General features: G+C 59.0%; 50 protein-coding genes and 2 tRNA genes. 48 read left to right on the top strand and 4 right to left on the bottom strand.

All coding sequences use genetic code 11. The features are described from left to right. Positions 1-65 precede the first annotated feature (65 nt). A tRNA-Val gene (locus VL197_01815) sits at positions 66-140 on the top strand. Between the two features lie 212 nt (positions 141-352). Here the strand turns inward: VL197_01815 and dksA are convergent. Further along, positions 353-715: an RNA polymerase-binding protein DksA gene (gene dksA / locus VL197_01810; GenBank protein HUJ16704.1), complete on the bottom strand. Its 363-nt coding sequence runs from the start codon at positions 713-715 to the stop codon at positions 353-355. A 202-nt stretch (positions 716-917) separates the two neighbouring features. On the opposite strand from dksA, the gene VL197_01805 reads away from it, so the two are divergent. The 19 genes from VL197_01805 (at position 918) to galT (ending at position 22897) form a co-directional block, all read left to right on the top strand. Then, positions 918-2150: an HD domain-containing phosphohydrolase gene (locus VL197_01805; GenBank protein ID HUJ16703.1), complete on the top strand. Its 1233-nt coding sequence runs from the start codon at positions 918-920 to the stop codon at positions 2148-2150. 64 nt (positions 2151-2214) lie between these two features. Further along, entirely contained in the window at positions 2215-2892 is a 678-nt protein-coding gene (locus tag VL197_01800; GenBank protein HUJ16702.1) for a Smr/MutS family protein, read from the top strand. A gap of 582 nt (positions 2893-3474) precedes the next feature. Beyond that, on the top strand, positions 3475-3918 hold the full coding sequence (locus VL197_01795) for a GNAT family N-acetyltransferase (protein ID HUJ16701.1): 444 nt from the start codon (positions 3475-3477) through the stop codon (positions 3916-3918). Between the two features lie 21 nt (positions 3919-3939). Further along, on the top strand, positions 3940-4842 hold the full coding sequence (locus VL197_01790) for an NAD(P)/FAD-dependent oxidoreductase (protein HUJ16700.1): 903 nt from the start codon (positions 3940-3942) through the stop codon (positions 4840-4842). A 222-nt stretch (positions 4843-5064) separates the two neighbouring features. Beyond that, positions 5065-6261 (top strand): NADP-dependent isocitrate dehydrogenase, encoded by a 1197-nt coding sequence (locus tag VL197_01785; GenBank protein HUJ16699.1) that lies wholly within the window; start codon positions 5065-5067, stop codon positions 6259-6261. Between the two features lie 320 nt (positions 6262-6581). Beyond that, positions 6582-7895 carry a DUF4388 domain-containing protein gene (locus VL197_01780; protein ID HUJ16698.1) on the top strand — a complete coding sequence of 438 codons (1314 nt, stop codon included), beginning with the start codon at positions 6582-6584 and terminating at the stop codon, positions 7893-7895. A gap of 105 nt (positions 7896-8000) precedes the next feature. Beyond that, a complete protein-coding gene (locus tag VL197_01775) occupies positions 8001-8360 on the top strand; it encodes a response regulator (protein ID HUJ16697.1) in 360 nt (119 codons plus the stop codon). A gap of 18 nt (positions 8361-8378) precedes the next feature. Continuing rightward, a complete protein-coding gene (locus VL197_01770; protein ID HUJ16696.1) occupies positions 8379-8870 on the top strand; it encodes a chemotaxis protein CheW in 492 nt (163 codons plus the stop codon). Positions 8871-8931: 61 nt separating this feature from the next. Then, the gene (locus tag VL197_01765; GenBank protein ID HUJ16695.1) at positions 8932-10797 is read left to right on the top strand and encodes a methyl-accepting chemotaxis protein; all 1866 of its coding nucleotides are present in this window, start codon (positions 8932-8934) and stop codon (positions 10795-10797) included. Positions 10798-10802: 5 nt separating this feature from the next. Then, positions 10803-13535: a hybrid sensor histidine kinase/response regulator gene (locus VL197_01760; protein ID HUJ16694.1), complete on the top strand. Its 2733-nt coding sequence runs from the start codon at positions 10803-10805 to the stop codon at positions 13533-13535. Positions 13536-13568: 33 nt separating this feature from the next. Beyond that, positions 13569-13958 carry a chemotaxis protein CheW gene (locus VL197_01755; GenBank protein HUJ16693.1) on the top strand — a complete coding sequence of 130 codons (390 nt, stop codon included), beginning with the start codon at positions 13569-13571 and terminating at the stop codon, positions 13956-13958. Further along, positions 13955-14407, top strand: coding sequence for a chemotaxis protein CheW (locus VL197_01750; GenBank protein HUJ16692.1), 453 nt, complete (start codon positions 13955-13957; stop codon positions 14405-14407). Before VL197_01755 ends, VL197_01750 begins: the two co-directional genes overlap by 4 nt. Then, positions 14397-15749 carry a response regulator gene (locus VL197_01745; GenBank protein ID HUJ16691.1) on the top strand — a complete coding sequence of 451 codons (1353 nt, stop codon included), beginning with the start codon at positions 14397-14399 and terminating at the stop codon, positions 15747-15749. The genes VL197_01750 and VL197_01745 overlap by 11 nt, the downstream gene beginning before the upstream one ends. Before the next feature lie 93 nt (positions 15750-15842). Beyond that, on the top strand, positions 15843-18554 hold the full coding sequence (locus VL197_01740; protein ID HUJ16690.1) for a valine--tRNA ligase: 2712 nt from the start codon (positions 15843-15845) through the stop codon (positions 18552-18554). A gap of 12 nt (positions 18555-18566) precedes the next feature. After that, on the top strand, positions 18567-19391 hold the full coding sequence (gene nadC, locus VL197_01735) for a carboxylating nicotinate-nucleotide diphosphorylase (protein ID HUJ16689.1): 825 nt from the start codon (positions 18567-18569) through the stop codon (positions 19389-19391). Positions 19392-19493: 102 nt separating this feature from the next. Then, positions 19494-20465: a biotin--[acetyl-CoA-carboxylase] ligase gene (locus VL197_01730; protein HUJ16688.1), complete on the top strand. Its 972-nt coding sequence runs from the start codon at positions 19494-19496 to the stop codon at positions 20463-20465. Between the two features lie 138 nt (positions 20466-20603). Beyond that, positions 20604-21368, top strand: coding sequence for a type III pantothenate kinase (locus VL197_01725; protein HUJ16687.1), 765 nt, complete (start codon positions 20604-20606; stop codon positions 21366-21368). Between the two features lie 126 nt (positions 21369-21494). After that, the gene (locus tag VL197_01720; protein HUJ16686.1) at positions 21495-21872 is read left to right on the top strand and encodes a response regulator; all 378 of its coding nucleotides are present in this window, start codon (positions 21495-21497) and stop codon (positions 21870-21872) included. After that, positions 21872-22897 carry a galactose-1-phosphate uridylyltransferase gene (galT, locus tag VL197_01715; protein HUJ16685.1) on the top strand — a complete coding sequence of 342 codons (1026 nt, stop codon included), beginning with the start codon at positions 21872-21874 and terminating at the stop codon, positions 22895-22897. Before VL197_01720 ends, galT begins: the two co-directional genes overlap by 1 nt. A 100-nt stretch (positions 22898-22997) precedes the next feature. On the opposite strand, the gene VL197_01710 is transcribed toward galT, so the two are convergent. After that, positions 22998-24938: an aconitate hydratase gene (locus VL197_01710; GenBank protein HUJ16684.1), complete on the bottom strand. Its 1941-nt coding sequence runs from the start codon at positions 24936-24938 to the stop codon at positions 22998-23000. 199 nt (positions 24939-25137) lie between these two features. Here VL197_01710 and VL197_01705 point away from each other — a divergent pair, with 199 nt between their 5' ends. Continuing rightward, the gene (locus VL197_01705) at positions 25138-25563 is read left to right on the top strand and encodes a ferritin-like domain-containing protein (protein HUJ16683.1); all 426 of its coding nucleotides are present in this window, start codon (positions 25138-25140) and stop codon (positions 25561-25563) included. Positions 25564-25667: 104 nt separating this feature from the next. On the opposite strand, the gene VL197_01700 is transcribed toward VL197_01705, so the two are convergent. Then, positions 25668-26129: a universal stress protein gene (locus VL197_01700; protein ID HUJ16682.1), complete on the bottom strand. Its 462-nt coding sequence runs from the start codon at positions 26127-26129 to the stop codon at positions 25668-25670. Positions 26130-26296: 167 nt separating this feature from the next. Between VL197_01700 and VL197_01695 the strand changes: the two genes are divergently transcribed. From VL197_01695 to VL197_01625, 15 genes are all read left to right on the top strand, one after another. Continuing rightward, positions 26297-26917: an ATP-binding protein gene (locus VL197_01695; GenBank protein ID HUJ16681.1), complete on the top strand. Its 621-nt coding sequence runs from the start codon at positions 26297-26299 to the stop codon at positions 26915-26917. Between the two features lie 21 nt (positions 26918-26938). After that, positions 26939-27562 carry a response regulator transcription factor gene (locus tag VL197_01690; protein HUJ16680.1) on the top strand — a complete coding sequence of 208 codons (624 nt, stop codon included), beginning with the start codon at positions 26939-26941 and terminating at the stop codon, positions 27560-27562. A 240-nt stretch (positions 27563-27802) separates the two neighbouring features. Beyond that, positions 27803-28006: a hypothetical protein gene (locus VL197_01685; GenBank protein ID HUJ16679.1), complete on the top strand. Its 204-nt coding sequence runs from the start codon at positions 27803-27805 to the stop codon at positions 28004-28006. A 224-nt stretch (positions 28007-28230) separates the two neighbouring features. Next, positions 28231-29172 (top strand): branched-chain amino acid transaminase, encoded by a 942-nt coding sequence (locus tag VL197_01680; protein HUJ16678.1) that lies wholly within the window; start codon positions 28231-28233, stop codon positions 29170-29172. A gap of 107 nt (positions 29173-29279) precedes the next feature. Further along, a tRNA-Leu gene (locus VL197_01675) sits at positions 29280-29364 on the top strand. Positions 29365-29432: 68 nt separating this feature from the next. After that, positions 29433-31043: an NlpC/P60 family protein gene (locus VL197_01670; protein HUJ16677.1), complete on the top strand. Its 1611-nt coding sequence runs from the start codon at positions 29433-29435 to the stop codon at positions 31041-31043. 195 nt (positions 31044-31238) lie between these two features. Continuing rightward, positions 31239-32771, top strand: a complete 1533-nt coding sequence (locus VL197_01665) for a YifB family Mg chelatase-like AAA ATPase (GenBank protein ID HUJ16676.1) — start codon at positions 31239-31241, stop codon at positions 32769-32771. A 174-nt stretch (positions 32772-32945) separates the two neighbouring features. Continuing rightward, entirely contained in the window at positions 32946-34409 is a 1464-nt protein-coding gene (locus VL197_01660) for an MBOAT family protein (protein ID HUJ16675.1), read from the top strand. A 2-nt stretch (positions 34410-34411) separates the two neighbouring features. Continuing rightward, positions 34412-35470, top strand: coding sequence for a hypothetical protein (locus tag VL197_01655; GenBank protein ID HUJ16674.1), 1059 nt, complete (start codon positions 34412-34414; stop codon positions 35468-35470). 4 nt (positions 35471-35474) lie between these two features. Further along, positions 35475-36617: a hypothetical protein gene (locus VL197_01650; protein HUJ16673.1), complete on the top strand. Its 1143-nt coding sequence runs from the start codon at positions 35475-35477 to the stop codon at positions 36615-36617. Then, positions 36614-37294 carry a hypothetical protein gene (locus VL197_01645; protein ID HUJ16672.1) on the top strand — a complete coding sequence of 227 codons (681 nt, stop codon included), beginning with the start codon at positions 36614-36616 and terminating at the stop codon, positions 37292-37294. Before VL197_01650 ends, VL197_01645 begins: the two co-directional genes overlap by 4 nt. Before the next feature lie 86 nt (positions 37295-37380). Next, positions 37381-40083, top strand: coding sequence for a PAS domain S-box protein (locus VL197_01640; GenBank protein ID HUJ16671.1), 2703 nt, complete (start codon positions 37381-37383; stop codon positions 40081-40083). A 146-nt stretch (positions 40084-40229) separates the two neighbouring features. Then, positions 40230-41948, top strand: coding sequence for a ribonuclease J (locus tag VL197_01635; GenBank protein ID HUJ16670.1), 1719 nt, complete (start codon positions 40230-40232; stop codon positions 41946-41948). Between the two features lie 144 nt (positions 41949-42092). After that, positions 42093-42470 (top strand): four helix bundle protein, encoded by a 378-nt coding sequence (locus tag VL197_01630; protein ID HUJ16669.1) that lies wholly within the window; start codon positions 42093-42095, stop codon positions 42468-42470. A 644-nt stretch (positions 42471-43114) separates the two neighbouring features. After that, complete coding sequence (locus tag VL197_01625; protein ID HUJ16668.1) at positions 43115-43885, top strand: autoinducer binding domain-containing protein; 771 nt, start codon at positions 43115-43117, stop codon at positions 43883-43885. Here the strand turns inward: VL197_01625 and VL197_01620 are convergent. Continuing rightward, complete coding sequence (locus tag VL197_01620; protein HUJ16667.1) at positions 43806-44567, bottom strand: acyl-homoserine-lactone synthase; 762 nt, start codon at positions 44565-44567, stop codon at positions 43806-43808. The genes VL197_01625 and VL197_01620 overlap by 80 nt on opposite strands. Positions 44568-44802: 235 nt before the next feature. Here VL197_01620 and VL197_01615 point away from each other — a divergent pair, with 235 nt between their 5' ends. From VL197_01615 to VL197_01560, 12 genes are all read left to right on the top strand, one after another. Next, a complete protein-coding gene (locus VL197_01615) occupies positions 44803-46137 on the top strand; it encodes an alpha-amylase domain-containing protein (protein ID HUJ16666.1) in 1335 nt (444 codons plus the stop codon). A gap of 42 nt (positions 46138-46179) precedes the next feature. Further along, positions 46180-46575, top strand: a complete 396-nt coding sequence (locus tag VL197_01610) for a hypothetical protein (protein HUJ16665.1) — start codon at positions 46180-46182, stop codon at positions 46573-46575. Positions 46576-46774: 199 nt separating this feature from the next. Beyond that, complete coding sequence (locus VL197_01605; protein ID HUJ16664.1) at positions 46775-47179, top strand: hypothetical protein; 405 nt, start codon at positions 46775-46777, stop codon at positions 47177-47179. Between the two features lie 328 nt (positions 47180-47507). Beyond that, positions 47508-47738, top strand: coding sequence for a hypothetical protein (locus VL197_01600; protein HUJ16663.1), 231 nt, complete (start codon positions 47508-47510; stop codon positions 47736-47738). A 371-nt stretch (positions 47739-48109) separates the two neighbouring features. After that, entirely contained in the window at positions 48110-49168 is a 1059-nt protein-coding gene (locus VL197_01595; GenBank protein HUJ16662.1) for an IPT/TIG domain-containing protein, read from the top strand. A 201-nt stretch (positions 49169-49369) separates the two neighbouring features. Continuing rightward, positions 49370-50050: a hypothetical protein gene (locus tag VL197_01590; protein HUJ16661.1), complete on the top strand. Its 681-nt coding sequence runs from the start codon at positions 49370-49372 to the stop codon at positions 50048-50050. 82 nt (positions 50051-50132) lie between these two features. Continuing rightward, the gene (locus tag VL197_01585; protein HUJ16660.1) at positions 50133-51101 is read left to right on the top strand and encodes a DUF6765 family protein; all 969 of its coding nucleotides are present in this window, start codon (positions 50133-50135) and stop codon (positions 51099-51101) included. Between the two features lie 200 nt (positions 51102-51301). Beyond that, on the top strand, positions 51302-52426 hold the full coding sequence (locus VL197_01580; GenBank protein HUJ16659.1) for a PLP-dependent aspartate aminotransferase family protein: 1125 nt from the start codon (positions 51302-51304) through the stop codon (positions 52424-52426). Between the two features lie 139 nt (positions 52427-52565). Next, positions 52566-54140: an FAD-binding oxidoreductase gene (locus tag VL197_01575; protein HUJ16658.1), complete on the top strand. Its 1575-nt coding sequence runs from the start codon at positions 52566-52568 to the stop codon at positions 54138-54140. After that, on the top strand, positions 54122-54685 hold the full coding sequence (locus VL197_01570) for an NAD(P)H-dependent oxidoreductase (protein HUJ16657.1): 564 nt from the start codon (positions 54122-54124) through the stop codon (positions 54683-54685). The genes VL197_01575 and VL197_01570 overlap by 19 nt, the downstream gene beginning before the upstream one ends. A gap of 492 nt (positions 54686-55177) precedes the next feature. Beyond that, positions 55178-55639, top strand: a complete 462-nt coding sequence (locus VL197_01565; GenBank protein ID HUJ16656.1) for a VOC family protein — start codon at positions 55178-55180, stop codon at positions 55637-55639. Between the two features lie 95 nt (positions 55640-55734). Continuing rightward, positions 55735-56931, top strand: a 1197-nt coding sequence (locus tag VL197_01560) for a LamG domain-containing protein (protein ID HUJ16655.1), incomplete at its 3' end; no start/stop codon positions are given.

Here is a 56931-nt window from a genome sequence, read left to right as displayed (position 1 = left end):
CCGGGCACAGTGTTTGAGATTTGTCTTGACGAACAAGCGTTTCCTGTGTTAAAAAGTATCCGTTCGGGCGCTTAGCTCAGCGGGAGAGCACTGCCTTCACACGGCAGGGGCCGCTGGTTCAATCCCAGCAGCGCCCACCATCAATTACAAGGAGTTAGCTGACCAAGGCTAACTCCTTTTCCGTTTTTGTGCTGTAACCGTGATCTTGGTGGCAGGTGTGCAGTTCGGGGACGCATTCAAGCAGCTGTCAAGCACGTTTACGGCCTTCTTTTTGTGTGCAGGGGTCAAGGAAAATAAAAAAAGCCGGCTTCGTGGGCCGGCCGATTTTCTTTATGGTCGCGCATGCGAGGGATCATCCCTCCTGCAGCTTCTCCTCTTCTTCCTGGCGGGTTTTGCATTCGATGCAGAGCGTGGTCACCGGCCGGGCCTCAAGGCGTTTCATGTTGATCTGTTCTCCGCAGGATTCGCACACGCCGTACGTGCCGCCTTCGATACGCGCGATTGCCTCATCGATTTTCTTGAGCAGCTTCTGCTCCCGTCCTCTGAGCCTCAGCATGAAGTTGCTGTCCAACTCGGCCACAGCCTGGTCTGTGGGGTCGGGAAAACTTTCCTTCTCGGTGGTGATCTTGCTGTTCAGCGTCTGCCCCGCCTCGTTCAGCAGTTCATTCCGCTGCTTGAGAAGCTTCTTTTTGATGGTCAAGAGTTTGCTGTCCATACTGAATCCCCGTAAAACAGACCGTGCGACCGGCGTTTTGCGCCACTACAACGACCGCCGGTTGAAATTGAATGCGGTACTATATCAAAAAAGGTCAAACGAGTCAATTGATAAATCCGCGAGGACAGCGGCGAGGAGACGCCTGCTTCGGTCGCCGGGTTTCGCCAATTGACAAAAAGGGGAAGAGCGGTTACTATTTGCCATGCTGAACGAAAAGCAGAAGCTGACCACGCTCATCAGGCTCGGCATCGAGCTGACCGGCGTGAAGGACATCGACGTCCTGCTCGAGAAGATCCTCAGGGAAGCGCGCACGCTGGTAAACGCCGATGCGGGATCGATCTACATAAGGGAAGACGATCAGCTGAAATTCAGCTATACGCAGAACGATACGCTCCAGAAACGATTGCCGCCGGGTAAGAAACTCATTTACTCCACATTCTCCATCCCGATCAACAGCAAGTCCCTCTCCGGCCATGTCGCCCATACCGGCGAAACCCTGAATCTCCCCGATGTATACGAGCTCGGGCCAGGGCTTCCCTACTCCTTTAACAAGCAGTATGATAATTTGTCCGGCTACCGGACCACTTCGGTGCTGACCTTTCCCCTAAAGACCAACCGTGGTGACGTCATCGGAGTCCTGCAGCTCATCAACGGGAAGGACGGGAGGGGCAAGGTCGTTGCCTTTAAAAAGAGCGACGAACCGCTCATCCTGAACTTTGCCAACACAGCGGCGGTGGCGATTGAACGGGCACAGATGACGCGCGCCATGATCCTGCGCATGATCAAGATGGCCGAACTGCGCGACCCGAAGGAGACGGGAGCCCATGTGAACCGGGTCGCGTCCTACGCGGTTACGATCTACGAGAACTGGGCGACGAGGCGGGGCATTGCCCAGGAGGAGATCGAAAAGAACCGAGACGTTCTGCGCATGGCAGCCATGCTGCACGACGTCGGCAAGGTTGCCATCTCGGACTCGATCCTGAAAAAGCCGGACCGGTTCACGCCGGAAGAATACGAGATCATGAAACGGCACACCTACCTCGGCGCACGACTGTTCTCGGAGCTGTACTCGGACTTCGACGATGCGGCCTCGGTTGTCGCCCTGAACCATCACGAATATTTCGACGGGGGCGGCTATCCCGGCTACATCAATGTGCTCGATGGAACGCCGCTACCCGGCCGGATGGACAACACCGGGATCGCCCGGGGAAAAAGGGGTGAGGAGATACCCGTATTCGGACGGGTCGTCGCCATTGCCGACGTCTATGATGCGCTCTCGTCGCGAAGGGTCTACAAGGAAGCGTGGGACGAGTCCCGGGTGCTCGAGACGATCAGGACAGTCGCCGGCAAGCAGTTCGATCCCGAAATGATCGATGCCTTTTTCTGCTGCCTTGACACGATTCATAGCATCACGGAACGGTACCCGGACCACTGAAGACGGGCTGTTTGCATTGCGGCGGGATGCGAATCCTGGACGGCGTGCTTGCCTGATCGATCGTATGAAAAAAAAGAACCCAACAGGCCCGTTGGCCTCGTTCAACAACAATCCCTTCAAGTCCCTCAAAAGCATCAAGCCCAAGCTCGAACCACCTGGACCTGGAAGGCCGTCCCCGGGACGAAGGGAAAAACAAGAAGAGGACGCCGCCGGTCTCTTCATGCGGGCAGTGTCCGGTGCGCGTGCGCTTCATGCCGACGAGCCCGGTGAGACGCCGGAGCTGAAAAAGAACAAGGCCCCTGATGGCGAGAGCGGTGACGAGCAGGAACAGCAGCTGTTTCTCCAGGCCATGCAAAAAATCGGCACGACCCTTAGCAAGCTGCAGTCGGAAAGTGAATCGGGAGAGGAGGCGAGACAGTCCGTTTCCAGCCGGCTGAAACAGCTCAGGCGCGGGACGATCCGTATCGGCGAGGAACTGGACCTCCACGGTCACCTGAGGAAAGAAGCGGTGCTAAAGCTGGAGCATTTCGTGAGCGCAGCATACCACCGGAGGCAGAAGGCCGTGCTTGTCATCACCGGCAAAGGGATCAACTCTCCCGAAGGGCCTGTCCTCCCGGGAGCGGTCGCGGACTGGCTGCGCGGGAAGGGGAAGGCGATGGTTGCGGAGTTTGCACCGGCTCCCCGGGACCGGGGCGGAAGCGGAGCCTTTGTGGTGTTTCTCAAGAATCCCCGACGCACCTGAGCGAATCGTTGCGGCTGCTCCCCGCGGACCCTCTTTCGATTACCCAGCTGCGCAGTGATACGCTTCGCAGAAGCGCACGGCCAGCGGCGGTCTGCGCGGCGACCCCCCTTCGGCGATGAGGCGACAAGGTGTGGCTCAGAGCACGAGAATATCGCTCGGGCCCCTCTGGATCAAGGCCAAGTATCCCCTCCCCTGCGAAGGATAGACTCCCGGACTGTTCCGATTCTACGAGGATCTGCCTCGAGGTGCGGTCACGAGCCCTTCTCCTTGACAGGCACCTGTTCCGGTGCTACTGTAAAATCAGAGGGTAATAGTCCCGATTAAGCCGGCCACTTCGGGAAGAGTGGGCGGTAGCGACGGGTCTTCATTCCGACGTGAGAACAGCCGGGTTGCCGAAAGAACAATCACGAGGACCGTTCGGCTTTTTTTGAAGTAACACGGTACCGCAGTGAACAGGGGACTTCCGGGGGGAATGCTGGCTGAGAGGGTGAGGGCAGGGATGCGCGGTTCCATAACGGCCTTCGCCCCTTTTCCGCTTCCGGGGTCGTTTGTTCTCCGGCGTGATGAGAGGAGGAGAATACTATGGCCGATCCTCGAAAGACAGGAGTATCGGGCATTACGGGAAAAATGGTCTCGATCCGGCATGCAACGGGCAGCGATCTGATTAATGTGGAAGAATATCTCCGGGATCACCACGCGGGTTCCGATCTCGGAAATGCCGAAGTGGTCGTCGCAGCAGAGGAGAGGCGCATCATCGGCTTTGGTATCCTGAAAAAGGAAAACGATGCCGGATGCATTTCCCTGTTCGAAGACAGCAGGAGAAAGGGCATAGGATCATCGATCATAAAACACCTGGCGGAACATGCTCTGCTCAAGAGAGTGTATGCTTCGCGCTACGCCAGCTACTTCACTCATGCCGGTTTCAGCCGGGTGCAGAAGGGGCCTTCCCCGCGGGCGACGAGAAGTGGTGACCCGTGCCGGGGGCACTTGATGGAACGATTGTCCCTTGCCGCCTATGGGAAATAACACGACCGGGGAAGGCAGGGTATGAGCGATCGGCTGTATGACTGCATCATCATCGGTGCGGGCCCCGGAGGGCTGCAGGCGGCCATCTATCTGGGCAGATACAACAGGGACGTGGTGCTGCTCGACCGGAGCGGCGGCAGGACATGGCATGCGAAGCACATTGAGAATGTTGTCGGCCATCGCGATATAGCCGGAAGCGAGATCATCGCTCTCGGGAAGGAGCAGGCCAGAAGATTCAACGTGCGGGTGGAGCGGGAGCCCGTCAAGGCCGTTCAAAAGAACGGGGAATTTGTCGTTTCGACCACGGACAGGGCCTATCGATCGCGGTTTGTCATCGCGGCGTCAGGAGTGACGGATGTCCTCCCGCCTCTCGAAAATGTGCACCGGTTCCTCGGGATCAGCTACTTTACCTGCGTCGATTGCGACGGCTATAAAACAACGGATAGGAAGCTGATCGTTATCGGGAATTCTCTCCAAGTCGTGAACCTGGCGATCGCCATGAAGCAGATGTACACAAGAGACATCACCTTCATTCCCTGCGAGTTCACTCTGCCCGCGGCCGCTATCGAGGTGCTGGGCGACGAGGCCATTCGTGTCGTCGTAGAAGAGCCGGCGGCTATTATCGGCACGGAAAAGATGGAGGCGATCGAACTAAAGGGCGGCAAGCGTATTCCCTGTGAAGTCATCATGGCGTCCTTCGGCATCACGCTGAACGACGGCTATTTGAAAGGATTAGCGCTCAAGAAGGACGCCGCCGGGTTCAAGTACGCGGTAAGCGGCGCGTACGAATCGTCCCTTCGCGGGCTTTATATCGTGGGGCCCCTGAATACGGGCCAGGACCAGGTGGCTATCGCGGCAGGGGAAGGGGCCGTGGCCGCCATTGACATCAACAAAAGACTCCTGGAAGAGTATGACCTTCGCTGACGGAGGACCGGGCCGCGGTGGTGTCTGTCAGCCAGGAGCCGGAAGCTCTTGCAGCGGGCGGCATCCCGTACTGCCGAGAACTGACCCGCTGGCCGTGCAATGAGCCGCGAACTCATCATGGACTTCCTCATTGTTTGGTTGACAATCCTGCTGCTCCGCATTACAATCCCGAGCATTCGCAGCTGAACACTTCCCGACATTCTGTTTTCGTGAGGAGAGACCATTGTGGCCATTACTGTAAAGAACCCCATCGTCGAGATGGACGGCGACGAGATGACGAGGATTATCTGGAGGATGATCAAGGACAAGCTCCTCTTCCCCCATCTCACGATGGACCTCAAGTACTTCGATCTGGGCGTGAAGCACCGCGACGAGACCGACGACAAGGTCACGATCGACGCAGCAAATGCGGTCAAAGAGTTCAGCGTGGGAGTTAAATGCGCGACCATAACGCCGAACGCGGCGCGCGTGAAAGAGTACGGCCTCAAGCAGGCGTGGATGAGCCCGAACGCAACGATCCGCTCGATACTGGACGGAACGGTCTTCCGCAAGCCGATCATTGTTCGGAACATCCCTCCGGCGGTCAGAAGCTGGAAGAAGCCGATCAGCATCGGCAGGCACGCCTACGGAGACATCTACAAGTCGGTGGAGTACAAAGTCCCGTCAGCAGGAAAGGCCGAGATCGTGTTCACACCAGCGGACGGGAGAAGCAAGGTAGTTCTCACGGTCCACGACTTCAAGGGTCCCGGTGTCGTCATGGGCATGCACAATACCGAACAGTCTATCCGGAGCTTCGCGAGGGCATGCATCAACTACGCAGTGGGAGAAAAATGCGATCTCTGGTTCGGGGCCAAGGACACGATATCCAAAACCTATCATGCCTTTTTCAGGGAAATCTTCGACCACGAGGCTGAGGCGAGGAAAGCGGACTTCGAGAAGCTCGGCATCAGCTATCGCTACATGCTGATCGATGACGCGGTGGCGCAGATCATGAAGGCCGAGGGTGGCATGCTCTGGGCCTGCATGAACTACGACGGGGACGTGATGAGTGACATGGTGGCCTCGGGCTTCGGCAGCCTGGGGCTCATGACCTCGGTCCTCGTCTCGCCTGAAGGTAGGTATGTGTACGAGGCGGCGCACGGAACCGTCATGCGGCATTACTACGAGCATCTCAGGGGAAACCCCACTTCGACAAATGCCGTTGCATCAATCTTTGCCTGGACCGGTGCCCTGGCGCGCCGCGGCGAAATGGACGGGACACCCGATGTTGCCGCCTTTGCCCGAACGCTGGAATCGATCGTGGTCGGGACCATTGAAGGAGGGACCATGACCAAGGACCTGGCGGCCATCGCGGAGCCGACGCCGGGGAAATACGCTCTGACCGAGGAGTTCATCGACAGGGTCGCCGAGCAGGTGTGATGACTCTGGATCGACTGCATGGGCGACACGCGGAGATGAGAAATGCCTCCGAATCTGGATATTTTTCGCTGCTCGAGTCTCGTCGGCATACCCAGTCAGACGAGAAGTCCTGCTTGCCACTATCCCCGTTGGGAAAAATGCAGCCGCCCCGTCACGCCTGACCGCTGATCGGTACCGGTCAGCGGAGCAGTCGTCATTTCCCGCCCATATCTTCACCAAGAAATGTAGTCGGCAGAAGGTTTAAAATAGGATATAGTTGTTGACAGCGACTTTCCTAACATGTTAATATTTCCGCGGCGTTACGGTATCGGGTGACTAGGTTGGCTGGGGAAAAAATATTAAACATAGACGACAGCCCGACGGTCCAGCGGTTGATCGAGATGATCCTGTCGTCTCAAGGATACAAGGTCGTCCTTGCCTCCGACGGCGAGGCAGGCATCGCCATGGCCAAGGCGGAAAAGCCCGAGGTTATCCTCGTCGACTTCGTGATGCCCAAGATGAACGGGTTCCAGGTATGCAAGACTCTGAAGGAAGACCCGGAATTCCAGGACACTCCCATCATCCTCGTAACGTCAAAGGGCGACAAGGTCGGGAGCAAGTTCATCGACGTTCTTGGCATCACCGAATATTTTACGAAGCCCTTTCAACCGGAGGAGCTTCTCGCAAAGATCCGCGAGGTCATCGACGGGCGAAAAGCCGCCGCACAGGCGAAAACGGCCCGCGAAGTAAAGAGGGCTTCTCCCGCTGCTCCCGCCGCCCCGTCCTCGCCTTCACCGGCTCAACCGGCCTATGCCGCCGCAGCGCAGTCATCGGGACTGGAAGCTCTGGTCCGGGATATTGTGGAAAAGACACTCGAAGAGTTCGTCCGCATGAGGCTTCCCGACATCATCCGGCAGGAACTCGGGAAGGGACCGGCACCTACCAATGCCGGCATCCAGGGCAACCTCGCGAGCTTCCGGATCGTCGAGGTGATGCAGATGCTCGGCTTGCAGCGTCAGACCGGCAAGCTTGCCATCTCCCGCCAGAACGAGCATGCCGACATTTATTTCCGTGACGGGGCTGTCGTGTTTGCCTCATCCTATAGTGGACAGGACGGTGGTATCGAAGCGCTGCTCAAAAAAACGTGCCGGTTGGCCGAAGAGAGCCTGAAATACGTCGAGCGCATCGCCGAAATGACGGCAAAGCCGATCGACAGCGTGCTTGCCCAGGAGAAGCTGCTCGACCTGAAGACCTTCGGGGAGTGCCTCCGCAGGCATACCGAGTCCGCCGTCTACAGGGTCATGTCCTGGCGCGATGGCGACTTTGTCTTCGAGAGATCGTCGCCGCCCCAGTTCACGACACAGCTCCAGATCAAGGTTGACGACCTGCTTCTCGAGGGCGCGCGCCGGGCTGACGAGTGGACCCTGATCCAGCAGAAGATCCCGAGCTTCGCGGCGGTCTTCGAGGCCATGATCGGGAATGCCGAGGAGCTGACGACGCGGGGCATGAGCGATACGGACATGACGGTCTTCTCCCTCATCGACGGCAGGCGGACGATTCAGGAGATCATCGACCTGTCCTGTCTGAGCGAGTTCGATGTGGCGAAGAGCATGTTCATCCTTCTCTCCGTGAATCTGATCCGGAAACGGAAATAAAAGAAGAGCGCCCGGAACCTGCAGGAATAAAAGGAAAACTTGACACTACAAAAGAAATATGTTAATTTTTGTATACTCTTTGCGTGCTGAAAAAAGGAGAACACAATGGCCAAAATACTCATAGCGGACGACAGCTTGGCGGAGCTCCAGATATTCCAGGCGGCTTTGCAGCCGACAGGCCATACGCTGGTGACCGTGATGGACGGTGAAGCCGCCGAGGAAAAGGTAAAGTCCGAGAAGATCGACCTTATCATTCTCGATGTGATCATGCCGAAGAAGAATGGCTTCCAGGTCTGCAGGGACATCAAGACCAATGACCAGTTCAAGAACATCCCCGTCATCATGGTCACCTCGAAAGACCAGGAGAGCGATAAGTTCTGGGGGATGAAACAGGGCGCCGATGAGTATTTAACCAAGCCGTTCAAGCCGGAAGACCTGCTGAAGGCCGTGAAAAAGTACATCTGATCCGAGGAGGGGTGCCGTTTGGCCGAGATCGACACTGATGTAAGCGCCGGAGTGACCCATGAAATACGGGAGGAGGACATCCGGGTCTGCCTCTTCAGTATGGGCGAGGACCTCTATGCCATTCCGGTTGAACTGCTGACAGAAATCATCATCTCTCAAAAGATATTTCCCGTCCCTACCACTCCACCGCACGTACTCGGGGTCATGAATCTCCGAGGCAACATAGTTCCGATTGTTGACATCCGTGCGGCGCTTTCCCTGCCGCGGCAGTCATCCCCGAATCAGATCGCGATCATCAGGCACCGGGCAGTGACGCTCGGCATCGTCGTCGACAATGTCTCCGAGGTGATCGCCGTGCCCGTCAGCAGAGTGCTCGCGATGCCCGCTGACGCGAGTGCCCAGCCCGGCAAGAGCCGCAGCCGCTTTTTAAAAAGCGTCATTCAGCGGGAAGAGGGCGTGGCAGGCCTGTTGAACGTCGAGCAGATCATCGAAGAGATCAAGCTGGAGTGATTCCTGAAATTCGGGCAGCTCGTGCTGTACAAACCTAATTCGAGCGAAGGAGCAGACACTTATGAAGATACGAAGTCCATTCTACCGGATGAGCATCCGGACCAAAATCGTGCTCATGATTCTGACCATGTCCATCATCTTCGGCGCCAGCATCCTGTTCTACATATACAATCAGATCCAGGTAACGCTCCGCGACGAATCGATCAACAAAACACTGATCCTGGCTGACGGCTTGAGCGTGAAGGCCGCGGAGCCGGTCCAGGTGGAGGACCTCAACGCCCTCCAGTTCGTCCAGGGCGAGGCTATCAGCCAGCCCGATGTCGCGTACTGTTTCATCCGTGACGGACGGGGCAGGGTCATCTCCTCATCCTTCGAGGGCAATGCGGTCCCGAGCGTGCTTCAATCGATCAACATCCTGAAGCCCGGCATGCCCTTCAGCACCCAGGCGGCGAACATTACGATCAGGGACATTGTGACCGAGGTGATCGATATCGCCTCCCCGATCGCGGGCGGCACGCTTGGCTCTGTGCACGTGGGTCTCAATATGACGCAGATCAAGAACAACATCAGGAATCTGCTGTACAAGATCATGATCGTCGGCGCCGGGTCCCTCCTGTTGCTCTCGATCCTCACCATGTGGGCTGCGGCAAGGACGATTGCGCCGGTCAGGGATCTGATGCGCGTGGCCGAGGCGCTGGGCCGAGGCGATCTGACAAGGAAGGCGACCGTGAAACGCGGCGACGAGCTGGGCCAGCTCGGCGACACATTCAACCAGACGATCGACCGACTCCAGGGCTTGATCCAGACCGAAAGCGACCGGGACAAGATGCAGCATCAGGTCATGGACCTCCTCTCCGTCGTGAGTACGGCGGCTGAAGGCGATCTGACGGTCAAGGCCGAAGTGACCGCCGACGCCCTAGGCTCCGTGGCTGACGCGTTCAACCTCATGATCACCGGTCTTACCAACCTTGTTACCCAGGCAAGCAATGTGGCCAGCGAGATCCAGCGCTCGACCTCGGAAATCCTGCAGTCGTCGGAACGCATGCGGCTGGGCACCGAGCAGCAGGCTTCGCAGATCATGGAAGTGTCGACGGCCGTGAACTCCATGTCCCATACGACGCAGCGCATGGCCGAGAACGCTGACGCCGCGACCCAGACGTCTCTCAATGCAACCCAGGCGGCGGTCAAGGGCGGAGCATCCGTGGCAGAGACGATCAAGGGTATGCAGCGCATCAGGGCTGCGGTGCAGACCACGGGGAAGAAGATCAAGGGACTGGGCGAACGCTCGCTCGAGATCGGGGCCATCATCGAAGTGATCAACGAGATCGCGACCCAGACAAACCTGCTGGCGCTCAATGCAGCAATCGAGGCCGCGCGCGCCGGCGAGCAGGGTAAGGGCTTCGCAGTCGTTGCCGATGAAGTGCGGAAACTGGCGGAACGCGCCGCCCGCGCCACGAAGGACATCACGGGGCTCATCAAGGGCATCCAGGTGGAAACGAGCGAGGCCGTGACGGTCATGGAGGAAGGAACCCGCGAAGTGGAAGAGGGAACCAGGCTGGCCGACCAGGCCGGTTCGGCGCTCCGCGAGATCGAGCAGATCGTGAAGCAGACAGCGACGCTCATGACGGACATTACCCGGGCCGCGACGGACCAGGTGAAATCAACGGAGAGCGTGGCGCACGCCATGGACAGCATCCTGAAGCAGACCCAGGAGACGACTCACGGCGTGCAGGACACGGTCTCCACGATCGGCAAGCTGGCCGAGCTCTCCAAGCGGCTCATCGACGCCATCGGCAGGTTCAAGCTCAAGGAAGGCATCATCAGACAGCCGATCGAACATGAGCTCCCTGAGCTGGAGGGCCTTCCGCCGGTGACCGAGCAGATCACTACGAGTGACGAGGAGATCAAGCTCGGCTTTGTCGAATAAACCCTATGGCTGCCCCCTTCGACAAATCAGGCATCATCGAGTTTTTTCTGATCGAGGCCGGTGAGCACATCCAGAACCTCAACAAGGGACTGCTGTCCCTTGAGAAGGACCCGAACGACAGTTCGATCATCGATGAGCTGTTCCGCGCGGCGCATACCCTGAAGGGTTCCGCTGCGATGATGGGCTATCAGGGGATCAGCGATGTGGCGCACAAGGCAGAGGACATGCTCGGACAGTTCCGGGCCGGGTCCATCCCGATCCAGAAAGAGACCCTGAATTTTCTCTTCGACAGTGTTGATGCAGCCAAGCTGATGGTTGACGGCGTGGCCGCAAACCAGGCTGAAGACCCCCTCGTCGTCAACAGCATCACCCAATCCTACAAGGACATCATCGCCAAGGTGCAAGCGGGAACGGGCCAGGCCGCCCCGGCCCCGACGAGTACGGAAAAACCCGCAGCCCCGCCGGCGAAACCGGCTCCGGAAAAGGCGGTCCAAGCTCCGGCAAAGACGGACGCTGAGATGGCTGCCCCGGCTCCGTCGAAGAGTGCTCCACCGCCTGCACAGGCATCACAGGCCAAGGACGACCTGGACCTCGCCTGGGAACGAACTTTTGAAATCGATGAAGAGGTCTCGGGAGAACGCATCGCTGACAGGGAGCCTGCAAAACCCCCAATGCCTGCACCGAAGCCGCCGGTATCAGCGCTGTCAACTCCGCCCGTGTCCGGCGTTCCTGCTGCCGTGGCCCCTCCGGCTCCGGGGCCCGAACCTGCTGCGCTGCCCAGGGAGGACGGGGCTTCCCTGAAGCAGGAGATCGAGGAGTCCAAGCGTTCCGGCATCCAGGAAAAGAGAGGGCTCGGGAGGCGGGCCTCCGACGCTGGGGAAGTCGAGAAGCAGTTCATTCGCGTCAACATCGAACGGCTCGACAATCTGATGAACCTCGTCGGCGAGATGGTCGTGAACAGGAACCGGCTTGCGCGCCAAGTGGAGTTCATCAAGACGCTCCGCGAGGAGCTGGCATTCAGCCAGAACCGGCTGCTGCATGAGATCAAGAAGTTCGAGGAGAAATACGAGTATACGCTTACGTACGGCACGGCGGAGCCGGAGCAGGTCGTTCAACCATCGAGCGACTTCATGGATCTCGAGTTCGACCGCTATGATGATTTCAACCTGCTTTCCCGGAAGCTCACGGAGATCACGAACGATATGAACGAGATCATGACCGAGCTTGCGGGCTTCTTCGACTCCTTCGAGCTCGACACGGCGCGCATCTCGACGATCACGACGAACCTTCAGGATGAGATCACCCGTGCACGCATGGTGGACGTGGACCGGCTGTACCAGATGTTTCAGCGGCCGGTGCGCGATCTGGCCGGGGAAGAGAACAAGCAGGTCAACATGGTGGTCTCAGGCGGCGAGACGAAGATCGACAAGACTATTTTTGAGATCATATCCGACCCGATGATGCACATGGTCAGGAACGCCATTTCCCACGGCATCGAGCCCGCCGAGGAGCGGAGAAGGCTCGGCAAGGAGCCGGTCGGTTCGTTCATCATGAAGGCCCGCCACGAAGGCAACAGCATCATCCTTGAGATCGAGGATGACGGCCGCGGCATGGATCCGGCAGTCCTCCGGCAGACCGCCGCAGACAAGGGGTTCATGAGCCCGGCCGAGGCGCAGAACCTCACCGACCTGGAAGCCCTGAACCTGATCTTCCGCCCCGGCTTTTCCACGGCACAGAGCGTCGGGAAGATCTCGGGCCGCGGTGTCGGGATGGATGTGGTGTCGACGCACCTCGCGAAGATCAACGGCAGGATCGAGATAAAGACCGAAAAGGGCGTCGGGACCAAATTCGTGATCAGGCTTCCGCTCACGCTTGCCATTGCCCAGGCGCTGATCGTGAAGTTCAAGGACCAGGAGCTGGCGGTGCCGATGAACCTCGTGGAGGAAACGACCCGGTTTTCCTTTAAGGATATTCAGCGCGCCGCCGGCGAGGAGATGGTGAATCTGCGCGGCACGCTCGTCAGGCTGCTCATGCTGAACGACCTGCTGAACGTCGGCAAGTTTCCCCAGAAAGAGGAGACGTTCCGGCACCCGACGCTCATCCTCGGCATGGCGGAAAAACGGATCGCCGTGATGGTCGAAGACATTGTCGGGCGCGAGGAGATTGTGGTGAAGTCCCTCGGCGATTACCTGCGGGGCGTCAAGATGTTCTCCGGCGCTACGATCTCCGGCGAGGGGAACGTCCGGCTCATCCTCAATATCGCGACGCTTTTCGGCGACGAGTCCGCAATGGCCGCCAAGGCGAGTTTCATCGCCGCCCGGGAGGCCATCTCGCCGGAGGCGGCGCGGCGCAAGCCCCGGGTCCTGGTTGTCGATGATTCGATCAGTATCCGGAAATATGTTCAGCGCTTCCTGGACCGGACCGGCTATGAAGTGGAGGTGGCGCCCGACGGCATGGAGGCGCTGAACATCATGGGCCGCGTCAAGTTCGATGCGGTGATCACCGATCTGGAAATGCCCGTCATGCACGGCTATGACCTGATTGCCGAGATGAAGCGCAATCCGGCGCTCATGAACATCCCCGTAATCGTGCTCACCTCGAGGGCCGGCGAGAAGCACCGGCAGAAGGCCATCGAGATGGGCGCGCAGGACTACCTGGTAAAACCCTTCGAAGAACAGGAAATGCTCGGGGCGCTCAAAAAGCTCCTGAGCGGCGCCACTCTGGCACACCGCGCATAAGCTCAAACCGCTATGGACGAAGGCAGACGTTTTTTGATATTATCACTGGACGGGGGGAGCTTCGCCGTTCCGATTACCAAGCTGTTGGAGATCACGCTTCCCCGCGAGATCCAGAAGGACGGCGGTCTCACCTCGATGTTCGAGGGCAAGGTCGCGTTCCGAGGAAAATCGATCCCGGTCCTGAACCCCAAGAAGATCTTCAATCTTTCCGGCAAGGCCGGCGGTGTCTTGCTCGTGCTCAAGGGTATCAAGGGCGTCATCGGTCTGCTCGTGGATGCAGTCGCGGAGATCATAGACGCCGATCAGAATCCGGCTTCCTTTCCGGCGGGGGTGCTGAACCCCGCGCTGCGGTATTATGCCGGCATTATCCGGCACAAAGGCGAGCTTATCCTGCTGCTGAATGAGGAAGGGCTGTTGCAATGACGAACAGCTATCTGTTGTTTCTGCTGTCTCAGCGGCTGTTCGGTGTCAAGCTTGTCGGCGCGATCGAGATCCTGCCCTGGCGCCCGTCCCGCCCGGTGCCGCTGTCCTATTCGTACGTTGAGGGCCTGCTGGACTACCGGGGAACCATCTATCCGGTCTATAATCTGGTTCAGCGCCTCGGACTGGGCAGGCCGGGGCCGATAGGGTTCACCGCCGATGCGGGAGGGGGCTCGACCCCGAAGGGCCAGAGCATCATTTTGCTGGAGGAGAACGGGAGGCCTTTTGGCATCGTCGTCGATACCGTCCTGAAAATGACGAAGCTGGAGGAGCAGGCGGCCGCTGCGGAAAAAATGCAGGGCATCAATCCCCGCTTCGTGAAGGGGCTTGTCTACGACGAGGACTATGAGGCCCTGATCCTCGATTTTGAAAGGTTGCTCCATGGCGATTAAGATATTGCTGGCTGACAAAAGCATCACCATCCAGAAGGTGGTGGAGATGCTTTTTTCGGGAAAAGAGTATGAAGTTCTGTGCGTAAGCGACGGGGAGACCGCGCTCAGCGAGGCGGGACGCTTTCTGCCCCACGTCGTGCTCGCGGACATCGACCTTCCGCGCGTTGACGGCTACAGCTTCTCGGGAAGGATGAAGCAGTCTCCGGCCCTGACAAAGACGCCCGTGATCCTCATGATGAGCCGCGACGATGTGTTCGACGAGGCGAAGGCCAAACAAGTTTCAATCAGTGATCATATCGCGAAACCTTTCGAGTCGCAGGAGCTCATCAGCAAAGTGAAGAAGGCTGTTGCCGCAGCACCGCCGGTGGCCGCCGGACCAGCCCCTGAGGCCGTGCGTCCGGCGCCCTCTCAGCCGCCGTCACCCGTGCAGCCGCCCCCCGTGCGTCCGGCAACGGTTCCGCCTGCTTCGCCGAAGGCCGCGCCGAAGCCGCAGGCCCCCTCAGATATTTTTGCCATCATTGAAGAAGCGCCCACCCAGGCCGATCTCAAGACAAAGCCCGGCGGGGGCGAGGAAGACGAGGGCGTGTACGAGGTCGAGCCCGTCGTAGAGGTGGAAGAGGAGCAGTTGCCCCGCGAAACGTCAACCTCCCTTCCGATCGGTGAGAAGGCCATGGAAGAGATGCGTGAGGGACTCGGCCTGGCGAGCAGGGCCGGGAAAGCGGACCAGGACATCGTGAGCTTTGAATCGCTCGATATGACGGTCAATGGGGAAAAGGAGTTCGCACCGGCCCCCGGCAAGAGACCCGCTCCGGCGGCCCGGGAGTGGACCCCGCCGGAACCGGCAACAGTCCCCGCTTCGGCCGCGGTGCAGCAGCCGGCGATCTCGGAGACCGACCTCTGGAACATGGCCGAGGCCGCGGTTTCGAAAATGGCGCGGGAGATGTTCGAGAAGATGCCGCCCGTCCAGCATCCGCCGATGCCGGAGGACGAGGTCCGGGGCATGGTCGAACGGACCGTCTCGCGGCTCGTCACAGAACAAATGGGCAGCATGGCTTCGCTCCAACCGCCAACGGTGTCGGAGCAGGAGCTGCGGCGCATGGCGGAAACGACAATCTCTTCCATGTCCAGGGAGGTGTTCGCAACGCTGCCGCCCCTCGAACCGCCCCAGATACCCCCGGAGACGCTGCGCTCCGCAGTGGAGGCCGCGGTACAGGGCTCCGTGTCCCGGATCGTGCAGGAGGTCGCCCGCGACATCATCGAAAAGGTGGCTTGGGAAGTCGTTCCCGATCTCGCCGAGACGCTTATCAAGGCCGAGATCGAGCGGCTGAAAGCGGAGACATAGCCGTTCGGATTGCGAAGTCCGGAATGGGGAGTTGAACCATCAGAGGGGACCTAGATCCCCTCTTTTATTTGGATGCAGTCAAAGGAGAAGTGCATGACATCACCCGAGCTGTCCAAAGCCTACGATCCGCGCTCCGTGGAGGAGAAGTGGTACGCCTTCTGGCTGGAGAAAGGCTATTTCCATGCCGATGAGAACGCCGGCGGGAGCCCCTATTCGATCGTCATTCCGCCGCCGAACGTCACCGGCTCACTGCACATCGGCCACGCCTTTGACAACACGCTCCAGGACGTTCTCATCCGGTGGATGCGCATGTCGGGCAGAAACACGCTCTGGATGCCGGGCACCGACCATGCGGGCATCGCCACCCAGAACGTGGTCGAGCGCCAGCTCGCGAAGGACCATATCGACCGCCACCAACTCGGCAGGGAAGCGTTCATCGAGAAGGTGTGGGAATGGAAAAAGGAGTACGGAGGGCGGATCATCAACCAGCTCAAGCGCATGGGGGCGTCCTGCGACTGGCAGCGCGAGCGTTTCACCATGGACGAGGGGCTATCCCGCGCCGTCCGCGAGGTTTTCGTCACGCTCTACGAGGAAGGGCTCATCTACCGGGGCGAGCGGCTGATCAACTGGTGCCCGCGCTGCCATACGGCGCTGTCCGACATCGAGGTCGAGCACGAGGACGAGAAGGGCAAGCTCTACCACCTCTCCTACCCGTTGAGCCATGACCACAACATACGGCTGACGGTTGCGACAACGAGGCCCGAGACGATGCTGGGGGACACCGCCGTTGCCGTCCACCCCCTCGACCCCCGCTACAAGGACCTGATCGGAAAGACCGTCGACCTGCCGCTCACGACGAGGCGGATCCCGGTGATCGGGGACTCCGTGCTCGTGGACCTCGAGTTCGGGACGGGCGCCGTCAAGGTGACGCCCGCCCACGACTTCAACGACTACGAGGCGGGCCTCCGGCATGTTCCGAACCTGCCCCGCATCAAGATGCTTGACGACAAGGCTGAGATCCTTCCCGAAATCCCCGATGTCCTCCCCGAGGTGCAGAAGCTCCTTGCCGGCAAGCCCGCCAGAAAAGCGCGCGGCGTCGTGGTCGAACTGCTGAACGAGCGAGGATATCTCGTCAAGACCGAGGACCACAGCCACTCCATCGGGAAGTGCTACCGGTGCAAATCGGTGGTGGAGCCCCTCCTCTCGCCGCAGTGGTTCGTGCGGACGCCGCCGCTTGCAGAGCCGGCGATCAAGGCCGTCGAGGACGGTCGAATTCAATTTTTCCCGAAGGGGTGGGAGAATACCTATTTCGAGTGGATGCGGAACATCAAGGACTGGTGCATCTCGCGCCAGATCTGGTGGGGGCACCGCATCCCGGCCTGGTTCTGCGACGACTGCGGCGTGATTACCGTGAGCCGCACTGATCCGGAGGCCTGTCCGGCGTGCAAAGGCGGGAATCTCCGGCAGGAAACCGATGTGCTCGACACCTGGTTCTCGTCGGCGCTCTGGCCCTTTTCGACGTTTGGCTGGCCCGACAGAACCAAGGCGCTGGAACTGTACTATCCGACCTCCGTGCTCGTCACGGGGCTGGACATCATATTCTTCTGGGTGGCGCGAATGATCATGATGGGGCTGCACTTCATGAAGGAGGTACCCTTCCGGCACGTGTACATTCACGCACTTATCCGCGATGCCGAGGGGCAGAAGATGAGCAAGTCCAAGGGCAACGTGATCGACCCGCTGGTGATGATCGACCAGTACGGCACGGATGCCTTCCGGCTCACGCTCACCGCCTTCGCGGCACAGGGCCGGGACATCAAGATGTCCCCGGAGCGCATCGAGGGCTACCGGAACTTCGCGAACAAGGTCTGGAATGCGAGCCGGTTCGTGTTCATGAACCTCGAGGACGGATTTGCCCCCAATCCCGAGCCCCTGACCCGGGACTCGTCCCTCGCGGACCGCTGGATCCTGTCGCGGCTGAATACGGTCGCGGGAGAAATCCAGTCCTCGCTCGCCGAGTACCGGTTCAATGATGCAGCCTCCGGGCTGTATCAGTTCGTCTGGCACGAATACTGTGACTGGTATCTGGAGCTCTCCAAGCCTGCGCTGAGCGGTGAACACGGCTCGCGCGGACGGAAAGCAGCCCAGACCGCGCTCGTCCACGTGCTCGAGACGGCGCTCAGGCTGCTCCACCCCATCATGCCGTTCATCACGGAGGAGATCTGGCAATTGATACCGCAAGGCGTGAGGCGGAAAGCGTCGGGGGAAAGGATCTCATCGATCATGGTGGCCGTCTATCCCGTGCCGGAGAATAGCCTGATCGACGCCGGGATCGAGCGGGACATGCAGATGGTGATGGACCTGATCACGGCGCTCCGGAACATCCGGGGCGAGATGAATATCGCGCCGTCGATGCAGATGGAGGCCATCGTCAAGGTGGAGAACGGCGAGCTCGGAGATCATCTGGAAAGGAGCTCCCCCCTCGTAACGGCACTTGCGCGGTTGAGCGGGCTCCGGATCGGTGTTGACGAGAAGAAGCCGAAGGCAGCGGCAACGGGCTTGATCAGGGGCGCCGAGGTGTATGTACCGCTCGAAGGAGTCATCGACCTCACCCAGGAACGCGACCGGCTGATGAAGGAGATCGCGAAGACCTCGAAGGACATCGAGGTGTTCGCGAAAAAACTCTCGAACAAGAACTTCGTTGACAAGGCGCCGAAGGAAGTCGTAGAGAAGGATACAGCGAAGCTGGAGGAATTCAAGGCCAGGCGCGATAAGCTGGAGCAGGGACTGAAGATGCTGGGGTAAGGTATTGTCGCCATGAACGCAAAGCTGAAGGACCTCATAGAGCGAGCATTGCAGGAGGACATCGGCGCCGGCGACGTCACGGGGGACTTGACGATTCCGGGCGACGCAACGTCCGCCGCCTCCCTGCTGGCGAAGCAGGAACTCGTCCTTGCCGGCATCGGAGTGAGCAGGGCGGTATTCAACCATCTGGACGAAGGGATACAGTTCACCGCCTTCTTCGCGGATGGAGACAGGATACCGGCGGGCGCGGAGATCGCGAAACTCTCCGGCGCTACGCGATCCCTGCTCAAGGGCGAACGGGTCGCCCTGAACCTTCTCCAGCATATGTCCGGCATTGCGACCCTGACCGCGAAGTTCGTTGAGCGGGTCTCGGGAACCAAGGCGCAGGTCCTGGACACGAGAAAGACGCTTCCCGGCCTGCGCGAACTCGAAAAGTACGCGGTGCGCATGGGAGGCGGGAAGAACCACCGCATGGGCCTCTATGACATGGTCCTGATCAAGGACAACCACATCAAGGCGGCGGGCGGCATCACGAAAGCGGTGGAGAGCGCCAAACGACGAGCGGGTAAGCTCACGGTCGAGGTGGAGACCTCGAATCTCGAGGAAGTACGCGAAGCGCTGGACGCAAAAGCCGACATCATCATGCTCGACAACATGCCGATCGACACGATGCGCGAGGCGGTCAAGATCATCAACGGCAGGGCGCAGGTTGAGGCGTCCGGCAACGTCACCCTCGAAACGATCCGCGGGATCGCTGAAACGGGGGTCGATCTTATCTCTTCGGGCGCCCTGACCCATTCGGCGCCGGCGGCGGATATCAGCATGAAGATCAAATAAAAATACTTGATCCGCAAAGTCGCGAGTGACGCTCAGAAATGATCTCCAGAATCTACTGCTTAAGCCTTCGCGTCGGTGCGCCTGAACGGTGAAACGATCCAAATGTACAAAGAGAGAATCCTGAAGCTCCTCCGGACGTCAAGGGGCGGATACGTATCCGGCGAACAGCTGGCTGCAAAGATGGGCATCTCGCGGACCATGGTCTGGAAGCACATCAAATCGCTGGAAGGAGAGGGGTTCGGCATCGAGGCAGTCCCCTCCCGGGGATACCGGATCACATCGGTTCCCGACGTCCTGAGAATCGAAGACATACGGTCCGGGCTTAAGACAAAGCTCATCGGCAGGGAGCTCCTTCTCTTGAGCGCGACGGAGTCGACGAATACGCTTGCCATGGAAATGGCGGCAAAGGGAGCACCCGAAGGCGTCGTCGTCATCGCGGAGACGCAGACCGGCGGCAAGGGACGGCTCGGCAGGAAGTGGATCTCGCCCAGGGGGAACCTGTACCTGAGCGTCATCCTGAGGCCCGCCCTGCCGACCCACAAGGCGCCCCTGATCACGCTGATGGGCGCCGTCGCCGCCGCCCGTGCCATCCGCACGACCTGCCGGGTTCCGGCCTCGATCAAATGGCCCAACGACATTCTCCTGTCCGGAAGGAAGGCGGGCGGACTGCTTACGGAGATGAGCGCCGAGCCGGAGCGGATAAAACATGTCGTGCTCGGCATCGGTCTTGACGTGAACATGGAGATGAGCGAGCTTCCCGCGGACGTTCGCGGGCTCACGACGACCCTTGCCGTCGAAGCGGGAGCGCGGGTCGACCGCACAGAACTGGTGCGTCAGCTCCTGCTGGAGCTGGAGCGCTGGTACGGGGTGTTCCTGAGCAAGGAGAACGACGTCCTGCGGGAGTGGGGAGCGCTCAATGTGACCATCGGCAACCGGGTAGCGGTGAGCGGTCTAGGAGATGCGCTGCAGGGTCTCGCGCAGGGCATCGACAGCGAGGGCCGGCTGATCGTGAGGCAGGATGACGGGACCGTGCGGACCGTCGCCTCAGGAGACGTGACGATCCTCAAGAAATAAACAGCAAAGTCAAGGCTCGCTGTTTACACGAGGATGCGTCCCAATTAAACAATGTCGCATTGAAACCCTGTAACCTTTGGCCGTTTGAACACCCTTGCATATTTGGATCATGAAATAGGGCCATCCCCGGAGGATATGATGCTTTTAGCTATCGACGTCGGCAACACCAACGTGGTCATCGGCGTATTCGACAAGGAGGCCCTGGTTGCGAACTGGCGGGTGGGAACGAACAGCCAGATCACTTCCGACGAATACGCCATGATCTTCAAGGACTTGTTTCATTTTGCCGGCCTCGAGTTCGGGCAGGTGACGGGCGTCATCATTTCGACCGTGGTGCCGCCCGTCCTGACCGTGATGCAGGAGATGGCAAGGAAATACTTCCGCCTCGAACCGCTGGTCGTGACGCACGAGATCAAGACCGGTATCACGATACGGTATGATAACCCGAAGGAGCTTGGCGCCGACCGTATCGTGAACGCGGCCGCAGCATACCGTCTCTACGGAGGACCGCTGATCATCGTGGACTTCGGCACGGCGACGACGTTCTGTGCCATAACGAAGCTGGGCGAGTACCTGGGCGGCGCCATCACGCCCGGCATCAAGATATCGGCGGATGCCCTCTTTCAGCGGGCATCGAAGCTGCCGCGGTTCGAGCTTGCAAAGCCGCTGCGGGTGATCGGCACCGACACGATCAGCGCCATGCAGGCCGGAATACTCTACGGATATGCAGGGCTGGTGGACGGCATTGTGGAGCGGATGAAGAAGGAACTGTCCCCCGATGCCAGGGTCGTCGCCACGGGCGGGCTGGCCGAGCTCGTGTCACCGGAGACCAAAACAGTACAGGAAATCCGGCCGCAATTGACCCTCGAGGGGCTTCGATTGTTATATGAATTAAATAGCTGATTTTTCTCCGCAACTCCTTCCGCATGAAGTCGTACCACCGCACCGGGAAAAAGAAGCTTGCCCTTACCTTGACGACACGGGTATTTTATGATATTTTTGCAATACTAATGATCGCTGGGGTAACGGATGAAGATTCTTGTCGTAGATGATGAAGAGGGAGCCCGCGAACTCTTTCATACCATACTGACCGATGAAGGTTATGAAGTCGCGCTGGCGAGCGGCGGTATCGAGGCGCTCGCACTGTTCAAGGCCAATCCCTACAACCTGATCATAACGGACATCAAGATGCCCGAAATGGACGGCCTCCAGCTGCTGCAGGAGATCAGGAAGACGGGCGCGAAGACCGACGTCATCATGGTCACCGCCTACGGTGAGGTGGAAAGCTATCTCAAGGCCATGAGCCTCGGGGCCGCGGAATACATCAACAAACCAATCCGCATCAAAGAGCTGAAACGGATCGTACACAAGGTACTGACGGAGCAGAAGGCGAGGTCTGGCGGCTGATGTCTCGACTACGGAAAGACCCGGTCGTGGGCCGGTGGATCATCGTGTCGACAAAACGGCCGAAGAAGCCCGAGGACTATTCCTTCGAAGAGCCCCAAGATGATGTCACGCCTGCGGAATGCCCCTTCTGCGGCGGCAATGAAGCAAAAACCCCCCCTGAAATCATGTCCTTTCGCATGGAACGGACCCAGCCGAACACAACGGGCTGGTGGGTCCGCGTCATCCCGAGCAAATTCCCCGTCCTGGAGATCGAGGGCACGCTTGAACGTGAAGGCAGCGGAATCTACGACTGGATGAACGGCATCGGGGCGCACGAGATGATCGTGGAAGGCCCCGATCACGCCGTCCGGCTGGAGGAGCTTTCCGAGAACCAGGTCGAAAAGGTGCTCTGGGCCTATCGCGACCGGATCCTGGACCTGGAGAGGGACAGCAGGCTTCGGTACGTGCTGGTCTTCAAGAACCAGGGCTGGACCGCAGGTTCTGCGATCAACCATGCTCATTCCCAGATCATTGCGACCCCGATCATTCCGAAATTCGTGAAGGAAAAGCTTGACGGTGCGAAGTCATACTACGACTACAAGGAGCGCTGCATCTTCTGCGATATCATAAGGCAGGAGCTCTCGTCCCCGGAACGCATCGTGGAAGAGACGAGGCATTTCATCGTCATGGTGCCTTTTGCGCCGCGGTTCCCCTTCGAGACCTGGATCTATCCCAAGAAGCACGTCTGCTCCTATGTCGACGTTACGAAGGAAGAGATCATGGACTTCTCCCGAACGATCAGGAACACGCTCAGGAGGCTCGATAAGGTTCTGAACTCCCCGCCGTACAACTACATGCTCTACACCGCTCCGAACCGGGTGCCGCGGCGCGGTCACTGGCATACCCTGAACGATGACTTCCACTGGCACCTCGAGATCATGCCGCGCCTCACCCGCGTCGCGGGATTCGAGTGGGGATCTGGCTTCTACATCAATCCCACGCCGCCCGAAGATGCGGCCCAGTATCTGAGGGACGCGAAGGTGTAGTGCAAACGATACCGAAAATTTCCTTTTCAGTCCTCATGACAAAGCCGCGCTCGCAGGATCGCGGCTTTGTCATGTATTCGGCAAGTCTCTTGACGCCGCCTTAGGTGCTTCGCGCCTTCGTATAGTTCAGCATCCCGCCGGCCAGCAGAATGTCCATCTGCCTGGCGCTCACCGCGCATTTCAGGGCAAAGGTGTTACCGTTTGTCGCATCTTGCAGCGCGAGACCCCTGCCAGCCCGAAGCGCCGCTTTGATGTTCCCGATCTCAAGTCTGTCGCCGGCTCCGATAACGTCGTAATCGCCTTCGCTCGCGAAGGTGAGCGGCAGGATGCCGAAGTTGATGAGATTGGCAGCGTGGATGCGCTCGAAGGATTTTGCGATCACTGCCTTGACGCCGAGGTACATGGGACAGATTGCCGCGTGCTCGCGGCTCGACCCCTGGCCGTAGCTCGCGCCCGCGATGACAATGTTGTGAATGCCCGCCTTCTTGTTTTCGAGCGCTCTCGCCGAGAATGACGCGTCGATCCCTTCGAACACGAACGCAGCGTATTTCGGAATGTTCGAACGGTACTTGAGCCGCGAGCCCGCAGGCATGATGTGGTCCGTGGTGATCTTGTCGCCGACCTTGATCGCGGCAACGCCCCTGATCGCGTCCGGCAGCGGATCGGCCGCCGGGGGATCTCCGATGTTCGGACCGCGGAACACCGCCACCGACAGGGGGTCCCTGGCCGGCGGGAGGATCATCGAGTCCTCGATCCAGAACTGCTCCGGCATTGCGATCTCCGGATAGGGAATGCCCAGGTCGCGGGGATCCATGATGCCGCCCGCGAGGGCCGCGGCAACCGCCGATTCCGGGCTGGCGAGGAACACCTTCGCGCCCTTCGTGCCGGAGCGGCCCTCGAAGTTGCGGTTGCTGGTCCGGATCGAGACGGCGTCCGTTTTGGGAGCCTGGCCCGCGCCGATGCAGAAGCCGCACGTGGATTCGAGCACCCGCGCGCCGGCAGCGATGATGTCCGCCAGCGCACCGTTCTTCGCGATCATTTCGAGCACCTGCCGCGAGCCGGGCGCCACACCAAAGCTGACGTCCGGGAAGACCCTTCTCCCTTTTAACATCGAAGCGACGATCATCAGGTCGCGGTAAGAAGAGTTGGTGCAGGAGCCGACCATGACCTGGTCCACCTTCATTCCTGCAAGCTCCCGAACCGTGCCGATGCTGTCCGGCGAATGCGGCTTCGCCATCAGCGGCTCGACCTGGCCCAGGTCAAGGTCGATCACCCTGTCGTAGGTGGCATCCGCGTCCGCCGCCAGCGCCGTCCAGTCGGCATCCCTGCGCTGCGCCCTGAGGAACGCTCTGGTGACCTCGTCGCTCGGGAAGACAGAGGTAGTAACGCCAAGCTCGGCGCCCATGTTCGTGATGGTAGCGCGTTCGGGAACTGATAATGTCTTCACGCCCTCGCCGCCGTATTCGAGCACGGCGCCGACGTTGCCCCTGGTGGTGAGCATCCTCAGGAGGGAGAGAATCACGTCCTTGGCCGATACCCATGGCTTCAGTCGACCCGTCAGGTTCACCTTGACGACGTTGGGGCAGGTCAGGTAGAAGGGACCTCCGCCCATGGCGACGGCGACATCGAGGCCGCCCGCGCCGATGGCGATCATGCCGATTCCGCCGTTGGTAGGCGTATGGGAATCGGATCCCAGGAGCGTCCTTCCCGGCCTGCCGAAACGTTCAAGATGGACCTGGTGACAGATACCGTTGCCTGCCTTCGAGTACCGGATGCCGTAGCGGGACGCCACGGTCTGGAGATAGCGGTGGTCGTCAGCGTTCTCAAAGCCGTCCTGGAGGGTGTTGTGGTCGACGTAGCTCACAGACAGCTCCGTTTTCACGCGCGGCACGTCCATGGCCTCGAACTGGAGATAGGTCATGGTGCCCGTCGCGTCCTGGGTCAGGGTCTGGTCGATCCTGATCGCGATCTCGGTCCCGGCGTTGAGCGTTCCTTCCATGAGATGGGATTCCAGGATTTTGTGTACAAGATTTTTGCCCATGGGCGGACTCCTTTATCCGAATGAATGCCCGCACATTATAGAGAATGACGGCGCCCAAGGCAACTGGAATTTAGGAAGGCGCGCGATCAAACTGGCTCGATCACTGTTTCCCCCCTGGCAAAGACGCCGTCTCTATGCTATAGTTACTTCATAGTTGACCGGCAGAGTCACTCACGCATGCACGTCTAAGGAGGATTGTATGGTACAGAAGGCAAGCCCGAAGCTGACGGAGATGATGAACCAGGCGATCGCAGGAGAGCTGCAGGCAATCGTCCAGTACATGTGGCATCATATCATGGTGAAGGGCCTCAACTCGCCATCGCTGATGGACGTGTTCGAGGAGATCGCCGTGGAGGAGATGAAGCACGCGGAAAAGATCGCGGAGCGTCTCTTCTACTTCGATGTGAACCCCACGACCAAGCCCAATCCGATCGCGGTCGGCGGCAATGAAACGCAGATGCTCAAGGCCGACGTGAAGGCCGAAGAGGAGGCAATTACGTTGTATAAGGACATCATCAAACAGGCTGCATCGGAAGGCGATGAAACGACCCGCCTGCTCTTTGAAGAGATCCTGAGCGACGAAGAACGCCACCACGATACGTTCACGACGCTGCTGGGGCAGTAAGGCTTCGGGAAGAACGCGGGCGGACCCGCGACAGAGAGAACGACGACGATAGGCAGGCCTTCGGGCCTGCCTTTTTTGGTCTCCCTGACGCTGCGGTTATTGCATCACGGCATCGTGAATTCCTTTCCGGGGATGCGCACGGTGAGCACCGCACAGGGCGACTTCCGGACGACCTTTTCCGCGGTACTGCCGAAGAGCATGTGATCGATGCCGGTCCTGCCGTGCGTGCCGATGACGATAAGGTCGGCGTTCTGTTCCTTGGCGGTCCTGATGATCTCGACAAAAGGAACGCCCCGCATGACCATCTTTTCGACCTTGCTCACCCCGGTCGAAACCTCCGCGATCCACTTTTCCATTTCCTTCCAGGCACTCTTCTCCATGTCCTCAACGAGATCACTCATGGAAAGAGACGAGGGGATGTACCATTCTGCGATGCTGATGTCCTGGATCACGTAGAGCAGGATGAGCTTGGCATCGTAGTCGCGGGCAAGCGAAACGGCATGGTCCATCGCGGCCCGCGCCCCCCGGGAAAAATCGGTAGGAAAGAGGATGGTCTTGATCTGCATAAAGGCCTCCTTGAAAGGAACTTATTCTAGTGTAGCGCCTGACGGGCGGTCTGTCAAACGGAAAGGCCAGGTAGGGGCGTTCCGAGGCGGAAGAAGCGAAGGTCAAGTTCTACGAGGAAAGCGTCAGACAGTATCAGGAGCGGATCGAGACTGAACGGCGGTACCGGGTGGAAAAGGAAAAGCTCCTCATGGACCTGCATGACGGCATCGGCGGGATCACGACGAATATCAGCATCCTCTCGGAGCTTGTGCGGAAGGCGAAAGACCAGGAATCGGTCGGGAAGCTGCTGGCCACGATATCCCAGCTTTCGCGGGAAGGCATCGCAGAGGTCCGCGGCTTCATGCACAGCCTTGACAGCAGGGACCTCACGTGGCGGACGCTCGCGGTCGAGCTCCGGAACCAGGGCGCGAACATGATCAAGACGCACAATATCGGGTTTGCGATCGATGCGGATGTCCAGGACATCACCGAGCAGCCGGGCAGCCTCACCTGGGTGAACATCTTCAAGATCTACAAGGAGGCGCTGACCAACGTCATCAAGCATGCAAAGGCCTCGGAAGTCAGGGTCGGCTTCCGGGTCGCTCCCGAGGCAGTGCTCCTCACGATCCGCGACAACGGCATCGGCGTGAACGATGGCCAATCGGGAGGCAGGGGGCTTTCGCATATGAAAACCCGGGCTGTCGACATCGGCGGGACCGTGGCTATTTCGAACGAGAGGGGGACTGCCGTCAGGTTCATGCTTCCCTTCCCCTTACGATACCCTGCCGAGGGTATGGCAATTCAATGAAAACTGTGCTAAGGTGAGTTTATGCGCCTGGTGATTGTCGAAGACGACCCCATCCTCCTGGAAAGTCTCAAGCTGCTCCTGAGCGGCGAGTCGGGGATTACGGTGGCCGGGGGATTCAGCAGCGCCGAGGATGCACTGCGGTCTCTCAAGAAGGTGGCGCCCGACGTGATGCTTGCCGATCTGGGGCTCCCGGGCATGTCCGGCATCGAGCTGATCAAAAAAGCGAAAGAGGAAATGCCCCGGATCGAGATCATGGCCCACACGGTCTTCGAGGACCGGGAGAATGTGTTCTCCGCGATCAAAGCCGGGGCCTCGGGTTACATCCTCAAGGGCAGCACCCCCCGGGAGATCGTCGAGGCGATCCATGAGATCAACAAGGGCGGGGCGCCCATGAGCCCCAAGATCGCCCGGAAGGTGATCCACGAGTTTCAGGACGAGGCCGTCGGGGAGCTGTACATCCTGAGCCTGCGCGAACGGGACATCGTCAAGTGCATCGAGCAGGGGCTGACCTACAAAGAGATATCGCTGCGCCTGGGCATCAGTTCCCACACCGTGCATACGCATATAAAAAACATTTACGAAAAACTGCAGGCCAAGGACCGCGGCGAGGCCCTGATCAAGGCCCGCAAGACAGGCATCATCTGACCGCCTGAAGCGACCGGCCCTTCATGCTCCCAGTATTTCCCGTACATGCCTCCTTTTTTTCGACCCACCTTCCTGCCGCAGAGCGGGAGCCCCTACCCCGAAAATACCCCGACCGGGTTATTTACAGGGTGTCTCCGGACTGGTATGATTTCTCTTAGCAGGACAATGCACCGACGACAGCCTCTCATGGTCGGCTTTCTCCTGTCTGCTGGCGATGGGCGCCGGGGAGGTGTTTTTCTGATGGACGATGCTGGTGACAACGGTTTACACGACCTCAGGGCCAGCCTGGAGCGATACCTCGTGATGGACGATCGTGAGAAGGATCAAGAGACCCAAAAAGCCGTTCATCGTCTGCAAAAGAAGGTCCAGGAAATAGTGTTCCTGACCCATCCCGATCGGCGTCATTTGACCGGGACGAAGCCGGTGGGAAAGAAAGGGGAATAACCGGCTCCCCGGCATGACCTGTTGCAAACGATTTCCGGGCTGGTGCGATAATGCGCGTGCCTGCCCCCTCCTCCCTCAACCCTCTTCTTGCCTCATTACCACCGGGCAGAAGGGGTTTTTTTTTGCCGGATCCGGTTTCATCCCCGACGGATGTGCTCTTTCTCCAGCAAAAGAGGGGAAAAAGTAATTGACAATTCAGGCAGAGGCTGTTATAAATGTCCCCTATGCTTCAGGCAACCGAGAAGATATGGATGAATGGCTCGTTCGTTGACTGGGATGACGCGAAAGTCCACATCCTGACGCACTCGCTCCATTACGGTACGGGCGTTTTTGAAGGCATCCGGTGCTACAAGACGGATTCCGGCTCTGCCGTGTTTCGGCTCTCCGAGCACGTGAACCGGTTCTTTGAATCCGCCCATATTCTGCAGTTGGAGATGCCTTTCACCCGGGAAGCCGTGACGGAAGCGATCCTTGAGACCATCCGGGTAAACAAGATTGAGGCCTGCTACATCAGGCCCCTCGCCTATATCGGCTACGGTGCGATGGGGGTCTTCCCGAAGGAGAATCCAATCCAAGTCTCGATCGCGGTATGGCCCTGGGGCAGCTACTTGGGCGAAGAGGGGCTCCAGAACGGCATCCGCGTCAAGATATCATCGTTCATCAGGCCCCATGTGAACGCGACCATGGTGAGGTCCAAGACCACGGCGAATTATGCGAACTCCCTGCTGGCAAAGCGTGAGGCGCTCACGAACGGATACGACGAGGCGATGCTGCTCGACACTGACGGGTACATCGCCGAAGGAAGCGGCGAGAACGTGTTCATGGTGCGCAAGGGCGTGATCAAGACGCCGCCGCTCACTTCGATCCTCGAAGGAATCACCCGCGAGACGATCATGCAGCTCGCGGCCGAACGCGGCATGCGGTTGGTGGAGGAGCGGTTCACACGCGACGAGCTTTACATTGCCGACGAAGCATTCTTCACCGGTACCGCGGCCGAGATCACGCCGATCCGCGAGGTGGACGACCGGAAGATCGGGACCGGTAAACCGGGGCCGATAACCAAGGAAATGCAGGCGGAATTTTTCAAGATCGTTCACGGCCGGGAGAACCGGCATGCGGGCTGGCTTACCGCCGTTGCCGCGAAGCAGCCGGTCCTGAAGAAGTAGGCGCGGAAGAACGCGCGTCAAAAGGACACGGCCAGGCAGTACCCGCTGTTCCCTCAACCTGTCCAAGCCGGTGTCCCTCAGCTGTACAGCACAAGCGCGTAGTGAGTGCCGAAGTGGTGGAATTGGTAGACACGCACGTTTGAGGGGCGTGTGGGGCAACCCATGGGGGTTCGAGTCCCCCCTTCGGCACCAATGTTTTTCCAGGTCAAGGAATCCCTGCTGCAGCGGCATAGCTCATCCCGGCTCCCGGCCCTCATCACATGAAAAAGCATCTCCCGATACCATTCCTCACCGTCTGTGCGCTCTTCCTGTTTCCCGCTCTACTCAGCTCCCAGGAACCCGTCAAGAACCCCATCCCCGGAATCATCTCGGTGCCCCTTGCGAATGTACATGACCGGCCCGCGCCGAAAGCCGGCCTCAGCACGCAGGTCCTGATGGCGGATGAGGTACGTATCCTGGAGAAGCGGGATTACCGGTATCGTATCTCGATTCCGGACCAGGATGACCGGGAGGGATGGATCCAGCAGGAGGCCGTCTATATCCCGAAGGACAAGGGCCGGCACTACCTGAATCCCGAGAGGCCCTGGATCGTTATCGCGTCGCCGAAGACCGAGGCCTTGATCCTGGACAAGACCGGCGACCACAAAGTGCCGCTCTACGCGGGAACGCGCCTCCCGGTGCTCGAAAAAAATGCCGACGGCTACAAGGTCCAGTTTCCCGACCGCTCCGTCGCGATCATCGCTGCGGCAGACGTGATCCCCCTGCGGTCCCCCGATCCGATCACGAATACCACCTCGCCCGACGACATCGTACGCACGGCAAAAAGGTTCATCGGCGTGAGGCACGAGACCGGTGGTCTCGTGGCCCAGGGCATGGACAGCTACGGCCTCATCTATATCGTCTACCGGATCTACGGGTATCCGCTCGGCATGGACAGGGACTCCCTGAAGTCGAGGGCAGAGCGGGTGGCAAAGAAGGACCTGCAGCCCGGCGACATCCTGCTCTTCAACGGCGACGAAGGGATCTATCTCGGCAACGGCAGATTTCTCCATGCGGCGCGAAAAGGGTCGATACAACTTGCCGGATTGTACGACAGACGGTATGCCAATTCGCTTCAGACGGGGCTCAGGATCATCGGCGCCGAGACCGACCGGGACAAGACGCCCGCGGAGATGACAGCCGACGAGGTTCTGCTCGCGCAAGCGCGGGTCGCCCGCCTGCCCCTCGGAAAGCGCATTTCCTACTGGGCCGGCCGGTTCGTCGGAACGCCCTATGACCCCGACCCCCTCGGGCTCTACGTGAGGACGAACCGGATCGTGGCGGACGAAAAGGTGGACTGCATGTACCACGCCTTCCGGTCCGTGGAGCTTGCCGAGAGCGGCACGCCGGCAGAGGCCATCGACAGGGCTCTCTCGCTCCGTTTCATCACGCAGGGCAGGCTTGTTGACGGCTTGGTCACGAACTACGACCAGCGTTTCGAATACGGCGAGGACCTGGTCTTCAGCGGCAAGTGGGGCAGGAACCTGACCGCGGAGCTGGGCCCGACCAGAGCGATCGCCGGCACGCGCGGCAAGGGCGACGTTGACATCCTGCCGAAATCCGTTCTTGCCACGCGAATGTTCCAAAAGAAGCTTCAGGACGGCGACATCATCTACTGGGTCAAGGACCCGAAGAAGCGGGCTTCCGATGAGATCGTAGCCCACCTCTCCATCGTGCACATCAAGTCTGGCAAACCCTACGTCATCCATGCCGCGGGGAACAAGGACCGCAGCGGCACACCCGGCGGAGGGGTGGTCAAGGAACTGCCCCTTGCCGATTATGTTCGTACCAATCACTTCGTCGGTGCTTTCGTCACCCGTATCGAGCAGTGAACCTCTCCTCCCGCTTTTCGGTTTGACTCCCCGGTTTTTCTCTGCTATAACAATTCAGCCTATTACGAACGGGCGTGTCTCATCATGCGTGGGGCCTGGCGTTTCTCTGCAGGGCCGAGCGTCGCGTGCCATCCCGCGACTGGGCATCCCCACGGCTCCCGCGAAGGGGGCTCACCGGTCGCACCGGGAGGTTCCATGCTCGCCAAGGTCACCAGCGCTGCGGTACTCGGCATCGATGCCTACCCCGTCGAAGTAGAGGTGGACATCGCGAGCAGGGGGCTGCCGTTCTTCTCCACGGTGGGTCTTCCCGACGCTGCCGTCAAGGAAAGCAAGGAGCGCGTCCGCGCCGCGCTCAAGAACACGGGATTTGACTTCCCGCTCAAGCAGGTCGTCGTCAACCTGGCGCCCGCCGACATCAAGAAGGAAGGCTCGGCCTTCGACCTCCCGATCGCCATCGGGATGCTGATCGCCGAGGGCATCATCGCGCAGGAAGCGGTAAATGGGTATCTGATCGTCGGGGAGCTCTCGCTCGACGGCAGGGTGAAGCCGGTCCGGGGCCTCCTGTCCATGGCCGTGCTGGCCAAAAAGGCCGGCTACCGGGGCATGGTGGTCCCCGCTGACAATGCACGGGAAGCGGCGGTCGTCGATGCCGTGCCGGTTTACGCCATGCACACCCTGCCCCAGGCGGTCGAATTTCTGACCGGGAACGCCGCGGTCGAGCCCTTGAAGGTCGACATCCAGGAAGCCTTCGAGACCTATTCCGCGTACCAGGAGGACTTCTCGGAGGTAAAGGGGCAGGAGCACGCCAAGCGCGCCATCGAGGTCTCGGCCGCCGGGGCCCACAACATCGTGATGATCGGCCCGCCGGGTTCCGGCAAGACGATGCTCGCTCGCCGGATACCCTCGATCCTTCCCCGGATGAGTTTCGATGAGTCCATCGAAACGACCAAGATCCACAGCATCATGGGCCTGCTCAAGCAGGGCCAGCCTCTCATCGCGACAAGGCCTTACCGCTCGCCGCACCACACAATATCCGATGCCGGCCTGATCGGAGGCGGCCAGATTCCGAAACCCGGCGAGGTGAGCCTGTCTCACAACGGCGTGCTTTTCCTCGACGAACTGCCCGAGTTCAAGCGGAACGTGCTCGAAGCGCTTCGCCAGCCCCTCGAGGACGGACAGGTCACCATATCCCGCGCGGTCACGTCCATCACCTATCCGGCATCCCTGATGCTGATCGCTGCCATGAACCCCTGCAAGTGCGGTTTCCACGGCGACCCCCTGCACCAGTGCCTCTGCTCACCCCACCAGGTCCAGACCTACCGCTCGCGGGTCTCCGGCCCGCTCATGGACCGGATCGACATCCATATCGAGGTGCCGGCGATCAAGTTCGGCGAAATCGCTTCGGACGCCCCGGCCGAGCCGTCCTTGTCCATCCGCGAGCGCGTGACGCGGGCTCGGTCAATCCAGCAGGAGCGGTTCGGGAATGACGGCATCTATGCCAACGCGCACATGAAGCCCCGCCACATCCGCAGATACTGCAGGATTGATGAGCAGTGCCAGTCGCTCATGGAGAAGGCCATGAACAGGCTCGGTCTGTCGGCCCGCGCCTACAACAGGGTCCTGAAGGTCGCCCGCACCATCGCCGACCTCGAGGGGAGCGAGTCCATCGCCTCCCACCATGTCTCCGAGGCGATCCAGTACCGGAGCCTCGACCGGCGGGTGAGCTGACGCCGAAGGGCGGCCCCTGATGCCCGGGGAAAGCCGCAGGAAAAGACACGTCATGCTCCGGCCGCGCTCGACGGATGACCGGCATACCCTCCCAAAGTCCGAAAAATCCAGTTGACATGCCCTCCCCGGACAGGTAGTATCCTGAGCAAAATCAATTTCTTTCAGACAGCGTAAATGCTCTTCAACTCATTCGAATATTTCTCCATTTTCCTTCCCCTCACGGTCATCATCTATTTCCTGCTGAACCGGTGGCGCTATACCCGGGCTGCCACGGCCTGGCTCGTCCTGGCCTCGCTCGTGTTCTATTGCTGGTGGAACGTCAAGTATCTCGCCCTGATCCTGGCAAGCATTCTCGTCAACTACGGCGTCGGCTCGTCCCTCGGAAGGTCCGGGAAGGATCGTCCCGACGCCGGCTCCCGGAAATACATCCTCCTCGCCGGCCTCCTCTTCAATGTCCTGCTGCTCGGCTACTACAAATACACGGACTTCTTCATCGCGAACATCAACGCGCTCGCGGGCCTGGACCTGGCGCTGCAGAAGATCGTCCTGCCGCTCGGGATCAGCTTCTTCACCTTCACGCAGATCGCCTATCTCGTCGACACGTACAAGGGAACGGCCCGGGAGTACGATTTCCTGAACTACGGCCTGTTCGTGACGTTCTTCCCGCACCTGCTCGCGGGGCCGATCATCCACCACAAGGAGATGATGCCGCAGTTCGCGAGCATGCGGAACAAGGTCCTGGACTACCGGAACGTATCGCTCGGCCTGTTCCTGTTCTTCGTGGGCCTGTTCAAGAAGATCATCATTGCCGACGATCTCGCTCCGGTAGCGAACGCGGGCTTCGCGGCAGCATCGGCCCTGACGCTCGTCGAGGCCTGGGTCGCGAGTCTCTCCTACACGCTCCAGCTCTACTTCGACTTCTCCGCCTATACCGACATGGCCCTGGGCGCGGCCCTGCTGTTCAACATCAGGCTGCCGATCAACTTCGACTCGCCCTACAAGGCCCTGGACATCACCGACTTCTGGCGGCGCTGGCACATGACCCTGAGCCGCTTCCTGCGCGACTACGTCTACATCCCCCTGGGCGGCAACCGGCAAGGTACGCTCAGGACCTACCAGAACCTCATGGCCACATTCCTGGTCGGGGGGCTGTGGCACGGGGCGGGCTGGACCTTCGTCTTCTGGGGCTTCCTGCACGGTGTTGCCACGGCAATCCACCGGCTCTGGTCCTCGCTCAACCTCCGGATGCCGCGCCTGCTGGCCTGGTTCATCACGTTCAATTTCGTGAACGTCGCCTGGGTCTTCTTCCGGGCGCGGTCCTGGCCGGACGCCCTCAAGGTGCTGAAGGCGATGGCCGGCCTGAACGGAGTGATGCTGTCGTCCGATGTCGCCGGGAAGTTCGGATTCCTCAGGAACTACGGCGTCGCCTTCGGCCAGCTGTTCTTCAAGCCCATCCATCACAACGTGTGGATCCTTCTCGTCGTGCTGCTGATCGTCTCGGTATCGGCGCGCAACTCGAACGAGATGACCAGGGATTTCAAGCCGACGTGGAAAACGGTCCTTTTTGCTGCTGCGACCGCGATCTATGCGATCCTGAACATCAACCGGGTCACGGAATTCCTGTATTTCAATTTTTAACGATGAAGAGCGCTTATAAGAAATGGGTATTCGCCCTCGTCGGCATCTATCTCGTGTTCATTGCCCTGAACCTGTTCGTCTGGAAGCTCTACACCGAGGACATTCTCACGTTCAAGAAATACTATAACGGCGGGTTGGACCGGATGGGCTATGTCGTGGGGTCGAAGCACTACCGGAAGCCGGAATTCACCCTTGCCCGGAGGCACATCGAGAACGCGGACTACCGCGGCGAGCATGTGGACGTCCTCACCATCGGCGACTCCTTTTCGAATGTGAAGGACAACGGCAGGGACCCGCTCTACCAGGACTGGATCGCGTCGCTCCACGGGCTGGATGTCCTGAACGTCCAGCCGCTCCCGGGGGCCTCCGAGCTTGCGACGGCGGTGGTGCTGATGAACAGCGGGTACCTGGACCGGGTGAGACCCCGGTTTCTCATCGTGGAGACGGTGGAGCGGAACTGCGTGGGCGCCTATGCGGGCTCCTTCGACGCCAGCGAGACCAGGCCGCTCGCGGAGGTGGAACGCTATTACCGGAAGGCGGCCTACGTGTTCAATCCCCCGGACGTGGGGTTTCTGAACACCGGCAATTTCAAGTTCATCCTGTACAGCATTCTGTACCGGTTCTCGGACCGGGCGTTCTTCTCCGACGTCTGCGCGAGGGACATGAGCGCCCCCTGCTTCAGCGTGAAGAACGAGCGGAAGCTGCTGTTCTACCGCTCCGATGTGGAAAGCGTTCCGCTCGCAACGGAGCAGAACGTCCGGCTGTTGAACGATCATTTCAACCGGGTCTCCGACCTCCTGCGCAAGAAAGGGATCACGCTGTATTTCATGCCGGCTGCGGACAAATACAACATGTACAGCGGCTATATCGTGAACAACCCCTATCCGAAAAGCGTCTTCTTCGAGCTGCTCCGGGCGATGCCCAGGCGGTATGTTCTGGTCGATACCAAGGCCATCCTTGAAGGGGAGATCCGGAAGGGGGAGCGCGACGTCTATTACGCCGACGACACGCACTGGAGCTGGAAGGCCGTGAAAAAGATCGCCGAGAGCATGAGGTTCTGACCCCATGAGCTCTCTTCGCATGAAGACCGGCAGGATGTCCTATCAGCGCTGGGTGATCAGCCTGCTGCTCAGCGTCCTGGGCGTCATCGGCCTGGTCATTCTCATCAACTGCACCGTGGACGCCTACGGGATCCTGCGCACGGATTTCTCCCGGCAGTTCCAGGAGCCGAACGAGAACTTCATCAAGATGAAATACCTGCTCGGCCACAAGGACAAGTACGATTCGTTCCTCTTCGGCTCGTCGAGGGCGCTTCAGATCGACACAAAAAAAATGACGAACGGAGCCTGGTACAACATGGCATATTCCGAGGGGCTGCCGAATGAATTTCTCGACACCCTGAAGCTGATGCTGAAGGAGGGGATCCGCATCAGGAACGTGATGATCGCTTTGGATGAATTCTCCTTCGTCATCGACCCCGGCAAGCACACCAACGACCTCATGCGGCAGGCCCATTACCGGGTGTCGGGAAAGAGGCCTGCCTCCTTTTACAGCGAATACTTTGTCAAGATCAAGCGCTTCATTCCCTCGATCCGCGAGTACCTCAGGTACAACTATACCCGGGAAGGCAGGATGGCGTCCCGGAGGACCCTCTACGACTTCTATGATTCCGGCCGCGTGATCTGCACCACCTGCGACGACGAGATCGAGCAGGACGTCGAGAAGCACCGCCATGACCCCCGGTTCGAGAAACCGATCCGTTATTACGGCGATAACCTTGCGAACACCCTTGCAAGTTTGCGGGAGATCGTCGCCCTTGCACAGGAGCGGAACATCCGCCTGACCCTGTTCATCGACCCGATCCAGCGGACAACCTATCTGGGCGCCGACCAGGCCCTGCTGCTTGCCTTCAAGCAGGAGCTGGCGGGCATCAGCGATTACTACGACTTCAGCGGCCTGAACACGATAACGACCGATAATTACTATTACCACGAGACCTCCCACTTCCGGCACCTGGTGGGCGACATGATGCTCAGGAAGATGTTCGGGGCCCCCGGGGTCGTTGTCCCGGCCGACTTCGGCGTGCTCGTCACGTCCCGGAACGTGGACGGCCATGTACGGAAACAGCGTGAACAGCTCGAAGCCGCGGGGGAACGGCAGGAACCGGGACGCCTCGCAAGGCGAACGCGGGAGGAAGGCGCGCCGTGAGCGGACCGCTCCAGATAATCTGCGTGAAGAACGACGACGACGTGTTCCGCACGATGATCGGGGAAAATCCGTTCATGAACAAATACCCGGTCATCGCGTACGACAACAGGGCGGAGAACATCGGCATTCCCCGGCGGTACAACCACTTCATCGAAAGCCGTATGAACGAGGACTCCTGGCTCGTCTTCTGCCACCAGGACTTCGGCTTTGACGAGGACCCGATGGCCCGGCTCCGGGAGCTCGACCGCGACTCCCTCTACGGCCCGATCGGCGCCGTCCGCAGGCGTGGCCTCTTCGTCCGGGGAGGGAAGATCGTCCTGGAAAAGAAGGTGCTCCTGGGCCGGATCCGACAGGCGCGGGGCGACAACCGGTTCTTTGATCACGGCATCCCGATCACAAAACCCGTTCCCGTCGACACCGTCGACTGCTGCTGCCTGATCGTTCACGCATCGCTCGTCAAAAAGCACGGGCTGCGGTTCGACGAGAACCTCGGCTTCCATCTCTATGCCGAGGAGCTCTCCCTGAACGCCCGCGTCAACCACGGGGTCCGGACCATGGCCGTCCCGATGAACGCCCGGCACCTGAGTTTCGGGGACACCTCTCCGGACTTCCACCGCTCCCTGGACTACGTGCGCAGGAAGTACGCGGGAACAACGTTCGTGGGCACCTGTTTTTAATGCCGGGCTCCCGGTCGCATTCAGGTATCTTCTGCTATACTAACAAACATCGTTCCCCCCCGCATGGGGAAGTCAAAGGACGCACCATGAGAAACGACGAAGACCGCACCATTGAGGAACTCAAGAAGGAGCTGCGGGCGCTCCGCAGCAAGATCGCGGAGCTCGAATCCTCCGGCCGCGGGAGCCTGCACCAGGGCTGTCTCAATGGGCTGCCTTCGGCGATCGTGATCAAGGACCTCGAGGGAAGATACCTGTTTGTGAACAAGTCTTTCGAGCGGCTTATGGCCGCCGACGCAAAGGACCTCATCGGGAAGACGGCGGAGGCGCTGTTCCCCGCGGAGTATGCCGCCCGCATCAACGTGGACGATAAGCAGGTGCGGGAGACCAGAGGCAGGGTCACCGGTGAACTGTCCCTCCCGTTCCAGGGAAAACTTCACAACTTCACCCTGCTCAAGTTTCCCCTCTTCGACGAGAGCGGCGGCGTTTCCGCCGTCTGCGGGATATACCAGGACGTGACCGGCCAAAAGCAGGCCGAGGCCGCGGTGCGCGAGCGCGAGGCTGAATACCATGAGCTGGCAGAGAGCCTGAGCGACCCCTACTGCGCCCTTGACAACGAGCTCCGCTATACCTACTGGAACGGCGCCTGCGAGACCGTGAGCGGCATCGCCGCGAAGGATGCCCTGGGAAAGACCTTCACGGAGCTGTTCCCGGGGCCCGCGCATGCTTCTGTCGAGCGGCTCTACCGCGCGGTCCTCAGGACCGGAAAACGGCAGTCCCTCGTGACCCAGGAGAAGGGGGAAGGCCGCAGCCGCTTCTACGAGATCACAGCCTACCCTTCCCGCCACGGTCTGTCCGTGTTCAGCCGTGACATCTCGAACAGGATGCTGGCCGAAGAGTCCCTCCGGGAGGCGCACCGCCGGTTCCACGATCTGCTCGCGCATGTCACCCTCATCGCCGTGATCCTGGATGCGGACGGCAACATCACCTTCTGCAACGACTTCCTGCTGTCGCTCACGGGATGGAAGGTCGAGGAGGTGATGGCGAAGAACTGGTCCGAGGTGTTCATGCCGGACACGCCCGCCGCGTTCCCGGTCCCGCGTGATCCCCGTCATGACCAGGTTCCCGCTCATTTCGAACACCCGATCCGGACGAAAAGCGGCGAACAGCTGATGATCCGCTGGAACAATACTCTTCTGTACGACCTGCAGGGAGCGGTGACCGGGTTTGCGAGCATCGGGGAGGACATCACCGAGCGCAAGCGGGCGGAGGAGCTCCTGCAGATGAGCGAGCAGCGCTTCCGGATGGTCTTTGAACGGGCCGCCTTCGGCATGGTCGTGACGGACAAGTCCAGGCGCATCGTGAGCTGCAATCCGGCCTTTCAGCGCATGCTCGGTTATTCCCGGGATGAGCTCACGGGAAAGAGCGTGTCCGAGATCAGCGTTCCCGATGACGACGCGGAAAATATCCGCCTGCTGAACGCCGCGCTGGAACAGGGGCAGGAGCACTTCGGCATGGAAAAACGGTATCTCAGAAAAGACGGTACCGTGATGCAGGGCATGCTGACGGTGTCCGTGATCCGCCAGGGCTCCGGAGAATCGTGGATCCTCGGCTTCGTGGAGGACATCACCGAACGCAAACGGCTGGGCCAGGAACTGCTGAAGCTGCAGAAGCTCGAGTCGATCGGGATCCTCGCGGGCGGCATCGCCCACGACTTCAATAATCTCCTGACCGCGATCCTGGGCAATGTCACCCTGGCGAAGATGAGAGTTCCCGCCGATATCAAGGTGTCCCGCCTGCTGACCAGCGCCGAGGATGCCTGTGCCCAGGCAAAGGACCTGAGCTACCGGCTGCTCACGTTCTCGAAGGGCGGCGAGCCGCTCATGCAGGCCCTGTCCGTGCCGCGGCTCCTGAACGAGGCCGTTGCGCTCGCGCTCCGGGACTCGGGTGTCAAGGCGGAATTCGAGCTGCCTTCCGCGCTCCCTGCGCTCCATGCCGACGAAAGCCAGCTGAAGCAGGTGATCATGAATATCGTGACGAATGCCGCCGAGTCCATGCCGGGCGGCGGCATTGTCCGCGTCTCCGCAACCAGCACGGTCCTGGGCGCGGCCGAAGCGGTGCAGGTCAAGCCGGGGTCGTACCTGAGGATCTCGATCATTGACCACGGAGAGGGCATATCATCCGGGAACCTGCCGAAGATCTTCGATCCCTATTTCACGACCAGGGAATTCGGGAGCCGCCGGGGGCGCGGCCTCGGCCTTGCCATCTGCCATTCCATCGTGCGCAAGCACCAGGGAATGATCACCGTGGACTCCGAAGCGGGAAAGGGCACTTCCGTCCATGTTCTTCTTCCCCTCGCAGCGCCGCATGCGGAAGCGGCCCGCCTGCCGCAGGAAAAGCCGGCAACAGGGAGGGAGCGAAAACGGATCCTCGTGATGGACGACGAAGAACGGGTACGGACCATCGTGAAGGAAATGCTGGAATATCTCGACTACGAGGTGGAATGCGCCGGGGAGGGAGGCGAGGCCGTAGAACGATACCGGCTGGCCCGCGACCGGGGCAGGCCTTTTGAATTCGTTCTGCTCGATCTGACCGTACCCGTCGGCGCAGGAGGCCTCGAAGCGGTCAGGAGGCTGCAGCAGATCGACCCGGCCGTGTGCGCGGTGGTATCGAGCGGATATGCCGATGATCCCATCCTCAGAAACTTCCGGACCTACGGGTTCAGCGCGGCCATCGCGAAGCCCTATGACCTCATTCAGCTCAAGGAGGCGCTCCGCGCCCTCTGGCAGTAGGCAGGCGTGAGCCCTTCCCGACCGGGGAGCGGGGCCCGGGCACGATTGCCGTCCTGCTCCTGCCCCCGCCCCGATGAAGATCGCGCTTGAAAAGCGGCGCTAAATAAGATAGAACAGATCCATCTTCGGCACCGGCAAGGAGCGCTATGCAGGAAGCCCCCGATCCGCAGCAATCGTCCCCCCCTCCCGGCAACGGCAATAGCCTCTCGATCATTCCGCTTGGCGGCGTGGGCGAGATCGGGATGAACATGACCGTCCTCGAATGCGGGACCGACATTCTCGTCATCGACGCAGGGCTCATGTTCCCCGACGCCGAGATGCTCGGCGTGGACATCGTGATCCCCGATTTCTCCTACCTGCTCGAGAACCGGGACCGCGTCCGGGCCGTCGTGCTCACCCACGCCCACGAGGACCACATCGGCGCGCTCCCGTTCCTGCTGCGGGAGCTTCCCGTGCCGGTCTACGGCACGCGGCTGACGCTCGGGTTCGTGAAGGAAAAGCTCAGGGAGCACGGTCTCGATGCCTCGGCGGAGCTCGTCACCGTGAGGCCGCGCGAAGTGGTGGAGCTCGGCTGTTTCAGCGTGGAGTTCATCCGGGTGACGCACAGCATCGTGGACGGCGTCGGCCTGGGCATCACCACGCCCGCGGGCAGGGTCGTCCATACGGGCGACTTCAAGATCGACCCCACGCCCGTGGACGGCGAGGTGATGGACCTCAAGACCTTCGCCGAGTACGGCGACCGGGGAACGCTCGTGCTCCTGTCGGACAGCACCAACGCCGGCCAGGGCGGCTACACCTTCTCGGAGAAGGAGGTGCGGCGCGGGCTGGAGGACATCTTCGGCCGCGCCCGGGGCAGGATCGTGGTGGCCACCTTCGCCTCGAACATCCACCGCGTTCAGCAGATCATCGACGTCGCGGTCATGCACGGCCGCAAGGTGATCCTGAACGGCAAGAGCATGATCGCCAACGCCCAGATCGCGCTCGACCTGGGCTATCTCAGGATGCCGGCGGACACGTGGCTCAGGATCGACGCCCTCAGGAACCTGCCCGACGACCAGGTCGTCCTGATCACCACGGGAAGCCAGGGCGAGCCCATGAGCGCGCTCTCCCGGATGGCGGCCAACGAGCACAAGCACTTCCAGATCAGGAAGGGCGACACCATTATCCTCTCCTCCAAGATGATCCCCGGGAACGAGCGGAGCGTCACGCGCATCATCAACCACCTGTTCAAGCACGGCGCCGAGGTGTTCTACGAGAAGGTTTCCGAGGTGCACGTCTCGGGCCACGCCTCCAAGGAGGAGCTGAAGCTCATGCTCTCCCTCATCAAGCCGAAATACTTCATCCCGGTCCACGGGGAGTACCGCCACCTGGTCTATCATTCCCAGCTCGCGACAAAGGTGAACATCCCCGAGGAGAACATCTTCATCATCGAGAACGGCGTGGTGATGGAGTTCACGGAGAACAGCGCCCGCAGGGCGGGCATCGTGAACGTGGGGAGGGTCTACATCGACGGCAAGACCACCGGATCGGCTGCCGAGGGAGGCGTCGAGACCGTCGTGCTCAGGGACCGGATGAAGCTCGCCCACGACGGCGTGGTGATCGTGATCCTCGGCATCGAGAAGACCACGGGCAGCGTCGTCAGCGGTCCGGACATCGTGTCGCGGGGGTTCGTGTTCGAGGACGCCTCGCAGGAGCTGCTGGCCGAGGTGAAGGACGTGGTCATGGACACGCTCCTGGTCATGATCCCCGAGGCCAAGGGCGACTGGTCGCTCGTCTCGGCCCGGGTCCGGTCCGCGCTCAAGAAGTTCATCAACAAGCGGATGGAGCGCCGGCCCATGATCCTGCCGATCATACTGGAAATATGATGAAACAGACGCGGAGAGGGTAAGGCGGACAGGGGACGCGGAGACGGGAGACACGGAGACGGGAGACACGGAGACAAGCAGACGTTAAGGCAGTCGAGAGACGGTGAAGCGAGGCTGCTACGTCAGGGGCACGGGAGTCGCGGAGTGGGCAATATCCGAGGCCATAACGAGTTAGAGGTAGGGCAGGATGCAATGGATGCGGCCATGGATATCTTCGCGGTCACGAAAACGTTTCCTTCTGAGGAAAGATATTCCCTTGTCGATCAGATACGCAGGTCCTCCCGTTCAGTGCCGGCAAATATTTCAGAAGCCTGGAGAAAGAGGCGGTACGAGGCAGCGTTCAAGAGCAAACTGAACGATTGCGAGTCGGAAGCATGTGAAACGCAAACCCGGATTGAGCTTGCACTGCGTTGTTCTTACATCGAGAAGCAGACCGCGGAGAGCCTGGATCAGAAATATGAACACATCATGGCACGGCTCGTTGCCATGATTCGGGATTCAGGCAACTCGATTTTGCGGTAGTCATGTTGTCAGGCCTTTCGCCTTGTCGTTTCTACTCTGACCCCTTCGCTACTCGGTCACCGCGTCCGCTTTACGTTTTTCCCCGTCGCCCCGTCACCGCGTCTGATTTGCGATTTCCCCCCCTCGGTCCCTATTCCCTTCATGAACCGATGGCAATGAAGGGTCCCACCCTGAAGGCCTGACTTTTTTATCGCGCAAAGCCGCAAAGTCGCAAAGGGGACCCCAACCGCGTGGAGTTGAGCAGCGAACCCTGCAGGCCGACCTGTTCGACGCTGCCCACTACCTGATCGCGCTCGACAGGGACAACAAGGGCAAGCCGTACCTCACGCAGGCCTGCGACTGGTTCAAACAGAAGGGGATGAAGGTGTGCGAGAACCCGTAGGCCGGCTGCACCGAAGAAAGGCAGGAAGCGGTCCGAATGCCGGATTTTTTATTTCTTGACAAGCAGGGAAATGTTCACGATAATAAAACACGCCTCGATTCAAATACGTATATCGAATAACGAACGTTACCTTTCGTAGCATGTTTGCAGTGTCCGTTCGAAGAAATGCATCAGGATTCACTCATCGCCCTTCTGCAAAAAAAATTTATCGGGACGCGAAGTATCAAACGGGCCGATTTCCGCCCGTGAGGGGATCACAGCCATGGGCCTGTCTTCGGCAACAAAAGCCGGTATTCATAACCTGTCCCATCAGGACGCCTGTTCTCTTCTCGAACTGATCCAGGAGAGCCTTGCCTGCCACGATCTGGATGCGTTCAGGGGACTCCTTGCGAGATTGAAGACGTTGATGGCCTACGATGTCACCACGTGCCTTGTCTGCAAAAAGGGAATGGACGGGCAGATCCGGTCACTCGATATCGTCAATGAAAACTATCCCTCGGAATGGATCGAGCTCTACGTCACGAGAAATTACGAGCAGATCGACCCCGTTCTCCAGGAGAATTTCGCAAACTTCCGGATCCAATACTGGGCCGACACCTACCGGAAGATGCCGCCTCCGAAGGGGTTCCTTTCCCTCGCCCAGGACTTCGGCCTCGACCGCGGCTACACGCACGGAGTCCGGAGCTTCACCGGCGAAGAGGGGAGCCTGTTCTCCTTTGCCGGAAGGGCCGTGGAGCAGAGCGGCCGCACGGAAACCATTCTCGACGTCTCCATCCCTCATCTCCACCAGGCGCTCTGCAGGGCCGTCAAGTACGACCGGTCCCGGACAGCAGGCACCCTGTCGCTTCGGGAGAAGGAGGTGCTGAGGTGGATGACGCAGGGAAAAAGCACCTGGGACATTTCCCGGATCCTGCGCATCAGCGAAAGGACCGTCCACTTTCACGGTCAAAACATCAAGCTGAAGCTGAACGCGTCGAGCAGGTCCCATGCGGTTGCGATTGCCCTGGAAGCGGGGATAATCGAGTCGGCCTGAACCAGTCGAACAGATCCGGCCGTTTGACCGCGTTCATCGTTTCAAATTCATGCCAGTCCAGCATCACGGCGACGACCGTGACCCCGTCGGGCATCGTCGCGGGCCTCCCGATCAATTGGTAGGGAAAACCTTTGAGACAGTACAGACGGTATACCTTCAGCTCCGTTACCGCGTAGAGATATTGTATCCTGTTGAGCACGCACCACTGATAGACTCCCTTGAACAGAATCAGGGATATCCGGTGCACATCGAAATTGCCGGCCAGGTGATTGTGCCGCGCCTCGGGCGCAACGCATAACCGGGAGATCTCGGCCGTATCCATTTCCTTCCTTATCCGGTGCTCCGGGCCGACGAGAGACAGAAACTCCTTCTCCATCATGAACTGGCGGCCGGGCATGATGAGCCGGAGGAAGGAAACCAGCCTGTTACCCGCATCGAAGACCCCGAAGAAGACCGCGTTCCGGTCGTACTCATCAGACTCCATGGCATCGGTGGAGTGAAGGACCCATTTCAGCTCATCGCAGAAGATCCGGTGGCGCAGCCGGTAGGCCTGCGCCTTGTCCTTCTCCTCGATGAGGGTCCTCACCGTGAGATCCGCCTCCTGCAGTACGATGCTTCGATAGTCCATCCGACCCGTCACTTCCGGCAACATCCCGCCTGTATCTACAATCCGCATATTCATAGTTCCTCCTTTTTGGAATGATCTGACACCCATCAATAGCATCGAACGCGGGCAAATGCACCTGTCACTATTGACAGGTGACGTATCCGGGATTTCCTACTATAGTTTAAAGAGGAAACCAGCGGAGGACGCCGGGATGCATTGGCCGGAATCCGCACGAAGAAGAACGCCACGCGCAATAACACTTGTCCGTTCCCACAACACCCATTGCTAATCGACATCGTGAGGAGGTTCCGTGGGCGTCATCATGCAGGCGTTCTACTGGGATTGCCCCAGGCTGGAAGGAAAAGAATACGAGTGGTGGGACCACGTCAAGGGAAAGGTCCCCTCGCTGAAAGACGCGGGCTTCACCGCGCTCTGGCTGCCTCCCGCGAGCAAGGCCGCCAACCTGAGCGGCCCCTCGATGGGGTACGACCCGTATGACTACTACGACCTCGGGGACATCGCCCAGAAGGGATCGACAAAGACCTGGTTCGGCTCGAAGGACCAGCTGCTCGCACTGATCCGGGCCGCCCACGACAGCGGCATGAACGTGTATGCCGACCTGGTGATCAATCACAACAGCGGGGGGGACAGCGAGGAGCTGAACCCCCTCGACAATCAGAAGAGATGGACGAGGTTCATTCCCAAGAGCGGCAAGTTCAAGCGCGACTACACCTATTTTCATCCTTCCCCGTACGAACGCTGGGACCAGATGGCCTTCGGCGACATGCCCGACCTTTGCCACCGGAACCCCGCCGTGTACACCCATCTCATCGAATACGCGAAGTGGCTCCTGGAAGACATACGTTTCGACGGTTTCCGGTATGACTGCGTCAAGGGGTACGGAGGCTGGATGGTCCGCGCGATCCAGGAGCTGCGGGCGATCAGGAACGGAACGGTCTTGAAGCCCTTCGGCGTGGGCGAATGCTGGGACAGCGACCGCAGGATCTCTGACTGGCTCGACGAAACGAATGCCTGGTCCGACAACCCGGCAGGCGCCTTCGATTTTCCGCTGCGCTATCGCCTGAAGGACCTGTGCGACACCTACGGGTTCAGCCTGAGGAGCCTGGCCGAGGGCGGGACCCTCATGAAAGACAGGCCCTATCAGGCCGTCACGTTCGTGGAAAACCACGACATTGCGCGCGACGATCCGATCGTGAACGAAAAGATGCTGGCCTACGCCTTCATCCTGACCCACGAGGGTTACCCCTGCGTGTTCTGGCAGGACTACTACACGTGGGGACTGGCGCAGGCAGGGCTCAAGGGCGGGATCGATGCCCTCGTGCGGGTGCATGAAGACCACGCGGGGGGTGGAACATCAATCCTCCATTGCGACGACGACCTCTACATCATGCAGCGAAGCGGCATGGGCGCGCAAAAGGGGCTCGTCTTCGTCATGAACAACCGGGGCGATGCCTGGAACGGGGCAGGGGTAAAGACGCAGTGGAGCAACACGAGATTCGTTCCTGCGGCGTGGCGCGGAAGGGACGATGCGGGGATTCCGCAGGAGCAATGGACCAACGGCGATGGTTGGGGTGAATTCTACGCCCCGCCAAGAGGGTATGCGGTGTATGTGCTGGAGGGGTGAGGGTTTTGACCCAACATGAAAAAGCCGGAGGAAAGAATAGGGATGGTTAAGCCCGATGTACAGCAAATGCTCCAGGCGCGCGACGCCCTGATCGATATGGCCGGCAATCTGAGAAAGCTCAAACAGCAAAAGGTTGAGCAGCTCTCCATAGACGATATAGCAAAGATAAACCAGGCCATCGTCGATACGCTCAACAAAGCGTCAGCCGTGCACGCAAAAACCATCGGAAGCAGGGCAGGCAATATCCAAAATTGCATCTCCAGGATCGACGACGCAAAGAAAGCCCTGAGCAGCGCGGTGGACACTGCGGGGCGGGTCAAGAACGTGATGAAAATAGCCGAGCCTGTCGTACAACTGGCCTCGGCCGTCGCCCTGGGAGATGTGCAATCGATCATGCGTTCGGCCGGCGATGTGATTGACGCGACAAAGTCCAATTAACACGAGAAGCTTAGCACACTCTCCGGACACCCGGATGCTGAGAAAGTAACAAACGGCTCGGTAACAGTTTGAGTAGGCGCCGCTTACCTATGATGAAGAGACTCTCTGGGTCCCGCGTCCAACAGCCGAGATTTGATCGTGAGTTCCAATGATGATATGAAAAACATCCGCGCATTTAATCGCTGAATGAGCCAACCAAATGAAGGAGGACGAAATGGGACTGCGAACAGACCTTGATGGGCTCAGATTTAGAAAACCTGGCGAAGATACTGTCTACGTGATTGACCAAGGCAAAAAGCGTGGAATACCGAACCCAGGGGTTTATGATGCACTTTTTAAAACATGGGACAATATCCACCTCGACATTGACATCAATGCCATAGACGATGGGCCAGCCGTGGATCAAACAGCGATACTTTTCAGATGCTACGACAATCCTAAGGTGTTTTTGTTTGACAACGGAAAGAAAAGATGGATTGAATCCCCGGCAGTAATGGATAGGTTCCAGTTCAACTGGAATAGTATTCATGTTTGGAATACACCACTTAGTGCCATTGGATACCCTGATGGACCCACTATTACTAAAACAGGTCGTCCAGACTAGGAGGGCTTCTGATAAGTTTGATCAGCGGTCAATAATAGTTGCATCGGTTGCGGGTAATGCGCGGATGTTTAAAAAAACACAAAATAATTTTCATGCAGCGATATCGTGCAAGCAAAAGTTCAGCCGGCGACGCGATCTACGCTGCGAAAGTTAATTGACTTGTCAGGCTAGCCGCGTCAGCACGGACAACCTGTAGATAGAGTAACAAACGGCACGAAAACAAGATGAATAAGCCAGCCCTGTCTATGTCTCTGATGCAGATCTGATCCTTTTAACTTCGGGTATATTTGTCAACATCCTAGATTTGACCACGAGTGCGCTTTCAGCCGTGCACGCAAAAACCATCGGAAGCAGGGGAGGCAATATACAGAATTGCATATCCAGGATCGATGACGCAAAAAAAGCCCTGAGCAGCGCGGCGGACACCGCGGGGCGGGTCAAGAACGTGATGAAAATAGCCGAGCCTGTCGTACAACTGGCTTCAGCCGTCGCCCTGGGAGATGTTCAATCGATCATGCATTCGGCCGGCGATGTGATCGACGCGACAAAGGCTAATTAACTCTTGAAGCTCAACTCGTCCACTCGGCCGGCCGGGAGAGAGGGCAACAAAAATGCGGTAGCAGTTTGCAGAAGCGAACCTTGGATATGATGAAGACTTGAACTTCTTGAGTCCGGGCGCAGTTGTCAACATCCGAGATTTGTCGCCGAGTGTGACCCCTATTAAGGTTGGCAGGGGCCAAGCCCCGCACCTTATATCAGGGTTACTCAGTTAGCGTTTATTTGACCATAGGAGCATTAAGAGGGCGTTGCCCAGTCGTCGGCCTAGACCTGGCGGGGCAATATGTGATAAGAACGGGCCTGTCAACTTTCGCGGACTGCAGGGACTATCCGCACGTCGGGTGCGGTAGCAATCGCCGAAAAGGAGGCATTATGCGTATACGTCGCATCACATTCATCGCCGTTATCGCAGTGGTCGTCTTTGCAGCAGCAGCCGTAAATATTCATGCGGACCAGCCTGAGGCACGCTTCAGTCCCGATCGAATCCTGAAGGGCACAACTCCGACGATTATAATCACGCTGGACAAGAGCATCCAAAATCAGGAAGAGATCAAAAATATTCGATTAGGCGGACAAGTAGTCGACGTGAAACGGTCGGAGGGCAAGTTGTCCGTCCAACTTCCGAAACTCGACCTTGTAGGTCTGGCCGACGTTGAGGTCCTCGGCAAGGACGACAAGGTGGTGGCCGTAGGACAACTGAAATATGTAGAGTCCACGGAGAGAATCAAGGGAGTCTGGCTTCTCCTTCTATATGTTTTTCTCATCGTTTTGCCGCCGTCTATTTTCACTTTTTACGACATCAATAGGAGTTACGCGGAGCGGTCCAAAGTTCTCAACAAACTGGACGGGTGTAATGCGACCATCGACCAGATCAAGGCCCTCCTCGCGGACATGGACCAGGGGCCAACAGGCCTCACTGGGCTCACGCGAGGCATTGTCGCAGTGACGCTCATCCTCGTCCTGGCTATTGCAGTCTTCCACCTCGTCGTGTTCCCGCCCGGCAAGGTTCCCGACATAGCGGAGAAGCTACTCATGTTACTGGCCGGCACCTTGACAGCGATCACGGGATTCTACTTTGGTTCCAAGGCCGCCACTGAGGCCGCCAGCGCCACCAAGTCCGGTGACGGAAAGACCGGGGGTTCCGTAGTACCCACAGTGCCCACGATATCGCAAGTCGATCCGACCGAGGGAGCCAAGGCCGGTGACAAGGTCACGGTGACTGGCAAAGGGTTTGGCAAACAGCAAGGGAAAGGCATTGTGAAGTTCGATGAACAGAAAGGTGCGGTTGATAAGAAGGAAGACTGGACAGACACGTCAATTAAAGTCGCTGTCCCGTCCGGAATGTCACCTACACAAGTCAAGATCGTCGTGACGAATGACGACGGGAAACCTTCTGAGCCGTATCCATACAACATCATTCGCCAAAATTAAGGGTTTTAGGGACATTGTCTCCTGGGTTGAGTTTTTTTGCCTAATTAAGTTAAGCGCGCTGAGTGACAACGTCCCTATTTGTCCAAGCCTGAGGAACACGACGAAATAATGGTATAGAGAGAGGTCATTTTGATAGCAAGCGCTTTGAAATTGAATTTGTGAAGAGATCTTTTATAAGAGCTAAGATAAGGAGGATTTGCAATGAAAAAGATTTACCTGCCAGTCGCAGTAGCGCTTCTGAATTTAACATTTTTATCGACAGCTTTTGGTCTAGCATTGGAAACACTAGATGCAAGCACGATGAATAAAAAGCAGATTGAACAAAAATACGAAGAGAATAAGAAAAAAATTGCAGAATCACCCTCCAGTCCTCAGGAAAAAGAAGATCTGTCTAAAAAAAATGATCAGAACTATGAAGCCGCTCAGCAAAATCTAGAGATGTACGGGTTTAAATTTGGCATAGGGTTGTTGGGATCTCATTTCCATGGTAAATCAAGGGTTGTTGCGACGTCAGTGCAAAATGGCATAGTCTCCATTGATGAAGGAGATAACAATATATTAGGAGCAGTGTTTGAAACCCATAACTTCTTCGGACACATCACAGGACCGCTGTATTGGGGATGGTTTTTAGGTGTGCAAACGACAAATGACAAGATTGTCGAGTCCGCAATCGCCGGCCTAATGCTTGCTACAAAATACAAAAATAACCCTACCGACGGTGGCAGTTTCAATATCGGCTTTGGATTCATTATGGACCCAAACGCCCGGGTCTTGGCCGATGGGTTTGAGGCAGGCATGCCTCTACCAGCAGGTGAGCAGGGGGTCAGAACTAAGAAAGTAACAAAAACCGGATACGGAGTTGTCATCTCATACGGCTTTTAACCCCCCCCCGCAGGCGTTTGAAGACTTAACACCATTAGTCACGAGGGTATGAACGCGAATTACAGTTAATTGAGGAGGCCGCATGCAAATCGATTTTCATTACTACCTTATATATGGCTTGGCAAAGGAAGCAGCGTACACCGATGCAGATGCGGAAGTGCTCGCCTACGCGTCGCAATACGTTGACAACAACAAGGAACGCCAGTACGTCGTGTCGGACGAGTTTGGCCGATTTTACGTGGATTTCCCAAAACGAATCGAGGATGCCACGGAGATCACGTTCCCGATAATTACCCAAGGTGAGGATTTCACTTGCTTCGACCTTCATGTTCAGCGTTACGCCTATTGCCCCTTTCATTTCATTCCCGGGGACAACAAGGCGTCCATAAACGGGCACACAAACCCTCTCTGTACTGATGAGGGCTGCACCCGCTCGACGGCACTCGTCAATGCGGCAAAATCGCAAAATGATCTATACAAGCTCGGAATTGCTCTTCATACTTACGCGGATACATGGTCGCATACACGGTTCAGCGCATTTCATGAAGACTGGAACAGGGTCTACCACAACATTGTAAAAAACATCCCGCCGAATATAGGACAAGCCGAAGTCCTCACGATGCCGGACGAGATATCCACCACATGGAGGGACGAAAGGATCAACGAGGACATAAAGAATCGGGACCGAGCCATTCAGGCCATGGAGGCAATATTCGGCTTGATAAATAAAGGGTCCGCGAGTTGGAGTGGTGTAAAGGGAGCATGCGAGCAATTTGTCGGGGCTACGGATAGTAATTCGCGAATTAAACAGATACGAAACAAATACAGCATCCAGTTCGAATACGATGAAGACAAGTGGATCAACGAGGCGCTTAGTTTTATAAGAAACACCGGGAACATCCTTGACGCCACCACGATCCCGGGAGCACCTTTGCCGCGGCCGGGATTCGTCAACATCACTTTAAAAGACGGAAATGCTCACTGGATCAGATTTCAGCACGCGGCAAAAACGCAGCTTTCGTGGGTGCTGGATTCAGCGAAGTTTATTTAAATACCCGTGATGGCTGTTGGCATATTTTAATTGGCAGCTGGGAGAGTATATTAATATAGAAAGCGACGTTATTTTTAATTTTTTAAAGCCCTTGCCCTCATTCGGCAATGGGCTTTTTATCTTTTCGCCTTGATATTCCGAGCCGTTTATAATAAGCTTTTTTAAACGAAAGGGACGGGACTGCGGGAAGGGGAAAGGGAATGAAAAAGGACACGCAATGCGTTCATAGCGGCGGCATCTTCGACCCGGTAACCGGCGGGGTGAACACGCCGATCTACCCCTCTTCGGCCTTCGAGTACCGCGACCGGCAGGACGTTCCCTATCCGCGCTACTTCAACACGCCCAACCAGCGCGTCATCGTCGAGAAGCTCTGCAGCCTCGAAGGCGCCGAGGACGGCGTGCTGTTCGGCTCGGGCATGGCTGCGATCAGTACGACCGTCTGCGCCTTTGCCAGGGCCGGGGACCACGTGGTCATGATGGACGAGCTCTACGGGGGGACGCATTCCTTCGCGACCGACGCGTTCGCCCGGCTCGGCATCGCGCACACCTTCGCGGCCACGAGCGCCGAGGCCGTATGCGCGGCGATCCGCAAGGAAACGAAGGTCGTGGTCATCGAGTCCCCGACGAACCCGCTCCTGAGCGTTATCGACATCCGGAAGGTGGCAGCCTGCTGCAGGGACAAGGGCGTGGTCTCGATCATCGACAACACCTTCGCCAGCCCGGTCCTGCAGAACCCGCTCGGCCTCGGCATGGATGTGGTCGTGCACAGCGGCACGAAGTATCTCGGCGGCCACAGCGACCTCTGCTGCGGCATAACGGTGACTTCAACCGAAAAGGCGAAGACCATCCGCGACCTTGCCAGGCACTTCGGCGGAGTCATGAACGCCCAAACCTGCTACCTGCTCGAGCGGAGCCTGAAGACCCTTGCTCTCAGGATGGAGCGTCAGACCTCGAACGCCGGCAGGATCGCGGGATATCTTTCGGAGCGGAAAGAAGTGAAGAAGGTCTTTTACCCCGGCCTCGCCGGTTCGCAGGGCCACAGCCTCGCCCGGTCGCAGATGACGGGCTTCGGCGCCATGCTTTCCTTCGAGCTGGACGCAGCCGTCAGCCCCGATGACTGCCTCCGGCGCTTGAAGCTCATCCGGCCTGCCGTGAGCCTCGGCGGGATCGAGACTACGATCTGCTCGCCGGCAAAGACGTCGCATGCGAAGATGTCGGCGGAAGAACGGAAACGGATCGGAGTGAGCGACGCGCTGCTGCGGCTGTCCGTGGGCATCGAGCACGTGGAGGACCTGATCGAGGACCTGGGACAGGCGATGGGGTGAAGAAAAAGATCCGACTCCATGAGGGCTTGATCGAGAGAATGGCGAGCATTTGACGGTCTGGCGTAATGCTTGTCACGTATCAACGTCCCCTGTGCTGCGCACGGGACCCTGGCAGGGGGCAAGGGAGGAAGAGGGAGCCGTGAACGCGCCCTTCAAGAGCGTTCTTAAACGGCTGGGCTGTACGGCGCTGATCGCGGTCGCGCTGCTTTTCGGGGCATCGGTCCGGAGAGCGATCGTCACGCCCGTTGAACGGCCCGCATTGCCGGCCGTTGTGAATGACATTACCCAACTCAATCCGATCGCGGTGGCGCGCATCATAACGCCGACAACGACCGAAGAGATCGTCGAAGCCGTTAAACGCAATCCCGGACCCATCTCGATCGGCGGCGGCAGGTACAGCATGGGCGGACAAACGGCGACGGAAGGCGCGCTTCACATCGACATGCGCGGGTTCAACAAGATCCTCGCGTTCTCTCCCGTTGCAAGGACCATCACGGTCCAGGCGGGCGCACGGTGGCGTCAGATCCAGGAACGGATCGATCCCTACGGCCTCTCCGTCCGGATCATGCAGACCTATGCGAATTTTACGGTCGGCGGGTCGCTTTCCGTCAATGCGCACGGCAGGTATCTCGGACAGGGGCCCCTTGTCCTCTCGGTGCGTGCGTTGAAGGTCGTTCTGGCGAACGGGGCGCTTGTCGAAGCTACCCCTGCCAGGAACCGCGAGCTTTTCTACGGGGTCATCGGGGGATACGGGGGCCTGGGCGTCATCACCGAGGCGACCCTCGATCTGACCGACAACGGCAGGGTAAAGCGCCGGCACCGGACGATGCCCCTTGCCGACTACCCGGGCTACTTCTTCCGGGAGGTTCGTGGATCAAAGGAGATCGTATTCCACAATGCCGATATCTACCCCGACGCGTACGACACGGTCCATGCTGTATCCTATGTGAAGACCGACGAACCGGCAACCGGACAGGAGCGGCTGATGCCGAGGGGCAGGAACTACTCCCTCGACCGCTTCACCTATTGGGTGATCTCCGAATGGCCGATGGGCAAGGCCATCCGCCAGTATATCGTGGACTCCCTGATGTACCGGGGCGAATGCGTGGAGTGGCGTAATTACGAGGCGAGCTATGACGTTGCGGAGCTGGAGCCGTCCTCACGCAGCGACTCGACCTATGTTCTTCAGGAATATTTCGTTCCCGTAGAGCGGTTCGACGAATTCGTTCCGAGAATGTGCGACTGCTTCCGGCACCACCGGGTCAACGTCATCAACGTCTCGGTCCGGCATGCCGAACGCGACCCGGGAACGATCATGGCATGGGCCCGGCAGGAGGTCTTCGCATTCGTCGTGTATTATAAACAGGGCACGGACAGCGCGTCGCGGGAAAAGGTCGCGGCCTGGACCCGCGAATTGATCGATGCGGCAATAAACGCGGGCGGCACTTACTACCTGCCGTATCAACCGCATGCGACCTATGAGCAATTCCTGAGGGCCTATCCCCGCGCGCCGGAGTTCTTCGCCCTGAAAAGAATGGTGGACCCGACAAACAAATTCCGGAACAAGCTCTGGGACAAGTATTACGACGCCTATCAGAGCACCGCACTTCCGGTCAGCTCACGGGTCGATCCGGCAGGCCTTCGCAGCCGAGCACCTGGTGAAGGGCTCGGGTTGGCAGGGAGAGAGGAGCGGCAATGGCACGGAAAAGAATAGCGGTCATCGTCGGAAGCCTGCGCAGGGACTCGCTCAACCGCAAAATGGCAAAGGCGATGATGAAGCTTGCACCTGATTCGCTCGAGCTCGAGATCATCGAGATCGGAGGGCTTCCGCTCTATAATCAGGACCTTGATAATGATAACCCGCCGGCAGTCTGGACCGAGTTCCGGGAGCGCCTGAAGAAGTTCGACGGGGTCCTGTTCGTAACACCCGAGTACAATCGCTCCATGCCCGGAGCGCTCAAGAACGCCATCGACGTGGGTTCCCGTCCCTATGGAAAGAACAGGTGGGCGGGAAAGCCGGGCGCGGTGGTGAGTGTCTCGCCGGGAGCCATCGGCGGATTCGGCGCGAACCACCACTTGAGGCAATCGCTGGTGTTCATCGATGTCCCCGCAATGCAGCAGCCGGAGGCGTATATAGGGAATGCCGCGAATCTCTTCGACGAGAGCGGCAATCTCACCAATGATTCGGTCCGTGAATTCGCGGCGAAGTTCATGCATGCCTTTGCTGCGTGGGTTGCGACCAACACCGCGGGCAAATGACCGGAGCGCATAGAAAAGAGTGTCAATTCCAAAGTCCGAGCCCGGATGGGCTCTTTGTAACAATCAAAAAGACGAGGTTCGCAGGTCCTCGCACCTGTATAAATCTCTTGTCACCTTTCTTGCGTGCCCAAGCAAGGTGACCCAAAGAAGGGCACCCGGCGACCATTCTTGTCCGTCATGCTCGGTCGTCCTCGGTACATTTCGGAAACTTGCCCTTTGGGCTTCGGACATCCGAAATGCTTCACCCTCGTCCTCGGTCACCTGCCGGGAATAGCCGCATGGGACTTCTGCAAGGCGCAGGGAAAGCAAGGCATTTAACCAAACCCGGCATGTCCCAGAAGTTTACCTCTGCGTCTTTGCGGCTTTGCGCGAGAAATAAGTTTAGCACTCGTTTATGGCCGCTGGGTGAAGCCCCAGAATTCATAAGGAAGAAGTAAGAGGCTGTAGGTGTTTACTTAATTCATCCTTCTTACTTCAGAAGGAGAGTATGCTATGGATCCCGTCGTTCACTTTGAGATGCCCTTCGAAGACCGTGTGCGCATGGCGAAGTTCTACAGGTCCGCATTCGGCTGGCAGACACAGATGCTTGGCGAGGAGATGGGCAGCTATGTCCTCGCGACGACCGTCGAAACCGGCGAGAAGGGGCCTACCAGGCCCGGTGCGATCAACGGAGGATTCTACCCGAAGAAACCCGACTGGCCAGCGCAATATCCGTCCCTTGTCATCGCGGTGGGCGATATCAAAACAGCGATCGCGAAGGTCGTCAAGGCGGGCGGCATTGTGCTTGGCGAGCCCATGGAGATACCCGGCGTGGGAAGCTACGTCTCGTTCACCGACCCCGAGGGCAACCGCGTAAGCATGCTGCAGCCCGTCCCGCGCAACTGGCATGCACCGAAGAAGAAAACGAAGAAAAAGATAGTGAAGAAGAAAGCGGCGAAGAAAGGCGCGGCGTGATCGAAAAAGGCAGTCCGGCGCCCGGCAGGCAAGCGGGTATAGGTAGCGGTTAGTTGAAGCGGAAAGACCAATTACCTCACATCAGGAGGAAGCATATGGATCGGAAGATGACAACCCAGGCTTCACTCGGCATAGTGGTCCTTTTCATTTCCTTTATGATCACGGGATGCAGCGGAGGAGGAGGCGGAGTCGGGTTCGTGGCTCCGCCCGCGGCCACCTATTCTGTCGGCGGCGTCGTAAGCGGACTGACCGGCACGGGTCTCGTCCTGACGAACAACGGCGGAGACAACCTCGCGCTTTCCTCCAACGGCACGTTCACGTTCCCGACGGGTCTCAGCAGCAATGCCACTTACAGCGTCGCCTCTGTGGCGCAGCCTGGAGGCAAGCAGTGCGTCGTCACCAGCGGGACGGGCACGGTCGGCAGCGCAAACGTCACCGATGTAGCCGTCGTCTGCACCGTGACCGACGTGACCAGCGGCCTGGCGGCCGAGTACCAATGCGACGGCAATGTGAACGATTCCGTGGGCAGCGCGAACGGCACGCCGAGCGGCGGCTTCGCCTATACGACGGACCGGTACGGGAACAGCAGCTCGGCATGCAGCTTCAACGGTACCGACGCCAAGGTCCACGTGGCCGGCGCCATCTCCGCGCCGGGCAGCACCGGTTTCAGCCTCTCCCTCTGGACGAAAACCACCAACACCACCTTCACGGGATCGATCGTCTACGGCAACTTCCTCTTCAGCATCCACGGATCGATGATCCTCACCGTGATCCCCGGTGCGACCATGAGCACGTCCATGACGTATTCGCAGAACACCTGGGCCCATGTCGTCGGGACCTATGATGACACAACGGGGCTGATCAAGCTCTATAAGGATGGAGCGCTTGTGTCGCAGGCCACGAAATCGGGCGCAGTGGGAGCGGCGTCCCTGACGTCGCTCGACCTCGGCCAGAACGCCTGGCCGGCGGCCACCTACTGGAACGGTGCGCTCGACGATATCCGATACTACGGCCGCACGTTGTCAGACAGCGAAGTGCAGCAGTTGTACGACTACCAGAAGCCGGCGAGCCGCAAGACGTTCGTCACTGCCACGGTGTTCGACGGGAACCTGGTCGCCGCCGAGGGGACGCACAAGGCAACGGGGATCGGGGCGGCAGATGCCTTGTGCCTCAAGGATGGCAACTATCCCGGGGCCGGTGTCTACAAAGCGTTCCTGGTGGATGCCGCAAACAGGGTTGCCTCGGTAAGCGCCAATGCCGGCGACGGTCAGATCGGGTGGGTCTTGAGGCCG

The sequence above is a fragment of the Nitrospirota bacterium genome, from assembly GCA_035516965.1.
Lineage (GTDB): Bacteria > Nitrospirota > UBA9217 > UBA9217 > UBA9217 > MHEA01.
The sequence above is the reverse complement of the archived record's forward strand: the minus strand, read 5'-3'. Positions and strand labels throughout refer to the sequence as shown.

Coding starts and splice junctions, on each gene's coding strand:
- VL197_01595 (HUJ16662.1), top strand. CDS start 48,110: ATGCGTATACGTCGCATCACATTCATCGCCGTTATCGCAGTGGTCGTC.
- VL197_01700 (HUJ16682.1), bottom strand. CDS start 26,129: ATGCAGATCAAGACCATCCTCTTTCCTACCGATTTTTCCCGGGGGGCG.
- VL197_01740 (HUJ16690.1), top strand. CDS start 15,843: ATGACATCACCCGAGCTGTCCAAAGCCTACGATCCGCGCTCCGTGGAG.
- VL197_01720 (HUJ16686.1), top strand. CDS start 21,495: ATGAAGATTCTTGTCGTAGATGATGAAGAGGGAGCCCGCGAACTCTTT.
- VL197_01570 (HUJ16657.1), top strand. CDS start 54,122: ATGGCACGGAAAAGAATAGCGGTCATCGTCGGAAGCCTGCGCAGGGAC.
- VL197_01775 (HUJ16697.1), top strand. CDS start 8,001: ATGGCCAAAATACTCATAGCGGACGACAGCTTGGCGGAGCTCCAGATA.
- galT (HUJ16685.1), top strand. CDS start 21,872: ATGTCTCGACTACGGAAAGACCCGGTCGTGGGCCGGTGGATCATCGTG.
- VL197_01565 (HUJ16656.1), top strand. CDS start 55,178: ATGGATCCCGTCGTTCACTTTGAGATGCCCTTCGAAGACCGTGTGCGC.
- VL197_01680 (HUJ16678.1), top strand. CDS start 28,231: ATGCTTCAGGCAACCGAGAAGATATGGATGAATGGCTCGTTCGTTGAC.
- VL197_01750 (HUJ16692.1), top strand. CDS start 13,955: ATGACGAACAGCTATCTGTTGTTTCTGCTGTCTCAGCGGCTGTTCGGT.
- VL197_01650 (HUJ16673.1), top strand. CDS start 35,475: ATGAGCTCTCTTCGCATGAAGACCGGCAGGATGTCCTATCAGCGCTGG.
- VL197_01605 (HUJ16664.1), top strand. CDS start 46,775: ATGAAGGAGGACGAAATGGGACTGCGAACAGACCTTGATGGGCTCAGA.
- VL197_01800 (HUJ16702.1), top strand. CDS start 2,215: ATGAAAAAAAAGAACCCAACAGGCCCGTTGGCCTCGTTCAACAACAAT.
- VL197_01805 (HUJ16703.1), top strand. CDS start 918: ATGCTGAACGAAAAGCAGAAGCTGACCACGCTCATCAGGCTCGGCATC.
- VL197_01610 (HUJ16665.1), top strand. CDS start 46,180: ATGGTTAAGCCCGATGTACAGCAAATGCTCCAGGCGCGCGACGCCCTG.
- VL197_01705 (HUJ16683.1), top strand. CDS start 25,138: ATGGTACAGAAGGCAAGCCCGAAGCTGACGGAGATGATGAACCAGGCG.
- dksA (HUJ16704.1), bottom strand. CDS start 715: ATGGACAGCAAACTCTTGACCATCAAAAAGAAGCTTCTCAAGCAGCGG.
- VL197_01655 (HUJ16674.1), top strand. CDS start 34,412: ATGAAGAGCGCTTATAAGAAATGGGTATTCGCCCTCGTCGGCATCTAT.
- VL197_01590 (HUJ16661.1), top strand. CDS start 49,370: ATGAAAAAGATTTACCTGCCAGTCGCAGTAGCGCTTCTGAATTTAACA.
- VL197_01620 (HUJ16667.1), bottom strand. CDS start 44,567: ATGAATATGCGGATTGTAGATACAGGCGGGATGTTGCCGGAAGTGACG.
- VL197_01685 (HUJ16679.1), top strand. CDS start 27,803: ATGGACGATGCTGGTGACAACGGTTTACACGACCTCAGGGCCAGCCTG.
- VL197_01690 (HUJ16680.1), top strand. CDS start 26,939: ATGCGCCTGGTGATTGTCGAAGACGACCCCATCCTCCTGGAAAGTCTC.
- VL197_01660 (HUJ16675.1), top strand. CDS start 32,946: ATGCTCTTCAACTCATTCGAATATTTCTCCATTTTCCTTCCCCTCACG.
- VL197_01640 (HUJ16671.1), top strand. CDS start 37,381: ATGAGAAACGACGAAGACCGCACCATTGAGGAACTCAAGAAGGAGCTG.
- VL197_01745 (HUJ16691.1), top strand. CDS start 14,397: ATGGCGATTAAGATATTGCTGGCTGACAAAAGCATCACCATCCAGAAG.
- VL197_01585 (HUJ16660.1), top strand. CDS start 50,133: ATGCAAATCGATTTTCATTACTACCTTATATATGGCTTGGCAAAGGAA.
- VL197_01580 (HUJ16659.1), top strand. CDS start 51,302: ATGAAAAAGGACACGCAATGCGTTCATAGCGGCGGCATCTTCGACCCG.
- VL197_01760 (HUJ16694.1), top strand. CDS start 10,803: ATGGCTGCCCCCTTCGACAAATCAGGCATCATCGAGTTTTTTCTGATC.
- VL197_01790 (HUJ16700.1), top strand. CDS start 3,940: ATGAGCGATCGGCTGTATGACTGCATCATCATCGGTGCGGGCCCCGGA.
- nadC (HUJ16689.1), top strand. CDS start 18,567: ATGAACGCAAAGCTGAAGGACCTCATAGAGCGAGCATTGCAGGAGGAC.
- VL197_01730 (HUJ16688.1), top strand. CDS start 19,494: ATGTACAAAGAGAGAATCCTGAAGCTCCTCCGGACGTCAAGGGGCGGA.
- VL197_01635 (HUJ16670.1), top strand. CDS start 40,230: ATGCAGGAAGCCCCCGATCCGCAGCAATCGTCCCCCCCTCCCGGCAAC.
- VL197_01625 (HUJ16668.1), top strand. CDS start 43,115: ATGGGCCTGTCTTCGGCAACAAAAGCCGGTATTCATAACCTGTCCCAT.
- VL197_01795 (HUJ16701.1), top strand. CDS start 3,475: ATGGCCGATCCTCGAAAGACAGGAGTATCGGGCATTACGGGAAAAATG.
- VL197_01665 (HUJ16676.1), top strand. CDS start 31,239: ATGCTCGCCAAGGTCACCAGCGCTGCGGTACTCGGCATCGATGCCTAC.
- VL197_01725 (HUJ16687.1), top strand. CDS start 20,604: ATGCTTTTAGCTATCGACGTCGGCAACACCAACGTGGTCATCGGCGTA.
- VL197_01710 (HUJ16684.1), bottom strand. CDS start 24,938: ATGGGCAAAAATCTTGTACACAAAATCCTGGAATCCCATCTCATGGAA.
- VL197_01765 (HUJ16695.1), top strand. CDS start 8,932: ATGAAGATACGAAGTCCATTCTACCGGATGAGCATCCGGACCAAAATC.
- VL197_01670 (HUJ16677.1), top strand. CDS start 29,433: ATGAAAAAGCATCTCCCGATACCATTCCTCACCGTCTGTGCGCTCTTC.